Consider the following 56,261-nt stretch of genomic DNA (forward strand, 5'->3'; position numbering starts at 1 on the left):
CGGCTCCGGGCTGAAGCCGCACAGCGGAAGCGGTCCGCTCGCAGAGACAGGCGGCTCCAACCCGGCGCTCCCGCTCGGCATCGCGGCGGTGGTCCTCGCCCTCGGTGGAGGCCTCCTCTTTGCGGCGCGGCGCAAGCGCTCCTGATCCCTGCGGATCACTTGGGGCGCCAAGACGTGGTGCCGGCCCCGCCCCCTCTCCAAGGGTCGGCACCACCGCGCGTCCGCCGGGCAGGCACTCACGAGCCCGGTTCGACGAACGGACTTCGGCCCCTGGCAGACTGCCACTATGGCGGCGGCAAGGCACCGGATCGAAGCGGCGACACTCACAGGTGGGTCGGTACCCGACCCCCCGCGCGTTGCCTGGCGCAAACAGATGAGGCTGCGCGTATTGGACGCCGCTCGCGACCTCACGTGCGAAGCCGGCTGGGACCAGGTCAGCCTCTTGGCCGTCGCTGCCCGCGCCGAAGTGTCGCGCCCGTCGGTGTACAAGGAGTTCGGCAACCGCGCCGGCCTGGGCCGTGCGCTGGTAGTCCGTGAAACCCAGCAGTTTCTGGCGGGTGTGGCCGATGCCCTCTATCCCGGCGTGCCCGATTCCCATGCCTGCCTCCGGGTGGCCATCCTGTATGTACTTCAGGAGGCCGACAATCAGCCCCTCATAAGGGCCGTCATCACAGCCGCCCGAAAGGGCTCCGACAGCCTCCTGCCCTATCTCACCGCCCGATCGGACCCGATCTTCGATGCCGGTCAAACCCTCGTCCAGGGCTGGCTGGCCACGCGATACCCACAACAGCACACAGATTCTCTGCAGATGGCCGCGGACGTCATCGTCCGCATGACCATCAGCCATCTCATCCTGCCGGCCGACGAGCAAGACCTCACCGCACAAAGACTGGCGACTGCAGCCCTGAAACTACTGCAGTAGGTCGACCTTCTACGGGAGCGGCGGGGTGTTGCCCCGAAGACAGTTCGGCACCAGGCAGTCCGCCAGACCGATCACCGGATGTACTCGCGGGGAAAGGGTGATCACCCGACGCTCCCAACACCAGCCCAGCATCTCCAGGAACTTCGAATCGAGGGCGCTGACGATCTAAACAACGTGAGCATCACCCGCCGGTGCCTCGATCGCCAGCCGCACGGGCACTCGGCCGTCACCGGATCTCCTCCTGCCCGGCGAACATCGCCACCAGTTCGGCATCGGCTGCTCGGTCCACCTCGGCGACCGGCTCCCGCAGGCGTTGCACCGGCCGCGGCCGATAGAACAGGTCTCCGTCTTCGTCCGTTGCCTCCGTGAGCAGATCCCGGCCGTCGGCGAGCTCATAGATCTGCCCCAGCACCCCACGCGGGACCTCACCAGCGGAAACCGCCTGCGACAGCAGCCCCCGCACGGCGACCAGCACCCGGTTGCTCCGCCGCTCACCCGGCACGGCGCCGCCCCCGGACCGGACAGCCACCGCGACCTTGCCCGGGCGCTGGCGTGTACTTCAGCCAGAAGCCAGATCCCGGCCTGCCTCGGGCCACTGCCGACCCGTAGACCTGCACTGCACCACTCAGGTACAGAGCGACCCCCGCCGACGTATGACTTCGTCGTCAGCTCGGCCCGGTCCCGCCCGAACCGAAGGTTCCGCATCCAGCGATCGGCTGCACAGCTCGGCTCCCCGCCGACGCGGGGGTGGTCCGACGGGCAGCATCGCGTACGGCGCCCTGAAAATGTGGTCCCCGCCGACGCGATCGCCGCTCCATCTAGTGCTGTGACCGGGAAGGTTTGCCGGGTTGTTCCTGGTGCTGGTTGGACATGAGTTCTCCAAGCAGCGTGGGGAGGCGTGATGGCGAAACCGCGCGCCCGCCGGTGGCGCCGGGCCGCGGCCGCGGGTGCGTTCGCGCGGCTCGACGGAGCGCCGGCGAGGTGTCCGGACATCCTCTGGCGGCATTCCGGTTCTTGGTCGGGTGCGGGGTGTGCGGAGCGTCAGGCCGGTCGGCCGGCGGGGTGCACGGAGCGTCAGGGCCGCTTCGGCGGCCGGGGGATGCGCAAGTGACGGACAGTGAGCGTTCGGCGCTGTGTGCCTGTGAACATCTCTGATGTGAGCGCGGTCACATCGGTGGTTCGGGGTGGTTCGATTCGAACAGTGCGAGACTCTTCCTTTCATGGTGTGACGCACGTCACATCAGGCTGACTGCACACAACCGGGGCTAAGCGGCTTCTAGTAAGCAAGGACGGTTGGTCTCTCTGCGCGAGACCTACCGCTTGGGAGCAGGGTCCCTTACGCGGGGTACCCTGCTCTGAATCAGGCTCCAGCCCGGATGTATTTGCCGAGTTGGAAGACAGTCCGGAGCATCCCCGCTCTCGCCAAAGATCTCGGGATACCGGATTGCTGCATGCAGGATGGCAAGTCCGGCACCACGCACGTGGTGTCGGACTTTGTCATGCCCGAAATCAGACACTCCATTGTGGCGGTCGGGGGTCCCCGGCGGCTTAGAAGGTGTTCCTGTCTCCCGTTTCCCGTCGATGGAGGTGGCCTCGGTGCGTTGCTGCGCATGGTGGTCCTCCCTTCCTGCGGTGGTGGGGATCGGCGGGGCCGGTGGGGTCCGGCGGCGGGGTGTCTTCTACGCGGTCCACTCCAGGGCCTGGTCCACCACCTCCGTGGGAACCGCCTCGTTCGGGGCCGCGGTCGGGGGGAGGGATTCGGCGGGCGTGTACGTCTTGCGCTCGTACTCGGTACGCGCGGTCTTCAGCAGCTTGCGCCAGGACGTCACGGTGGGCCGGCGCCGGAGCAGGGCGCGGCGTTCGCGTTCCGTCATGCCGCCCCAGACGCCGAACTCGACTCTGTTGTCGAGGGCGTCGGCCAGGCACTCGGTGCGTACCGGGCATCCGGTGCACACTGCCTTGGCCCTGTTCTGGGCGGCTCCCTGGACGAAGAGCTCGTCGGGGTCGGCCGTGACGCAGGCGCCGTGTGGCGACCAGTCGTCAATCCAGCCCGATGACGGCGCCACGGAGTCGCGGACGGCGTCGTCCTCAAGTCGGGCGCGCCCTTCAGCGGGGTCGTAGTCGGCGTATTCCCTGCGAAGGCCGGCGCGGGCGGCCTGGACCATGTCGTCGATGTTCACCTGCGCCCTCCCTGCTCCGCACGCTGCGGCTGGTAGTTCGCGAGCTGCTCCTGCAGATCGCGGCGTCCCTCGCTCAGGTGCGATGAGACGGCTGACGGGCTGATGCCGAGGTACTGGGATATCTGCTGGCGGGAGAGTTCGAGGAGCAGGCTCAGGCGCAGGCAGTCGGCCTGACGGGGCGGCAGGCGGGTCAGGGCCCGCTCGATGTCCGTCCGGCAGATCACCTCCTCGATACTGCCGGCCACGCTTCGCGGGTGCTGCACCTCGTCGGTCAGCGCCTGCGTGCGCGGCCTTCGGTCGGTGCGCCTGAAGTGGTCGGCGATGGTGTCTTTGAGGACCTTGAAGGCGAAGGCCTGCGGCTTGTTCGCCTTCAGGAACGACTGGCCCGCCTGGTAGAGGGTGAGGAACGTCTTGCTGACGACGTCCTCGGCGTCTTCGTGGTCCATGCCCTTGATGCGCGCGTACTGGAGAAAGTCGAGCCGGTGGGCGTCGTGGAACGCCGATAACTCCCTCGGCAGGATCCAGGGATCGAGGTCCGCCAGCGGCGTGATGGGCTGCGGCTTGACCTCCATCACCGCGGGCCCCCAAGGGCACTCCGCGCAGGAGACGGCTGCTCCGTTCGCGCACCCCGTACGGGCGCACGGGAAGTCGGACGTGAGGGTCACCACGAGGCCCTTCCTGCTCGGTGCTGCCCGCCACCCTCATGCCGCACTTTCCAGCCCCCTGTCCGATGGATACCGCCCGCTCTGACTGCCGCCTTCACCAGTAATGCCGTCGCCGGGCCCGGATCCGTCCAGCCGGATACAAGATTCTTTTCGTCTCCGTCCGTACCTGGGCACGGGTGCGCCCTCTTGGTTCTGGTTCATACGGTTATGGCCCGGTGCCTCGGCTGCCGTGGGCGACTTCGTGTGTCTCGCCCTTCCGTCATGGAGAGACCGGGCGACACGGCACGTCGCTCACCGAGGCGTATTCGGAACGTCTCGGTGGTGACGGTGTCGACCGGACGGGCCCTGCAGTGCCCTCTGCTGCGCAGCCGGCCACGGCTGCCGCTGCCCCACGCGTTGAACTTCCCGGCCGGCCCCCGTCCAGCCCCTTCCCCCTCCGGCCGGTCGGGCCTTCTCATATTCGGATTCTTTTGCGGATTTGAACTCGAATACGAAGAATTCCGCAGAACGGTTGTTACTTGGGCAAGTAGTCCGGTTGGGTGAGGCGGGCGGTGAGTGCGCCCGGTGGTGCGCCGGAGCGCATGATTCCGTTATGTGGTTGGTGGTGCGGGTGGGTGTAACGGTCAGTGAATGTCGGGGTCATGGCTGACCGCTATGTGTGTAGTGCGCAGGTGAGTGTGACGGGAATGTCCTGCTCTGGTAACCGGCCCCGGCGGGGGCTGCGGCCGGTCGTGTGGCGGGTCGAGAGTGGGGCCTCGGCTCATCCGGGCCGACACCAACAAGTGCCTCACCGGCCTGTTTCGGCCGGTGGGGCGCTGTTCTTGAGGGAGCGTCACCCATGTCGTCTGTTTCTTCCTCCGTCCGTCGTATCGCCGCCACCGTCCTGGCCGCAGGTGCCGTGGTCGGCGCGGCCGCGCTGCCGGCCGCCGCGCAGGACGGTCACCATCAGCAGCGTCCGCGGGTGGAGATCAGCCGGGTCCAGGCCGACAGCCCCGGACGCGACGACCACTCCAACCGCTCCCTGAACAGCGAGTGGGTCGAGATCACCAACACGACCCGCGACGGCATCAACCTCCGCGGCTGGACCCTGCGCGACAGCGACGGCAACCGGTACCGCTTCGACAACGTCCGCCTGGCCGGCCGCGCCACGATCCGGATCCACACCGGATCCGGCCGCGACACCCGCACCGACCTGTTCCAGAACAGCCGCGACTACATCTGGGACAACCGCGCCGACACCGCCACGCTGCGCGATGACCGCGGCCGCACGGTCGACACGGAGTCGTGGGGTCGGCGCCACCACTGACCTGTGGGGCGGGTTGCCGGGGGCCGTCTGGACGGAGGGCGGCCGCCGGGCCCGGCTTGCGCGGGGTGGGAATCGCTGATTGGCGGGCGTGTGCGGGCCGTCACCCTGACCGGGTGGCGGCCCGCACGGCCGTATACCGGCAGGTTCCGGCTCGGGAGCTGACCGCACTGGCAGGTGCCGGCCCGGGGTCTACCCGCAGGGATTTGCGAGGAAGGGTGCGGTGGTGAGGGGCCGGGAGCGCCGCGGTGGGGTCGGGTTTGCGTGGTGTGGGCGAGGTTGTCTGCGGGTGGGGGCGTAGTTCAGATGAAGTGTGCGGGCAGGAGAGCGGCGAGGAGAGCGGCTTTCGGCAGCATTCCCGCCCTGCGGCGTTGGGGAGGCATGGGGTCCTGCGGGCCTGCTGCGGGGAGCGTGGCGGGTGTGTGCGGGGGAGGTTCGTCCTGTGCCCAGGGGTCCGGGCCGGCAGCCCTCTCCAGATAGGGCGGCTCCTCGCAGGCCCATGAGGCGTGCTCCTTCGGCACCGCATCTTCCTGCGCTGACCGTCACCCGTCGCTACCTCCGATTACGAGACAGACCCCTTCATCTGGCGGAACTCCATGTACGGGGGGTCCTCGACGCCTACGCCATCGGGCACGAGCGACTCGCGAAGACGTCGTCAATCGGGCGCTCTCAGGGCGCGATCACTTGCCCTTCCGCCGGCGGCTCAGTCGGGCGAGTGATGATCGCGCCGCGACCGTGTGGGGGTGATCGGCACCCAAGGCATGTGTGAGCCCCTCGACCACGCCCTGCATGAGGTCCCGGGCTTCCTGACGTTGGCCGAGCTTGGCGTAGGTGGAGGCGAGGTTGTTGCGTGCGAAAAGTGTGTCCGAGTGGTTGGGGCCTTGAACACGTTCGCGATCGGCCGCGATCCGTTTCTCGAGCGCGAGGGCGTCCTGGAAGCGGTTCAGGTCCTTGTAGGTGGAGGCGAGGTTGTTGCCCGCGGTGAGGGTGTGGGGGTGGTCCGGTCCGAGCAGGCGGTACAGGTCGGCGACGAGTTGCTCCCATAGCTGGAGCGCGTCCCGGTGACGACCCAGCCTGCCGTAGGTGATGGCGAGGTTGTTCCGGGTGGCATGCGTGTCGGGGTGGTCGGGGCCGAGCTGTCGTTCCCGACCGGCGAGGACTTGCTCTTCGAGGGCGAGGGCCTCACGGGGTCGGCTGAGATGGCCATAGGTAGTGGCCAGATGGCCTCGTGCCCTCAAGGTGACGGGATGGTCAGGGCCGTGTACGCGCTCGCAGTCAGCAAGAACCGCCGTTTCGACCGGGAGCGCGTCACGGTGTCGGCCGCAGGCGGTGTAGGCGATGCCGAGGTTGATGCGGGCGCGCAGAGTGTCGGGGTGGTCGGGGCCGTGTGTGCGTTCTTGCTCGGCATGTACCTGCTTCGCGAGGACAAGTGCCTCGTGGTTACGGCCGAGGTGCATGTACACGGTGGAGAGATTGGCGCGGGCGTCCAGCGTCAGGGGGTGATTGGGGCCGAGAAGACGTCCACGGTCGGCGAGGACCTGTTCCTTCAGAGGGAGCGCGTCCCCGTGGCGGCCGAGATCGCTGTAGGCGGAGGCGAGAGAGGCTCGTGCGGACAGTGTTTCGGGGTGGTCGGGGCCATTGATCCGTTCGTGGTCGGCGAGGACCTGTTCCTCCAGGGCGAGCGCGTCGTGGTAGCGGCCGAGACCGCCATAGCTGTGCGCGAGGTTGTGGCGCACAGTGAGGGTGGAGGGATGGTCGGAACCGTTGACGCGTTCATGGTCGGCGAGGATCTGCTCCTGTAGCTGGACTGCGTCGTGGTAACGCCCCAAGGCGTTGTAGGTGACTACGACGTTGTTGCGGGCGTTGAGGATGGAGGGGTGGTCCGGATCGCACAGGCGCTCGTAGTCGGCGAGCAGCCGCTCCTGGATGGCGAGTGCCTCGCGATGGCGCCCGAGGTGCATGTACGTGGTGCCGAGAGCGGAACGGGCAGTGAGTGTACCGAGGTGATCGGGGCCGAAGACGGACGCGGCCTTGGCGGACGTGTGCTGCCAGTAGGCATGGGCAGCGTGGTTGAGACCGGCGTCGATCAGGCTTCGGCCCGCCCGGTACAGCACGTTCACTGAGTTTTCGTTCTCCCACAACAGACCTTGGCTGTGCTGGTGGAGCGACTCGGTGTTGGTGCGCAGGATCGCGGCGAGTTCCGGCTGTGTCTGGTCGGGGTCAGGCCAGATCGCGATGAGGGCGGACGCGATGGCGACAGTGGCCTGGGACAGCACGTCGGGGCGGGTCGTTTCCCTTACGGCCCGAGCGGTGAGGGCGTGAATCCGGACCTGCTGGAGGGGGGTGCGGCTGTCGTGGGTGATCAGACTGTACCGGTGCAGCACCCTCAAGGCAGACCGCGCTTGGTCCTCTGTCACCGGCGTACGAGGGGGCGCCGCGCGCTGCCACCAGCGCTTGGGCGGAGAAGACTTGGTGTCGCTCTGCCGGCCTACGTGGCTCAGCAAATCGGTGGTGGTCCACAGATCGCCGGGCTGTCCGGCGGGGTCCAACAGCGCCACGACACGCAGCAAGGGCTCGGCCAGGCCGTTCGGCTCGGCCGCTCTGGCGGCGGCGAGGGACAGAAGCAGAGCAGCGCCGACCTCGCGTCCGTAGTGCTCGGTATCGGCCCACCTGGGCAGTACCTGTTCCAGACGCCGGCTGCAGTCGGCGAGCCGCTGAAGGTACTCGGTGGCCGTCACATCCTCGTTGATCATGTAGGCGGCGGCGTGTCCGAGTGCCAGGGGCAGTCTGCCCAGGGCCTCTCCCACCGCGGCGGCCCTGTCCTCCAGCAGGTGGTCGGACGCTTCCGTCGTGAGGCGGGCACGGAGGTAGGCGATGGCTTCGCTTGCCGTGTAGAGATCGACGTCGATACGCGTGCGTCCGCCCCCGGTCAGACGGGGATCCTGCAGACGGCTGGTGGCGATGACTCGGCCGGACGGTCCGGATGGCCACCAAGGACCGACGGCATCCGGGTCGGTGACGTCGTCGAGGACGATCATCCAGCTTCTGGTCGTGGTTGCGGCCCAGGCTACGAAGGCCCGCGCGTCGGCTTCCATCTCATTGCCGTCCGCCCCGGGCGCCCCGATCAGGCGGGCGGCGTGGGCGTAGAGGGTGATGACCTGCAGCACGTCCTCGGCAGGAGCCCACAGCACCAGATCCGTACCGTCCGCCACCGCTTCGTGGGCGCATGCGGCGGCCAGTTGCGACTTGCCCACTCCGCCGCCACCGGAGAGCACGTGCCCCGACGCCACGGTCGCCGCCGGGCTGCGGGCTGCGTCGAGGGCGGTACGCAAATGGGCGCGCGGCTGGAAGGCGCTGGCCAACAGAGGCACGGAGCCCACCCGCAGTGGCCAGGTGACCCCGGCCTGCCGCGGAAGGTGGTAGTGATGCTCCTGCGTGCCTCCGACGACTATGTCGCCTTCCACGACGACCTCGTTGCCATCACCGGTGACGGCCAGCCCCACATCCCCGTCGGCCGACACCGCGCGCTCGCCGAGCCCGGACCTGGCTGTGTGCGGTGTGTCGCTTCTGCCGTGCTTGCCCTTCCCGGCCCGCGATCCGCTCATTGTTGCCTGGTTCCGTCACCTGTGATCGCCTCGCCGATGCTCCCGCCCGCGCTGACCCCCCGTTCACCGGGCACGGCCGTGTCGTTCGCGCCGGGTCCTTGCCCTGCCGGACCGGAGGCGACATGGGGTGCGGGGTCGGTGACACGGACGTTGTCACCCGTGACCGCCCTGCCGATGTTCCCTCCCGCCTGTACGGACCTGCTGCCGGCGACGGCCGGATCGCTCGCGGGGCGGGTGAGCGCGAACACGGAGACAGCCAGGCCCAGCACTCCGACGGCGGCCCCCACCACGCTGGCGATCCTGTCGCCGCTCTCCAGGTCCACCAGCGCGACGACGAGCAGCAATCCCACCACCACGACCGCGGCGACGGCGGCGACGGCCACCCACACCCCGCTCGCCGGTTGACTTCCTGTGGCCATGGCCCTCAACCCCCTGAGCGATCAACTCTCTCCGTACAGCGCATGCCTTCGCGGAACCGGGCGCCTGGCTCCATGACCTACCCAAGGAGCGAGCGACGAACCCGTCCCCTCTGGGGTGTTCACGAGTGGGGATGGCCTGCTTCAACGAGGGCGCTTGGAGATCGCTTCCCGGATCACCAGAGATCGTGCCCAACGCCACCGGGCACCCAGTGCTCTGCCTCCCGAACACATGCCTGTTCAGGCGGCTGCGCGGCTCTGGCCCGGCGGCTGCGCGTGCAAGCACCGTCTTCCGCGTATTCCGACGAGCCGTTCCGCCCCCGCTACCGGCTACCAGCAGGGCGGACTGGGCGCGTCTGGAGGCCCACTTCCGGGTCAGGTGTGGAGGTAGTCGTTGAGGTAGGTGCGGGCGGCGGTCTCGCTCGTGCCGAGCGCGGTCGCCACGTCCTCGAGCGGCACGTCGAGGGCGGCGAGTTCGTACGCGGCGTCCTGGCCGGTCTGGCCGATGACGTACCGCAGGTCGGCGAGCGCCTTCAATACGACCAGCGGTTCCTCGACAGCGAGGACATCGAGTTGCCTGACGAGCTCGGTGAGCAGACCGGTGAGCTCCGCGGGAAGAGGGACGGCTGCGTCCCGGACCACCGATACGTGGGCCTCGTAGTCGCCGATCGGCCCGGACAGGTCGACGTCCGCCTCATACAGGGGGTGGTCGCCGGCGAGCGTGGTCCAGTCGAGGGGGTACTCGGCCGCGCCGCGCCAGCCGCACGAGCAGCTACCCCGCAGCAACACAGCCCGGGGCCGCCCACGCCGGCCGTCGTAGGCGTGCCACTCCGTTGACGATGGCATGTCCGGTCCGCTGCCCACGTCGAAGTAGACCGGACCCGGCTCCGTGCCATCCGACAGCAGTACTCCCACCGACCCCTCGTGCGCGGCCCCAGCGCCTTGAGCACCCTGTCCAAAACGATCAACCCCTCCCGCACCCTGTGAAGCGGGCCGGTCCCACGGCCTGGGCCCGCAGAACCCAGGCTGCCCGGACCGCAGCGGCCGTGTACCGGGATTCACCGAAAGCGGTACGCATCGGAGGCCGCGACAGCAGGGTGTTCAGCGCCCGGGGCGCTTGAGTTCGAGAATCCCGCCGTCAAGCCGCATCAGGTAGGCATCGTCCGGGGTAGTCAGCTCAGGACGCGTCGGGGGAGTCGTCCCGTTGCCGCTGGTGGTGTTGTCGAACGGTGCAGGCACACGGGGGTGGGTGATACGGCGTTGAAGCTGGTCCTTCCTGGTCCGGGCCGCATCCCGGTCGCTTGGGCGCTGCCGGTTGGCGTGTGACCAGGCCTGCAGCCAATCCGCGTGCTGGGTTTCGGGGACACCCAGGACGGTGAGGAGTGCCTTGAGCTGGGTGCGGGAGCTGGGGAAGCGCTGCCGGTACAGGATCTGATGCGCTGTCGTGCGGGGCACCCGGATGATGCCGGGGCTGTTGCGGGTGCGCTTTTCGATCTCCCGGCAGCTTGGGTTGCCCGCCCCTACGTGCAGGCTGTGAAGCGCCGCGCCCAGAGCGGCCGCATCGCGGATCTTCGTGACCTTGGGTGCCGCTGGGCGTAAAGGGCGCCGTTCCTCGACCGCCGCCTCCCACAGGTTCAGAAGCGGGCCGGGCTCGGTGCTGCAGGCGTGCGCATACGCGGTGACCGTTTCCCGGGTGGGCAGGGTCTTGCCGGAAGCGGCGCGCTTCAGCGTCGACTCGCTGAACCCCACAACCTCGTCGGCCAGCTCCGAGAAGGTGAAACCTGCTCTAACCCTCGCGTTGCGGAGTGCTTGGGCGAGACGCCCAAGGGGCCGGTCCGGGTACGGCAACGGCTGTTCGGGCCGGCCCACCTCTGATCTGCCCTCAGCCGGAGGAGTTGAGGAAGTTGCGGATCACCTCGCGTACCGGCATCCCGCCGGCGAGGCGCCCGGACAGGGCACCGGCCGCGCCGGCCCCGGCGACCAGGAGCAGCGCATCGGAGACGGGGGTGCCGGTGGCCGCGAGGACGGTGGCGCAGCACGTGGAGACGGCGACCGCGGCGCCCTGACCCGCCGGGGACTGCCGCCGACCGACTACGGAATGTGACATAGATGATCCCAATCTGCTCGACAGCACGGCCCGCGTGCGCGCCGGCCACGCCGTAGGTACGGAGACGTCAAGTCCCCCCGGTTCCAACCTGATTGATGCCTCACTGCGTCTGGCGCCGCCGTGAGACGAGAGCATCCTGGCACCCCCGCGCACACCCCCACCGCCCACGCGCGCCGTTTGGTTCACGCCTGTCCCGCCACACACGGCAGCGCCACAGCCGCTAAGTAGGCTCATCCGAGTGATCGGATAGTCATTCACCTGCGAGAACGGAAACCCGCACACCCCCTCTGGCCAGGGCCAGGAGTGTGGGCGGTCGGGCGGAGGGGGATTGGCTCGTACGCGTCCCGCAGGTCCTTGCCCTACCCTGCGCCCGACTGCGACCATCGACGCGACGCCAGGGACACCCCCTTGGCGGCTGACCCTGATCTGCCACCGGTTCCAACCGCGGCACCACCAGGGAAAATCCGCACGATCGTGCTGGCGCACGAGCGTGCCATCGGAGCCGGCGCCCCTTTGGGGCCCGGCTCCTGGCATACCCGACCCGCACCGCTCCCGGGCAGCGCCTGACGCTCCCGCGGATGCCAGCCCCAGCCCGCGGATGAGGATCTTCGGGCATGACCCGTCGTTGTCCTTCGCTGTTTCGGGTCGTAGCTGGACGTGCTGTGGGTCTGGAAGGGGTGCGTGGGCAGCTCACCCGGCCGGGTGGCTTGATTCACCGGGGAAACGGATCGTCTTCCCTGCGTTCAGGCAGAAGTCCGCCGGCACCGCACGGGCAAAGGACGTGCCTGTCGTGTCGGGGACGCGGTAGCGGGTTCCGCCGTCGGCGTGTTGAAGCGTCGCAGAGCGTAGTGACGGCCGTAGGGTGACCGTGGGCTAAGGGAGCCCTCGTCGTGCGTCGTTCCGGATCAATGGCGCAGCGTGTCGAAAGCCTTGGCGTACCCTCACCCCCGACTTGGTCCATGGCGTACCCGAGTTGATTTCGCAGGCAACTACCTCTTGCTGAGATCCGGCAGCAGCATCCACGAGGAGTTGTTGCAAAATGCGCGCGAACGATCACGTCAATCTGTGCCGCCGGTACACCGGTGAGACCTGGGCCGGCGCGAAGGCCCGAATGGAGCTGCTCCCCGTCGGCAGCCCGCCGATCCCGCGTCCCGCAGGCCAGCAGGAACTGCTGGAGGCATCCGTACTCCGTGCCCTGCTGGAGTACCCGACCACCTACACCACCAGTCCGCTGTGGATCACCCGCGTTATTCCGGGCGAGGACTACTGCGTCATCCGGTTCGCTCCAAACGCTGACCCGCACGCCCTGACCGACATGATCTCCTGGGGCCTCTTCTCGTCCGGGGACGCGGACAGCCTCGGCGGGATCGCGGAACTGCGGATCCTCGCCAGCGCCCACAACCGCATCGACGTCGGATACCCGAACAGCACCGCGCGGATCCGCCTCGAAGGCGTCCCGGAGCACGCCTGGAAGGAAGCCGAGGCCCTTCGCCGGCTCGCCGCCACAGCGGATGACGCCGATGTGCCCTTCCGGTCCAGCGGCCCGACCCGCTCCGAAAGGGCCTTCGCCGACGAGCACCGCTGGTTCGGCGAAGCGTGGGCAGAGTCGGCCTCACTGGGCAGCGCACTCCTGCGACGCCTGATGATCTTCCGTTCCGGAGCCGACTGGCTCGACATGGCCGCCTTCACCAAACACACCAACACCTACGGATTCCGCCTCACCTTCGCCGCGGACCACTGGAAGGACCACGACACCCTCATCGCAGACCTCACCCACCCCGTATACGGGATCGCCCTGACCGAGGACATGCGCAGCTGCGGCTGCCGGTACGGGCAGGACGACTGCCGCATCTGGTTCGACGCCCCCAGCAGTGCGAAGGGCCGTCTCGACCTGCAACTGCACCGTGTCAACGCGGAGTGCGACATTGCGGAGTACCACCATGCCATGACCTTCATGGGGGACCCGCAGGAAGAGGCTTGCCGGGTGACCGGTCTGGGCCCCGATCCCCAGATGCCCTGTGAACCGAAATGCCACGGCAGGCACGGAACCCTTGACCGGCTGCGACGAGCGGCGGCCCGCCGCACTGCCGAGCGCAAGGCTCTGACGATGACCAGCAGGCTCGTCGACACCGCTCGCTGAATTCGGCTCCGTTGGGGGGGGGCGGGAACCAGCCACGCAGGGTCTGGTCATGTCCGGCATGCGCTCTCCCGTGCCCGCCCCCGCAGCGATACCGTTGGGGGCTTGTCGACCTGTGGGAGGTCTGCTGTGTCAGGGATCGTGGAGGGCAAGCACCGATCACCGATCGGTGACGACGGGCATCAGCCCAACCGCCCCGTCCCCCCTCCGCCGCCACCCCCGCCCCCGCCGCCCAGCAACCCCAGCCCCAAGAAGTAGCCGTGCCCACGGCCCCGGACGCCCCCGCAGCCGGCACGCTCGCCGACGGACTGCTCGGCCAAGTCGCCGAGCAGCTCGGCCGGCCCCTGCCCGCATGCCTCCAGGAAGCCTTCCAGCGCGTGCCTCGGCACCGGTTCCTGCCCGACCGCATCTGGCTGCGCGACGGCTCGGGCGGCTACCGGCCCGTGGACCGTACGACGGATCCCGCCGACTGGCTCGCCGCGGCCTACACGGATCAGCCGCTGGTCACCCATTTCACCGGCGGTCTGCCGTCCTCGTCGGCGTCCATGCCGTCGATGGTCGCCCGCATGCTCCTCCTGGCCGGCCTCACCGAACCCAACGGCCCCGACCAAGCCCCACTGCGAGTGCTGGAATTGGGAGCGGGTACCGGCTTCAACGCAGGCCTGCTGTGCATCCTGGCGGGAGACGAGCAGGTGACCACCATCGACCTCGACCCCGACCTCGCCGCGACCGCGCAGGAGAACCTGAAGAGGGTGGGCCGGGCGCCGACGGTCGTGGCCGCGGATGGCGCCGGCGGATGGCCGCCGGGCGCCCCCTACGACGTCGTCCTGGCTACGTTCTCCGTCGACCACATCCCGCCCAAATGGCTGACCGGGCTCCGGCCAGCAGGCGGCCGCATCGTCACCCCCTGGACTTCAGCCTGGTGCAGCTACGGCACCCTCGAACTCACAGCCACCGAAGGGGGCCAGGCGCACGGGCGCTTCCACTCCTTCGCCTCCTTCATGCCCATGGCACGCCCCCACGCCAAGTCCCACCCGCCGACGACCACGCCCGCGGGAGACGACAGCGCCGCGTTCTCGGCGACGGGGCTCTCCCCTTGGGCGGTCGCCGGCGGCGACCTCGACGCCGAGTTCCACATCGGCCTCACCGTCCCCGGCGCCTCATACTCCTGGGACACCAGCGGAGACCACGCCCACACCCGCCTCCAGATCCAAGACCCCGCCACCGGATCCTGGGCGACGGTCGACTACGACGGCCGCACCGCGGCCGAATTCGCCGTCACTCAGGCCGGGTCCCGACGGCTGTGGGATGAGGTCACCGCCGCCTACCGGCGGTGGGAGGAGCTAGGTCGGCCGAGCGTCGACAGTTACGGCCTGACCGTGACTGCGGGTGCGACCGTCATGTGGGCGGGCTCTCCCGCGAGTCCGGTCGCCGAAAGCTAGTCCTGGAACCTGACGTCGACATCACTGCACGATCAGGAAAGCATGGTGAGGCGGAGCCGAGCCGACCTGCACCCCCAACGCCGCGTCCGCAGCGGCGGCGTCTTCGAAGCGCGGTGATCAACAGGGCCAGGGTGGCGGGGACGGAGCGCTGGAGGGTAGCGGGATTGGTCACCGCTGTGATGGCGGTGCCGGTTTGCGGTCGCGTCACCGACGGAGTTCGATGATGGAGTCTCTGACCTCCCTCAGCATCTGGCACGGGTTGTGAGGGCGAGCTGGGCGCAGGGGCCCAGGGAGCCTGTGTGCTTGATGCGGATTTACGGCAAGCGCCCTTCTCGGCGATACGGTGGCAATATCACGGGCAGGCCTGCTTTCCCATCCCCGAGGCAACTGAACGAGAACAGCCACCTGGGCTGACATAAGAAGCTGTTGTCGTACCGATCATGGTGGACATCGGTTCGAGTGTGGCGACTCTGTCGGGTGATCTCTCGCTTGTGCGCGCATGAAGGCAGGGCCTCCGGTTCAGCTCATGGTTGTCGAAGCCGGAGCACACCAGGAGGCCCTGTTCTTGCAGTCGCACGCTCTCGTTCGCGTGGGGTCCAACTGGGCTGCCCCATCGTGTGATTGCCTCGCTCACCGGTTCGGGAACGCGGGTGATCGCCCTGGACGTGCACCGCGCTATCCGTCGGACATGACGGACGCGGAATGGGCCCTCGTGCGCGACTGTCTGCCGGTGCCACTGTGGCTGGAGGGGCGCGGCGGGCAGCCGGAGGGGTACTGCCACCGACAGATGTTGGACGCTGTTCGCTATCTGGTGGCGGGCGGCATCACCTGGCGAGCGATGCCGGGCGACTTCCCGGCGTGGGACCGCGTCTACGCCTTCGCGCGGCGGTGGCGTGTGAAGGGCTTGCTCGCGGAACTGCACGACCGGTTGCGCGGCTTGGTCCGCGAGGAGGCCGGCCGCGATCCGGAGCCGACCGCGGCGGTGATCGACGCGCAGTCACTGCGGGCGGCGGCCACGGTGCCGGCGGCCACCCGCGGCTACGACGGGGCCAAGAAGGTGCCGGGGCGCAAGCGGCACATCGTGGTCGACTGCCTGGGGCTGCTGCTGGCCGTGATGGTCACCGCGGCAAACGTGACGGACCGGGACGCCGCGATGCCGCTGCTGGAACGTGTCCGGGCCTGCTATCGCAGGATCGTCCTGGTGTGGGCCGACGGCGGCTACGCGGGTCGTCTGGTCGGCTGGGCGAAGCAGCAACTGGGGCTCGCTCTGGAGATCGTCAAGCGCAGCGACGACGCCTCGGGGTTCGTGGTACTGCCCAGACGCTGGGTGGTGGAACGCACGCTGAGCTGGCTGATGCGCTCGCGGCGCCTGGTGCGCGACTACGAGACGCTGCCCGCCGTGCATGAGCAGATGGTGCTGTGGTCGATGACGATGCTCATGAGCCGCCGGCTGGCCCGGCGGCGAGCGTGAACCGTCCCGAGGTGGGTTCGGGCCTTCACCCGTGAAGGCCCGAACCCACGATCGAGGGCGTCATACAGCACGATCTGGTTCGCGGAACGGTTGAGGATCCGCAGCACGCGATGCCCACGTGGCGTCCCGGCTCCCCCCGGACACATACGCGCCGAATACAGAGGTATCGAGATCCTTGAGGGACTCCAGTACCAGAGTGGCAATCGCAAAGCGAGGATCGCAGCGATCAGCGGCCTCGGGAACGGCGACGACCGTCATCTGGGCTGACACGCCAGCGAGGACGCCGTTGAGCGAGTCCTCGATCACAATGCATTCGTCGGGTGACGCGCCGAGGGCGGCGGCTGCGCGGAGATAGGCGCCCGAGTGGGGTTTGCCGTGTTCGTCGTCTTCGGCCGAAAACACGGCATCGAAAGGGACCGCTGGGGCGAATACTGCGACCCCGCCGTCCAGGAACTCCTGACAGGGGACCGGCTCGTGCATTCTGATCCCGCCGCCACCAACTTCATGGTCGAACGAAGCGGCCGGGTGTGGATGATCGACTGGGCATGGGCGATGCGTGGCCCCGCCTGGATCGACGCCGCCCTGTGGTGCTGGCGGTCGGCGACGGTGTCGGCTCCGGCCTGCTGGGCCGGCGGGTGGCCGCCTTGGCGAAGACCGGGGGCTGGGCGAGCCACGTCGCCCTCGACGCCGCGGACGTGGTGGGGGTACCCGAAGGCGTCGGCTCGGCCGTTGGGCGTGCGAAGACGCCGCCGGAGGGGGTTGGTCAGGCTTCGGCGGTCTGCCCGGGATGCGGCTTCGGGGCTTGGCGGTGGGCGTCGTGCAGGTGGTGGCGCAGCTCGTGCAGGGTGTGCACGGCGAGCCAGCGCACAGTCCGCTCGGCGGGCTCGGGGTAGCTGTAGACGAGGGTGCGGTCCCAGTGGTCGGGCGGCAGGCGGTCCAGGACGTTGGCGAACAGTGCCGCCGCGTCGGTGAGCTGCCGGGCGACGGCGGCGGGGTCCTGGAGGGCGTAGCCGTCGTGCTCGACGCGTTCGTCGCGGCCCATGGGCTCGGCTACCGGGGTGTTGCTGCGGCGGGCGACCAGTACCCGCTCACGCTGGACGAGCAGGACGTCTCGGACGTGGCAGGCGTACTCGAGCGGCGACCAGATCCCAGGGGCCGGCCGCGGCGCTGAGGCGTGCGGCCCGTGCAGGAAGTCCGCGAACTGCGCCGCTTGATCCCGGGCCAGTGAGGCGACCGAGGGCGCTAGATTGAGGTCGTAGGTGAACCCGCATTCCCCGCAGTCGTCCGTCACACGACCACCTTAGCGGCGGCGGGGCCGTCCTCACAGATGGTGGCGGTGACTGCCCGTTCGAACAGGGATCGCTCGTCGGTGTGGATGTCAGTGCCCTGCCGTGTCGTGCTGGCACGGGTGAGCTGTTGAACGGGCATGCGGAAGATCATTTACCTGAATGCGGCTGCTGCCCTGGCGGTCGTTGCGGCGCTGTCGACGGCGGGACCGGCAGCTGCGGATTCCAGCTCGTGCACGCATCACGTCTCCGGCCCTCAGATCTGTATCCGGTTGGATGGCAGCAACTTCTGGAACACGCCCACTGCGATCTGGGCCAACCCGGGGAGGAGCGTGAAGGCGCGCGAAGTGTCCCTTTACGTGAACGGGAAGCGGTACTACGGGCCCAAGACGGCAACCCGAAAGGGCAAGACGCTGAGCTATACGTGGGGGCGCTTCCAGCAGGACGCGGACACGAAGCTGTGCGTGCGGTTCCAGGGTATCGATCGCGTCGCCTGCGAGTTCACCCGGGACATCGGCGACAGGGCACCGCTTTAGGAACTGGATGGCGGGCAGAGCCCGTACTACCTCAGGCCACAGCCTGCGCAGTGGCGCACCTTGCTTTGCTGCTCGATGTGCCCTGCTGTGCTGAAAGTATCAGCGTGCGGGCTGTCTGATCGGACCGGCCAGGACCGGTCGGGTCTGCTGCGGCTGGAGGCATTCGGGCGGTGTCAGGTCAGGTACAGCCTCGGGCGGGGCTTGATGGGAGCGCTGCTCCACCGCTTGCTCGCACTTGGCGATCACTGTTGTCTGGGTGTCTGAGTGGACGCCAGGTCGTCCAGGCGGTGGAGGACTCGTGCGGGATCGATTTCGTTGAGCCATGAGCCGAGTCCTGCGGCCATGACGAGGGGGTCGATGCCGAAGAGTTGGCCGATGTAGTACATCTCGCGGATGGTGTATTTGATCAGGCCGTCCTGGCGTTTGCTGATCTGGCTTTTGGACATGCCGAGGTAGCTGCCGAGCTGTTCGTAGGTCAGCTCCGCGCGGAGCCTTCCGTGTTCCACGGCTTCGATGAATCTGAGCTCCAGCTCGGTTACCGCCTCCAGGGCGAGCTGCTTCGCCGTCTTGTCCATGGTTCGCATCATAGCGATCTCGGCTGTAGCCGTGACCATCAGGGCCGCTCAACCGCCATCATTGTTTCTCTGATGCGCACTTGGTTGCCCTCAGGGAAACCTTGCGTGTAGTCTCGTCAACATGATCGACCGCGAAAACGAGGACGGGTCTGGAGCCGCCACACGCGGTTGGGCGCCGGCGCACTCTTGGCGCTGGTTCCTGATCCGAGCCGCCAAGCACGTCCCCAAAGCCGGCAAAGATCAACCGCAACGGAAGTTTCTGGGCGCGCAGTTCTTCGCGATTCTGCAAGCCGTGGGGCAGGCCGCGAACGAAGACGGCACGAACGCTTTTCTGGGGATCGACACGCTCATGGCAGTGGGGCGTTGCAGCAAGGACACCGTGCAAAAGGTGCTCATCGCGGCCGAGTCCATGCAACTCATCAGGAAAACAGCCAACGCGCGCGGCGGACGAAACCCCAAGCCCGCAACCTATGCGTGCACCTTCCCGCTCGGCGCCGACACAGAGACCGGCAGGGGACTCGACTGGGAGCGCGCCCTGATCGTGTTGTCCAGTTCAGAGCACGACCGGCGCTTGCGCCACAAGCGGGCCGTACCCACAGGGCGTCATATGAAGCGGTCTGAGGAAGCGGCTCCTGAAGCGCAGGAAGCATCATCTGACGCCGCCTGTGATGACGCCGCGATGAAGCAGGAAGCGTCACATGACCACTCCACGGGGCGTCACGTGACAGATCAGAGGGCGTCAGGTGACGCCTCTACCAGGGGCTACCAAGCCTTACACCACGAGGAAGCCGCCGCAGTTGACCCACCTCAGGTGGATGCGGCCGCCCCGGCCAAGCAAGATTCACCCTCGCCTGACGCAGGCATGCAGAACAGTCCCAGCTATGCGCGGCAGGGATTACGCGCTGCCCCGGATTCCGCCGCCGCCAACTACCAAGGCCATGTGGCCACCTGTGACCGATGCCCGCGCGAGATTTGGTGCCCTGAGGGCTCCCGGCTCCGCCGGTACCTCGCAAGAGAGCAGCATCAAAAGCGTGCCCGATACCTGGGTGCCAATGGCGGATCGTGAGCGCGGCGCAACCCCCGCGACATCCCAGCCCCACGACCCCTCGCGTGGTCGGTCGACACCGCGGGCCTTCAAACGAAATCGAGGTGATGGGGATGTCCGCGGCGACGCTTGCAAGCACCTCACCGAGCAGCGTCGGCAGCAGGGGCGTGCTCACCTCCGCTCGGCCTGAAGCTGACCGCCCCCCCCGCATGACTGATGTCTCGTGGCTGATGACTGGTGACCGGTGCCTCCGTGACTGTTGACCGGTCTTCGGTGACCGAAGACTGGTGAACTTGTGGCGTGACCGGTGACCGGTCACGGCTCTGGTGACGGCGCGACTGGTGACTGATTCGGTGACCAATCCGGTGACGAAATCGGTGACGAAGTCGGTGAGTGACCGGCTGTCACCTCGCCGGTGCGAAGTCACCAGTAAGCCGGTCGCGAGCGGCCCACGTCGGCGAGCACGTCGTCGTGCTCGGCGTTTTCTGCCGTGACCGGTCCAACAGCACGCACCCCTTTGACCTGCGGTGTGACCGGTCACCGATGGTCGGGATGGGCGGTGACCGATCAGGCCTCCCTCGGTCATGGCCGATTCCCCGGCCTCAGCCCCTTACACCTCTGCACGCCCGGTCACTGGCAGCCTGCTCACCGGTCGACGGAAGTGAGGCGCGGCTGTGCCAGGGCTGGTGAGCTATCCGGGGACTTGGTTGGTCCCGGTTTGTCGGTCCATGCCGGTCGATCGCTTCTAGGCTGACGATGGACGTGTTGATGAGGAGGGTGACGTGGGCACGGTCTTACGGATCGATGTGGGTGGCGCGGTCGTCGTGCTGCCCTGGCCGGGTGACGATGCGGGGCGGCGGCAGGTGGTGCGCACGGCTGTGGGCGGTCCGGCGGATGCGGCGGTCTACCACCGCAGGACCCAGTTCCATGTGCATGGGAAGGGTCAGGCTGAGCGGCTGGCGATGAATCTGCCAGCGTGGGTGCTGGCGTCCGTGTGGCGGAGGATGGAGATCACCTACGGCTTCTACGGGCCGGTGGTCGTCACCGGTCCGCAGCTGGGTGCCTTGGACGAAGCGATGGCTGCAGAAGTGCGGGCGGTGTGCGCGGCGGTGGCGGAAGTGCGGGAGGAGTGGGTGACGCGGCAGCCTGCCGGTGAGTGGCAGGCCCGTGCCGAACTTCTCGCCGCTGCCCGTCACGGGGTGGCTGCACTCGCCTGAACGCTAGACCGCCGGCCCGCTCTGAAATGGGTGTGGGCCCCTGCAACTGCAGGGGCCCACACCCGTCTATGCCGTGCTGGGTATCAGGTCACCGTGGTCCCGGCTGTCGTGCGGGAGGGCCGCCCGGACAGGACGCGGTCGATGGTGTCCTCGGTGAGGGTGTCGAGGGTGATGTCGTAGGTGCGGGCCATCTGCTGCAGGCGGGCGATGGTCTTGCGGATGGCGGCGGTGTTGCCAGCTGCCGATTCGATGTGGAGTAGGTCCCGGTAGAGGACTTCCGAGGTCTCTTCGACATCGAGGCCTTGCCGGACGGTGCGGCGGGCGGCGTCGAGGTCGGGGTTGGCCCCGTCGGTGTGCCAGCGCGCGAGGGTATGAGCGGTGTCGGTGATCCTCGACAGCATGTCTTGGATGACATGATCGGCCCAGGGCAGGGCCCGGCCGTCGAACGGCTTGCCGCGGATCAGCCCCATCGCCCTCTCCAGATCCGGGATGCCCCCCTTGGGGCCTTCGGCCAGCCCGTGCGAGGCCAGCTGCCGGAAGCGGTCCCAGTCGGAGGTGACGGCTGGGTGGAAGGTGTACCCGCTGCCGTTCTTGGGCCGCGGAAGCAGCGGGTATCCGTCGTAGGTCAGGCCGATCTGGTTGCGGAGCTCGGACAGGCGTGAATGCAGGGTGCGGGTGGACCACGGGTGGACGGGGTCCATGGCCTGGCACAGGTACTCGGCGCTACGCCCCGGGCGCAGGTGGATCAAAGCTGCGATGGCGTTGTTGCGGGGGCTGTGCGCGGATCCGAGACCGCCCGTGATGCGCAACGGTCCCAGCATCTCGATACAGACGGCCGTGTCATCGTCGTTCTGTTCGGCTGTGGTCCGGGCTGCGGGGATGAGTTCGCTGGGCTGGCGCGGGCGGGCGTGCTCGTCCGGCGTACCGGCTGAGGGCTGGTCCTTGGTGTCGGCAGCCTCGGCCGTATTCAAGGGGTTGGTGTCGGTAGCCGCGGCGTCGCCTGCGGTGGTGGCCGCAAGGAGGGCGGGGAAGGGGTTGCCCGGGTCGTGAGCGCCCTCGCTGGTCACCCGCATGATCAAAGGCGTGCTGGTGGCAGCTGGCTGGTCGTGGGCCTCGGCGAACTCCCATGCCCCGGTCGCGGTCGTGGGTTCCTGCACGGATACCTGAAGTGCGTGGACGTACTGCAGGTACTGCTCGTCAGTGATCCGCTGCAAGGTCACCGGCTCGTCCAGTAGCGCGAGGCGGACGTCTTGATCTCGCGTGGTGTTGAGGATTTCGGCATGGGGGAACGCGCGCCGGGTGGTGTCGGTAGCAGGCAGGACGACGGCAGTGTGCAGAGTGCGGGCAGCGGCGAGGGCGTCAGCGAGCTGGGTGACGTGTTCCTGCTCGCCGTCGCTGGCGCCGATGAGCAGCCAGGGCAGCACCTGCTCACCGCTCTGGTGGGCTTCGAGGAGGAGTTCGCCGAGGTCGGCGGCGACGGCAGGCAGGTGGGGCATGGTGCGGATGCGGCCCTGGGGCAGGAGCCCGGCCAGGCGGGCGCCCAGTCCGGTGGTGAGGATTTCGCTGTAGTCGGTCCAGGCACAGGTGCCGAGCTCCAGGGCGAGGGCGCGGGCGACTTCGAGGACTTCGTCGGCTTCGCCGTCCAGGAGCAGTACGCGGCATGTCATGAGATCGGCAAGCAGTAGACCTGTCTCGGTCGCGCCGAGGGTGACCAGTCCCGGGTACGGGGCTTGGACGTCGCCCGCCTGGTCGGCGGGCAGCAGCATCGCTTGGGCGTCCAGGGCCCAGGCTCGTGGGTCGTCGCCGGTGGCAAAGGGGGTGACAGGCTCGGCAGGCTCGTCGAGCAGCAGGGTGATGCCGTGGGCATCGATTCGGGCCCCGCGCAGGGCAGGCAGTTCGCGTTCTGCCTCGGCGGCGTGGTGGGCGAGGGTGCGCAGGACACGGTCGAGGAGCCCGACTGCGTCCGGCTCGAGGGCCGTGCCCAGGACTTGCTCCACGGTGGTGGGGTCCGGGTCTTGGGCGATGGTCTGTCCGGCGCGGCGCTGGCGCTGTTGGAGGATCCGGCGGATCCCGAGGGCGCCGGCCAGGGAGGCGGCCAGCAGGGTGCCGATCCCTGCGACCAGCGCCCAGTTGATGTTCGCGGGGCTCTTGGTGCTTGGGGCGGTGGTGTCACTGGGGGATGGCGTGGCCGGGGTGGGGGTGGTCTGCGGTGGGATACCGACCGAGGGACCTGCAGTTGACGGCGCGGGTTCGGGTCTCGCGGGTGAGGATGCTGATGCTGCGGGGGAGGAGGCCGGTGCAGGTGTTGCCGTTCCTGCGGGTGCGGCGGGTGCGGCGGGTGCCGGAGCGGGAGGTGGGGTCTGCGGTGGGGCGGTCGGGGCAGTGGCGGGCTGGGGGAGGGTGAGCCACTGGCCCGGGTGGATCAGATCGGGGTCCGTGAACACGCCGCCGTCGGGCAGGGTTTGGCCCTTGTTCAGGTCGAAGATCTCCTGGTATCGGTCGGCGTTGCCCAGCGTGGTCGCGGCGATGCCGGACAGGCTGTCGCCTTCCCGGACGGTGTACGTCTCAGGCGCTGTCCCGGTCTGCTGCGGGTGTTCTCCACCGGTCGCGGCCGGGCGAGCGTCGGCGGGAAGCTGCAGGATCCATCCGGGCTGGATGGGCCAGTCCGCGTGGAAGACGCTGCCGTCCGTCATGGCGTGGCCTTCATTGAGGGCGGCGATGTCGCCCCACCGCTCGCCGTCGCCGAGGCGTTCGGCGGCAATCGACCACAGGCTCTCAGCGGGCCGTGCGTCGCGGACGGTGTGGGTGACGGCTGTGTCGGCGGTCGGTGCTGAGGCTTCTGATCGTGCCGTGCCGCTGTGTGTCCCCGGGACGGGGGCGGCGCTCGCGCTGATGACCGGGGTGCCGGCGGGGGCTGCGGTGGCGGGGGCGGCGAGGGCTGTGCCGGCCGGCAGGGCGAGCAGGACGGTGCCGACGAGTGCGGCGGCGGCCCGCTGGCCGAGCAGGCCGCGGATCTGGGGTGCGGTGCGGCCGCGGAGCTGGGCGGGGATTTCCAGCAGGACGGCGAGGATGAAGCACGCCCATCCGGCCCATCCGGCGCAGGCCAGGAGCAGGAGGAAGACCTGTCCGGAGTCCTCGGTGGACAGCAGGCTGGTCAGGGCGGCGAGTCCGGGCGGCCCGACAAGGGCGCTGCCCCACCACAGCAGGGCGGGCAGTCCGGCCAGCAGAGCGGCCAGCACAGTCAGGGAGAGCAGACCACGCAGCAGCGCGGCCGCGGTCTGAGCGCCGCCGTGCCGCCGCGGCGGGGTGGGGGCGGGGGTGGGCTTCGGCATGACCGGTCCTTCTCGCGTGGAGCGGTGGGCTATTGAGGCTGGGTGGTGCCGTAGAGCAGGCGGGCGGAGCCGTGCCCGGTGACGTCCATCGATCCGATGCCGGCGATGGCCAGGAACTTGGTCGGGTAGCTGTCGTGAACGGTCACGGTCAGCTGGGCGCCGTCAGCGGAGAAGGCGGCGCTGCCCTGGGTACCGGCGCGGGCGAGGTAGGCCTGCGCGGCCGCCTGGGCGGCCGCGGGATCGGCACGGACGGCGGTCCCGGTGACGGCGGCCGCGGGGTCGATCGCCTGCCCGGCTGCCCGGGCCGCCTCCATCGCCACGGCATCGGCGCGTTCGGTCGCGCGGAGTTTGCCGCCGCCATCGATGGCCAGCCCGATGATCGCCAACAGGGCCACGGTGACGATCGCCGTGTACACGGCGATCCCGCCCCGGTCTTCCTGTAGGCGGCTGTGCCACCAGGCGCGCAGGTCCTGCATGTTCAGCTCTCCCGGGAGCGGTAGGCGTCTACAACGGACGTGAAGCGGCTGGTCATCGTCTTGGATCCCGGAGCTCCGGGCAGCAGCAGGTCGCTCATCGCGACGGTGCAGGAGACGGTCACCGTCACCGTGCCTACCTGCCCGACCGGTACGGCGAGGCCGGAGGCGTCGACGCTGGTGCTGGTGGAGGCGCAGTGGATGCCTTGGTCGTTAAGGGAGCGGGCGGCCGCAGCCGTCGCTTCGGACTGTGCGCTGGTATAAGTGCGGGAGATGGATGCGGCGCGGGCCGCGTCCTCTGCGGCCGCATCGACCTTCGAGCCGGCCATGACGATCCGCCCGCCGCCGATGGCCAGGCACAGCAGGATCAGCAGCAGAGGGGTGACGATCGCGGCCGCGATGGTCTCACTGCCCCGGTCACCCCCCGCGGTAGGCCGCCGCATCCACTTCATGAACCCGGTGGTGGTCACGGGGTCGTCCACCTCTCCCTCGGCGCACCGGCCGACTGCGACACGGACAACCCGCCCACTCCGGGAATGAGGGAGGGGGCGCTGCCGGTGACCGTGACCCGCACGTCGGTTGCAGAGCTTCCGGAGGTGCTGACGGAGGTGGCCGTGAGGCTGTCGCCCGCAATCCGGCCGAGGGTCTCTAGGGCGCGGGCTGCTCCCGCGCCGTCGGGAGCCTGGTAGACGCGTGCGGCGGCGACGCCCTCGCGAGCTGCGGTCAGCGCGATGCTACGGGCGTGGACCCACATCGCGGCCTGGACCACGGCGACGGTCACCAGGATGACGAACGGGAAGATGATCGCCATCTGGATCGACGCCTCCCCCCGATCCCCGGCAAGCCGTCGCCGAAGTGCCGCCGGCCACCCCCCGGCCCGCCCGCTGCAGGCCAGTCGTCTCCGCGCCATACGCGCCACTGCGTCCCCCTCTTCCCCTTTCGCTGTTGCTAGATGCCGGAGAGTTTGGCGTTGTACTTGGTGACGACGATGCCGATGGTTCCGGCGATGGCCAGGGCCCCGGCGACGGCAGCGACCCAGATGATGATGGTCGTGATGGAGATGTCGCCCCGGTCCTCGGAGGCATGGGCCTGGACTTTCTCCCAGTGCGAGCGCAGGGCGACGTTCAGGCGCACGAGCGTCTTCATGGTGTGACTCCCTCTGTTCGGGTCGGGTCAGGTGGTGAGCATGCGGATGATGGCGGGGAAGGCGATCAGGAGCATGACCAGGACGGCGAGCAGCGCGCCGGGGGCGGTCATCTTCTCGCTGTCACTGTTGGCGTCCGCAGCCTGCTGGGCGAGGAGTTCGGTGCGCAGGTTGCGGGCGCGCGAGCGCAGCGTGGTGTAGACGGAGGCGCCGTCGTCGGCGGACTGCCGCATGATCGCCGCGAGGTCGTCCATGACCGGCAGGTCCAGTTCGGCGGTCAGACGGGCCAAAGACTCCCAGTGCGCCACCTTGTCCACCCTCGACTGCGCCAGCGCCGCCCGGATCCGCTGGAACGCCCACCCCTGCCCCACCGTTGCGGCCTGCTCCATGGCCTGTTCGGCCGAGACGTTCCCGGCCCGGCGCAGGGCGACCAGGTCGAGGTAGGCGGCCATGGCGTGCGCGAACTCCGCCCTGGCCCGCTTGGCCTTGTCGCGCAGGGCGAGGTCGGGGGCGAACCACAGGACGACGGCGGCGAGGATGCCCACGATCGCCGGCAGGTACAGGGGCAGGCCCAGGAGCAGCAGCGGCACCGTGGACAGCGGCGGAAGCAGCAGCCCGGCCCCGGCCAAAGCAACCTTGGTCAGGACGAACCGTGCAGGCGTACTCCCGGTCAGAGCGAGATCTTTACAGGGGATCCGGAAGCCGGGGACGTCGGCGAGACGCTCCAGCAGCCACTGCCCCCACCGCTCGTCCCGGTCGGTTCCCGCCTCGCCGGACGGGGTGGTGGGGGTGGGTGCGGGCTGGTTGAGGCGGCGCAGCGCGGGTCCGAGGGCGGGTGCGGGCCGCAGGACTTCCCGGATGAGCAGGGCGCCGCCGGCTCCGATGGCCGCGCCGGACAGGATCGCTGCGACGGGCATCATGCCATCACCTCCACGGTGGGTTCCTCGGCGCCGTCCCCGAGGGTGGGGGCGGGGGTGACGGCGCTGCGGGTATCGGCGATCAGGAAGCGGGGGACGGGCTTGATGTCGGCGATCTGCCGCATCAGTGCGAGGACTCCGACGAACCCGGCCAGCAGGACCGCCAGCACGAGTTGCCCGAGCAGGGTGCCGTACGGGGCGGTGTAGGAAGGGATGAAGAACCCGCATCCGATCACGCCGAGGGTGATGATCGTCATCCACCGCATCGTGGTGCGCGGCTTGGCCCGGTCGGCCTCGATCGCCCGGCGGCGCGCCACCTCCTCGTGGACGGACTCCGCGAGGTCTTCCAGGGCCTGGGCTAGACCCGGGCCGCGGTCGGCGGCCGACAGTACGAGGGCGGCCACCACCTTGTCCGCCGTCACGTCGCCCAGTTGGTCGCCGAACTCCCACAGCGCGTCCACCGGCCGCCATCCGACATGAAGCCGGTCCACCAGGTCGGCCACCTCACCCGTGATGTCCTCGGGGCAGCCCCGGCGGGAGACCTGCAACGCCTCGTCCAGCCCGCGGCCCAGCCGCAGAACGTTGGCCAGTCGCTGGGTCCAGTCGCCGAGGGCTTCCAGTTTGGCGATCCGCGCCGCGGCTGACTTCGTCGGTGACAGCAGCCACGGCACCCCGATGACCGCGAGGAACACCATCACCCCGGCGATGAACACCCCGCTGATCAGCCACAGCAGCACCCCGGCCAGGGCTCCGCCGATCAGACGGGTACGGCAGGCCATGTGCTCGTCCCGCGTCGCCAGATGCCGCCCGGCCCGCAGCCGGGCCGTGGCACCGGGCCCCTTCGGCGCGGTTGTCCCGGCGATCCCGGCGACCAGGCCGACCAGCCCGCCAGCGACGGCCAGGCCAGCCAGCACCCACAGCAGCACGGTCACAGCGCCGCCCCCTCGGTCACCAGCAGCGGCAGCGGCGCACCCCACGCCCCGGACGGGTCGTTCAGCAGGCCGGCGTCGAATCCGGCCCGGCGCAGGTCGGGAATGCACCGCGGGTGCATCAGCGGGACGGCGCGGTGCTCGCCCCATTCCGGGCGCGGGCCGAAGACGGTGTTCGTCTCGGGGCGTCCGCCCTCGCCGATCCCGGTGACCTCCAGGACGTGTGAGACGAACCGGTGGCGGTGGCCGCCGATTTTCGTCTCGTCCACAGAGGAGACGAACACAATGAAGTGGAGCCCGTTGGCGGCTTGCCGGTAGGCGAGCGACTCCGACATGTTGGCCTGGGCGAGGAGGTAGAGCTCGGCGATCCGGTCGAAGACGACGGAGGGGTGGATGGCGTGCAGGGTGCACAGGTTGCCGCCCGCACCGTTCGTCATGGCCTGGAGCATCGCGACGATCTCCGGGCCGCGGACCTCACCGACCACGATCCGCGTGAGCGTCATGCGCAGCGCCCGGTACATCAGGTCCATGAGCGTGATCTCACCGGCCGCGGCGCCGGCGACCACTTCGCCGTTGGACTCGCGTGCCTCCATTGGCACCACCTGCCGGTGGTGCCCGTTCTCGTGGGCGAAGAGCTCGTACTCCGTCTCTAGCGTCGCGAACCGCTCGTCCGGATCGATCTCTTTGAGCAGGGCCCGCAGCAGCGTCGTCTTGCCCGCCGCCTGACCACCCACGATCATCACGTTCTTCTCCGCGCGCACACACGCCCGCAGGAAGGCCTCCAACGTGGTGTCGAGCATGCCGCGGCCGACCAGCTCGGGCAGGTCTGCGTGGCGCATGCTGTGCCGGCGGATGGTCACGTACGTGCCCGGCGTGACGTCGATGACCGCCTGCAGACGCGACCCGTCCGCTAGCCGCAGAGCCAGGAACGGATCCGCGGTCGAGAGACTCCGCTCGGCCTGGCCGGTGGTGCGCCTGGCCAGATCACGCAGCAATTCGCGCAGCTCCTCGTCGGAGTCCGCGACCGGCGCCACCCGCACACGCCGCCCGTCGGTGAAGTCCAGCCACACATCCGCGAACCCGTTGATGAAGATGTTCTCCACCAGGGTGTTGTCCAGGTGCTGCTGCAGACGCCCAGCCCGGAACTGCAGATCAAACACGGCCTGGGCGATCGCGGCGTCCTCGGCCGCAGAGGTCGCCACGCCGCGTTTGACGGCTTCGGCATCCGACCACACCGCCACCTGCTCATTGATCAGATGCCGGCCCTGCTGCTCCTGCGCCGCCGTACTCATGCCCGGCCGGGCCCGCAGCAGCTCGGTCAGCCGCTCCCCGACCTCCTTCTTGATCAGCCGGACCACCGCGTAGTCGATGACCGGCGAAGCCGCCTGAGCCTGCGCGTGTGCCTGTGTCGGCGGGGAAGTGCCGGGCGTGGCCGTCGCGGGCAGCGGCACCCTCGGATTCACCGGCTGGGCGCCAAGATGCCCGCTCGGTACGGGAGCTGCCGGGCTGCGGGAGCCGGCCAGCCGGGCATGAAGCGAGCCGGCGGGCATCTGGGGGTTGTTGTGCAGGGGGTTAGCGCGCACCGGTCACCACCCGTCCGGCACCTGGCCCGGCAGGCGGAGCCAAACGCGTACGGCGCACAGCCACAAGCTCCTGAATCCGCAACGCGGCCGACCGGGCCGAGCGCATCAGCTCCCCGGACTCGAAACGGCGGGGCTGCTCGGCCCCGTCCGAGAGCACCGCAGCCTCCTTCGGCCGCCACGGCAGCACCGCCGTAACCGAGATGCCCAGGTGCTTGCGGACCTCCTCCTTCGAGAACGGGCCCTCATCCACCAGCAGCATGCCCAGCTCGGTGCTCCCGCCGAGCACCTCGCGCAGCGCCTCCACACGTACCTGGGCACTCTGCAGCGACCGCAGAGTGTTACGCGCCACCACCAGGACCACGTCCGCGCCCTGCGCGAGTACCGCGGACGGGCCGAACGCCCCACGGCGGCCGAGGTCCACGATCACGTCATGCCCATGGGTTTCGATCCCCGTGAACAACTTGGCGAGCGGCCGCCACACCGGTTCCATCGCCGAGGCGTGCGCCGGGTCGTACAGCCCGGGCAGAACGAGCCGGTCACGGGTCCCGGCGTCAGTGACGTCCACCAGCTGCCGCCAGAACGCCTCACCCAACTGCCCCTGCCTCGCCGCCACCGCAAGGTTCCGCAGCCCGTGAGAGTTGTCGAGGGTGCCCTGCAGCGCGCCGGGCAGGATTGCCCCGCCGTCCGGGTCGGCCTCGGCCAGCACGACCCGGTGCTCCTGCGGCATCGGCCACGTCATCAGCAGCGCCATCGCCGCCGTGGTCACCCCCGGCGCACCCAGCCCGCCGGCCAGTGCAATGACGGTCATCAGCTGCCCCCGTCCTGCGCGGCTACGATCAGCGCAACGGCGCCGGTCGCCACGCGCGCGGCCAGCGTCGGCCCGCTGGCCGCGGGCACCGCCACGTCGACCACCACAACCCCCGTCGCCGGCGCAGCCACACCCACCTCCACCACTGTCGCCGCGAGCGTCGCCGGCGCCGTCGTATCGGCTGGCTTGCCGGCCCCTGCTGCCGCACCGGCCTGAGCCAGGTCAGGCGTCGAGACGATCAGCACCTTCTGCCCGGGCGACAGCCGCGATGCCGGAAGCTGCGACGGCTTGAGCGCGACCCCGATCAGCTGCTCGCCGGCTTTGACCAGGGAGGCAGAAGTGACCTGTCCGGGGGAGAGCAGCGAACCCGACTTCAGGGCCACGGCCGCACGCTGCCCGACCATGCCGGCCTTCTTCGCCGCGGGGACCGCCTTGACCGTAGGGTCCAGGGCGAGTGAAGCCAGAGCGAGATCGGCCTCGGTGATCACATTGCCCACCGGTACGTCCCGGGCCACCACCAGCACAGTGGACCGTTGCCCCGATGCCGTGAACAGCAGTGCGCCTGACAGGCCCCCGGCCGCGATCAGAGCGATGGACAGGGCGATCAGACCGGGGCGGCGTCGCCTCTGGCGCACCACGCGGGGAGCGGCGGCCGAGCCGTCCTGCGGGCCGGCGGGCCCGGGCAGCACCGTGCGGGGTGTCGAAGGCTGGGTGGACGTGCTCACGTGCGGTGCCTCCAGAAGAGAAGAACAGATGAGGAGAGAAGCAATGGGGGCAGAGTGCGGGGCCGCTACTGGCCGACTACCTGGACCTCGCCCACCGACACGGTGAACGGAGACTGGCGGACCTCGGTCAGCTGGCCCGTGCGGCCGCCACCGGTCACCGCCCAGTCCACGCTCCACGTGGACGTCGCCGTGCCCTTGTAGACACCGGCTGACTGCCCGGCCGACGTCGCCCGGTACAGATGCCCGCAGTCTGGCGACGGTGACATTCCGCGGCCCGCCGTGTACGGGGTACCGGGGCTCTTACAAGTCACGCTGGACCCGTCACCCATCGCCCACACGACTGACGACACCCTCGCCGTCGCAGTCACCGTGATCCCGCCCGCCGACGCCGACGCCGTATTAGGACCCCACGTCGTCGGAATCTGACTCACCCACAGCCACATCGGCACCCCGACGGTGTACCGCCCGGCCGGCCGTGGACTCGCGATCGCCGGGCCGGCGAGGAGCATGCTGTCCACCGCCCGCTGAGCAAGGACGGCCGGGTCAACGGCTTCGGCTGGCGGCTGGGCCAGCCATGCCGTGCTGTTGATGACGTATCCATCGACCGACTCAGTGGACACGCACTGCTTACGGTAGACCGCACCGTCCGCTGGCTGATGCCCTTCCCACGCTGCGCTTCCGGCGGGAGGCTGCGGGTCCAGCAGAGTATGCGTGCATACGAATTTGGGCGGGGGCCCAACTGCAGGCTTTCCTCCGGTTCCGCCCTTGCCCTGGCTGCCGGTTCTGTAGTTGCCGTCATGGCCAGGCTTGCCAGCGCACACGCTGACCCAGCCCGTAGCTCCGGCACACACGCCACCGTCGGCGTGAGCAGGGGTAGCGAGAGAGATTGCTGCCAGTGCCACTGAGGCGATGCAGGCGGGAACTCCCTTCGGTCTCAGCACGTGCGGTCCCCATGCCGGGCGAACTTCGTGAGCATCCACTGCCCCCCCTGAATCTCCGCGTTGAACTCGGTGATGTAGTGCATGGGCTGTTCCGTGGGGAAAGGCTTCACCTGCCCGCTTGCTCGATCGACGATCTTCCAAGTGGTGAGGTCGAAACAGTCGGAGATGGTGGCTGACGGACGATCGCCGGACATGCTCAACGCGGAGACCTCTGCCCGGTGACCAGGTGCGCCCTTCATCGCGGTTCCAGCCCGCTGCATGTTCTCAATGTCAGTGAGCGTCTGGTTCAGGGCGTCGCCCGACGCGAAGTTCACCAGCTTTGTGCCGTTTTCACTGCCAGCTTCGTATGCCTTGACCGACTCGGCCCAAAAGCCGTCGTAGGCCGCGAGGAGCCTGGCCTTTTCGGCGGCCTGGGGGTCGGTGGAAGCGGTGAGGGAGGTGCTCGGGCTCGCGGGAACGGCCTCGTCGTTCTTGGCGTCGGTGGTGCAGCCGGCGGTGAGGGTGGCGACGACCGCGGTGACGGCGGCGGCTGCGCGCAGCCGGGTAGTTCGGGTGTGGTGGTGTCGTGTCGTTGTCACTGAGCTACCCCCGGCTCTTCGGTTGGGTGGGTGGCGTCGTTCTTCAGGGCAGTGAAATCGCTGGTGCAAGGCATGCGGACTTCGCGGTCCGCGTTGGTGCAGGGCACCTTACGATGTCAACGTTTCAGGCTCTATGGGGTTCTTGGGGTGCAGTTGCGCGAACACTGATTTTGCGCCGGATTGCCGCTTCGTTATGTAGTAGCCCGCCTGTGAGGTGCGAGAATCGTTCTAGAGGTTGGCGGGAAAGGGTTGTTGTCGGATCATCGCTACGGAGTGGCCGGAACTCCTGATCCTGGCTGATTCTTTGCTACTAGCAATAGTTCCGGAGTGTACTTACCGCTTTTCTCACCGGGTCCTGTTCTCCGGGTCACGGTCGGGGCTGGCCGGTGAGGCGTTCACTGGCCTGGCCTTATCCGTCCAGGCGGCACACCGCGGTAGATCAGAGCGGCGATTCGGCGGTGTCTGGTGGGAGCGGCGGGCTGACGGGTCAGGGGTCGGTCCAGCCGCGGGGTCGCTGTCCTGGCTGGTGTCGCGGCGTGCTGCTGCAGTCTCGTCCTCGGGCTGTACGCGAGGCGCGGGGGGTTCTTGTCCGGTCCCGTGAACCGGTAGCCGGTGATGTCGCTGATCAGTCCGGCCTCGGTCTGGTATTCCCGCTCGTGCACCTGGTGCAGGAGGCCGTCGTCGGATCGGTTCTGGTCGTCGGCGAGGTCGGCCACGGCGAGGTTGCCGGGCGCCCGGTAGCGGTCATAGCTCGGTCCAGCCGCGCGGCTCACCACTGCCGGTGAGGGGTGTCCATACCGGGGCCTGGGGGCCGGCGGTTTCGAGGTCTTCGAGGATGGCTGCGCCGAGGGGGACGCGGGTGGCCATGCGGGCGACGAGTTCGTGTCCGGTGGCCATGCTGCGCAGGTCGGCGATGCGGTTGGTCAGGGTGGTGCGGGGGGCGCCGGTGAGGATGAACAGGATCCGGGGGAAGCGGGGGTACACGCGCTGCCACGCGAGCAGGGCGGCCTGGTCTCCCACCGTGCCGCGGCGGCTGGTGGGTTGGGGGGTGTAGTCGTGGAAGCGGGCGTAGGTGATGAGCTTGCGGGCCAGGCGCTCGCTGCTCATGGTGGCCCGGTCGATTTCCACGAATGCCCGGTACTGGAGCCGGCGGGGGCTGGTTGCGGTGTAGTGGAAGACGGCGTCTGCGACGAGCCGGTCCTCGCCCGCAGTGTCGGGGAGGCGGTGGGTGATCTCGGGGACCCAGTCTAGGGGCTGGTATTCGTCGCCGCGGGTGCGTGCGTCGGTGAGGAAGGCGACGTGGGCGCGGGCCCCGGTCAGGATGTGACCTGCGCGCAGCAGGGCTGCGGCCGGGGAGTGGATGGGGGTGGCGTTGCGTCCACGGAGCTCTGGCCATTCGGCGACGGTCTGGTGCCCGGCCGGGGTGAGGAAGTGGGCCTGCAGGCGGCCGGGGAGCGTGGTGTGGGTGATCAGCCCGTCCTCGCGCAGCGGCACCAGCACTTTGTGGATCTTGCGGGGTGGCAGGTGTGGGGTGACCATCCGGTGGAGCTGGGTGGTGGTCAGCAGCCGGTGCTGGGCGATCAGCGCGAGCACCTGGTGAGCCTGGCTGTCGCCGCTCGCCGGCTGGGAGTCCGCGCCGCCCGTGGCTGCTGCGTGATCGACGGTGGTGCTCATGCGTACTGCTCTCCTGTCTTGCCGTGGGCAGTGGCGGGGGCGAGGAAGGCCAAAACCTGCTGTTCCTGGCCGAGCGCGATCGTGGTCCGCTCGGACAGGGGCAGGGCGCCCGTTCGGGCGTGCGCGGACTTGTGGAGGGCTTTGACCTGGCCGGGCCGGGCTCGGTGGCCGACCTCGTCCAGCGCGGGCCCGCGCACCGGCAGCGGGCCGATCCGCGTGCCTTCCACGGTGAATGACGCGTAGTGCTGCCAGCGAGGCAGTGCGGCGATGTCGGCGGGGGTGACGGTGGTGGTGGGCCACTGGGCGGTGATCTGGGCAATAGCCTCGGCCGATCCGGCCGTGGTGGACAGGCAGGATGCGTTTTGCATAAGGGCGGCGCGGGTCGATGGGCTGAGCCGGTGCAGAAGCTGGGTCATGCCGTGCAGCCGGCACCCGAACTTCCTCAGCTGTTCGGTGATCTCCGCCAGCACTGTTGTGGATCCGTGGTCCAGGCTGATCAGCTCGTCCAGGTAGAAACGGAACGGGCGCCGAGCCTTCTCGGGTAGATCGCGGCGGGAGAGGCCCGCGCGCAGGAAGTCGTGGACGATCAGGGAGATCAGCAGCCGGTCGGTGGGTCCGGTGCCGGGCGGGCAGAGCCACAGCACCTGGCCTTCGTCCATCGCCTGCCGGATGTCGTATCCGCTGGCAGGGCATCCCAGGAAGCCCCGTACGACCGGGGAGGCCCCCAGGCGCTCCAGAGGGTTGAGGACGGTCAGCAGGCTCTCGCGGGGAAGGTCGGGGAAGCTGTCCGTCCACCACCTGCGCGCCTCGTCGTCTAAGACCGCGACGACGGCCTGCCGGAACCGGGTGGCAGTGAGGAGGGCGGTGATCTGGAAGATGGTGGCCTGCCGCTGCTGATTGTCGGCGGCGACAGCCCGGGTGTTGACGGCCACCAGAGCTTCGACGGCTTTCGTCAGGATGGTCAGCGCCCGCGGAGCCGTAACGTCCCCCCAGCCCAGAGCTCCGGCGAATGCCTCGACGACGGCCGCGCACACCTCGTGTGGTGGACGCTGGTGGCTCATGTCCAGCAGGTTCCAGCAGCCGAGCAGGTCGGTGTCCTTGTGGACGGTCAGATCGAACAGGGAGACGCGGTCGATGAGGTCCTCGTGGGCGAGGTAGCGGGCGACGTCGGCGAAGCTGTCGCCGTGCGGGTCCACGAACGCCAGCCCCCGCCCGTTGTGGGCGCTGGCGAGGGCGTGGACCTGGGCGCGGGTGGTCTTGCCCCACCCTGCCTTGCCCGACTGGACCTCGAACAGGGTGTCGTCCTCGTGCGTGGCCAGCAGCCGCTCGCGTCCGTCCGGCCCCCGGTACCAGCCCTGAGGCAGCAGATCCGCCCCAACCTCGTACGTCGGCATGTCGCTCTCCATCAGCGGCACCCGCGCTGTGCCGCTTACAGGCTTGAGGAATCCCGCGAGTTCCTCGATGTGCGCCCACCCGCCACAAGCCGGCCGCATCAGCGCGAGCTTCCACTGCTCATCGAACCGCCGGCGCCAGGGCCGCCGGTCCGGACCGAACCGGATCGGTCCCAGCGACCAGCCCAGCGACGTCAGCCGCGACGGCCCGGCGAAGACATCCATTGCGGCACTGATCCGGGCCAGCCGGGCCTGCGCACGCCCATCCTCGTTGGACGCACACCGCACGAGGATCTGCACCCGCACCAACCCGGGGCTGTGGGCGAGTTTGCCCAGGACCTTCTCCCGGCCCGCGCGGCGAGGCTGCGGCGACATCACCATCCGCCCCCGCGGCCGGCCCCGCCACTGCGTGGGATCCAGCAGCCTGCCCATGACGCCCGCAACGCCGTCGTCGCTCTCGCTGATCATCCACCGCGCATCACGCTGCGCTTCACGGCGGGCCTGCGCCCGGTCGCGGTGCATGGCCTGGGCACGGCGCGCAGCGAGGTGCCATCGCGGGGCAGGGGAGAGGTCCACGCACACCTCGGCGAGGTCGCCGCACTCGGCCTGCAGATCACCCACGGCGTCCAGCAGCGGCTGGAGCGGGTCGGGGTCCAGCGGGACTTCCCGCAGGCGTGATCCCGGTTCGCCATGCAGAGTCAGCACCGCCCGCACGACGTGGCGTCGGTGCTTGTCCGCGACCGGCGGAACCTCCTCGACCTCCACTCGAGGCCCGAACGGGGTCCGAGCCAGCAGCGCGTACGCGCTGGCCGGGGCCTCGATCCGGTGGGTCAGGACGCGGATGCCGTCGGCTCGCAGACGCACGCGCACCGACTGGGCCCGGCGCGGCGTCCACCACGGCCCCGACCCGGCCGCCCGCACCAACTGCATCCCTTGGCGCCAGATCTGCTCACTGTCGGGCTCGAACGCCGCCGCGGGGATCAATTCCAGGCAGGTCCGCTGAGACAGCGCCTTTGCGGCCAGCCGCCGCTGCAGATACTCCCAACCAGCCCAGGCGGCCGCGCCGAGCAGGGCCAGCCACCAGACATTGACCATGGCCCATTGCGCTACCGCTTCTAAGGCCTCGATGAGTGCGGCGGCTGCGCGGGCGCTGCCGACGGCTGCCATGTACGCTTCCATGATCCTTTTTCGTTCTGTGTGTAGAGGAGAGTGGCGGGGCGTCCGTCGAGAAGGGTTCCGGCTGGGTCGGCTCCGGCCCATACCAGCCGCACCACCGCTCCCAGTTGGCCGTCGGCTGCGTTGAGGTTGCGGCGGGCGGTGGCGGCCTGGATCCGCACCCGCGTGTATCCGACGGTCTCGGCCAGCCACGCGGCACGCCCCGCATCGAGCAGTGCGCGCTCGTCGTCGGGCGCAAGGTCAGGGCTGCTGACCCGGTCCAGGGCTCGCTGGATGAGCGGGTCGGCTGCCGGACCGGATCCGGGAGGTGGGAGCTCCCCTGGTGTGCTGTTCACCCGGGGTGCTGGTCCGTCGGGCTGCGGGCTGGCCTTCGGGATTGTAGGTACGGCCTGGGTACCCGGGCTGGCGGCGGCCCGGGAGGGCGACGGCAGGGCCAGGCCGGCACTGGCCGCCGGGGCCGGTGCCGGTGCTGCCTCCTGGTACGGAGCGGCTTGCTGGGCGGGGCCGGTGTGGTGCAGGCCCGTGTAGGTGAGCAGCGCTCCGGCGGTGGCGAGGGCGAGGGCGGCGGCGAGCGGGCGGCCCCCGCCCCGTGGGGATTTCACAGGAGCCTCGTTCCGCCCGCGTAGTCGGGCATGGCGCTGACGGGGTCGATGCGGATCTGTTTACCGGGGCGGGGGGCGTTGATCATCTGTCCGTCGCCGAGGTAGATCCCGACGTGGTGGATGGTGGCGTCCGCGGTGGGGCTGTAGCCGTAAAAGATGAGGTCACCGGGCTGCAGTGCCGAGAGGCCGGCGGAGGCGGGGATGCGCTCTCCGGCGCCGGCCTGCTCGGCTGCGGTGCGTGGCAGGTTGATGCCGGCTTTGGCGTAGGCGTACTGGGTCAGCCCGGAGCAGTCGAAGCCGGTGACGGTGCGGCCGTCCTGCCCGCCGGGGGAGCAGCAGATTCCGGTGCTGGGTCCGTCGGGGCCGCCGCCGCCCCAGGAGTAGGGGATGCCCTGTTGGGCCAGTGCGGCCTGGATGACCACGCCCGCGTTGCCGGTCGGGGTGTTGGGGGTGGTGCCGAGGGCGTCGTAGCGGTCGATGCCGCTGATCACGTCGTCTACGTACGCCCACGATTGGTTGTAGGTGTGGATGGCGGCGCGGAGCTGGTCGCGGTCGGTGAGGTCGCGGCCGTTGCCGCACAGGTAGACGGCGGCCGCGGTGGCGGCGTCGTCCGCGTTGTGGGGCGAGGTGGTCCCGTCGCCGTTGCCGTCCTTGCCGTAGGCGCGGAACGTCTGCGGCAGGAACTGGAACGGGCCGACCGCCCGTTCGTAGGTGGCATCTCCGTCCCATGTGCCGCCGTCGGTGTCGGGGATCGCGGTGGTGTTGCCTCCGGCGCCGGAGCCGTCGAGGCGGGGCCCGGTGATCGGCGGGGTGATGTCCCCGGTCGAGGCGATCTGCCGTCCTGCGCCATGGTCGGACTCGACGCGGGCGATCCCGGCGAGGATCTGCCAGCGCATGCCGCGGCAGCCGGGCACATAGGCGGTGACCTGCGAAGCGCTGGTGAGGTAGGCGGCCAGCATTCGTGCAGGGATTCCGGCCGCGGCGGCGTCCACTCGGTCCTGGCGGGCGGATGGTCCGGCGGCGGCAACCAGTAGGACCGGGGCTGTGCAGCACGCTGCCACGGCCAGCAGCAGCACGACCAGGCAGCCAGCCTGCGTCTTCCTCACGGGGTTCCTCCTTCCTGATCGCCTCGCAGGCTCCGGCGTTGCCGGTTCATCGCCGCGCGTAGCCGATCGGCGTTCGCTCCAGCCTGGTCGGCGGCCGGGGTTGCGGGAGTTGCGCCGCTTCCGCGGTGTGCGCTCTGGGCCGGTCGGCCCGTCGCCGACCTTCCGCTGCCGGTCTTGGGCGTGTGTAGGGTCCGCCGGACCGTGGCCTGGCCGGCTGCTCGAGCCGGGGCGGTGGACGCTGTGGTGCCAGGGTGGTCGGGGCGGCTGATGGTGGTCCGCGGCACGGGTGCGCGTCCGGTCGTGGCGGGGGCGGTGTAGACGGCGGCGCTGATCGCGGTGTCGCGCACGGCACGCCCGGTGTGGACTGCACCCTGACCCACGGCCTGTCCGGCCTTTACGGTGCCGGTGACGACGGGCTGCCATCCGGCGGTGTCCTCGCGGACCCGGTTAGCGCTCACCAGCAGCTGGGTGCGGACGTCCTCGGTGAACTCGCTGGCCTTGCCTTTCGCTGTGTGCACGGTGCGGGGCAGACCCAAGGTCGCCGCGTAGGCGGCCCGGCCGGCGCGGTGGGCGATGCGGTACCCGCGCAGCCGCGACGCGCGGGAGTGCAGCCGGGACGACAGCAGGGGGCGGTCGGTGGCCGGGTCGTGCAGGATTTCGCCGGTCCACTTGTCCACCTGCACTTCGCCTTCCGCAGCACGGGCACCACCGGATGCGGCGTGTGCGCGCACGGCTTCCAGCACCTGAGCTGCGGGGTGGCGCGGTCCTGGCTTGGGCCCGATGAGTGCGGCGTGGGCGCCGCGCATCGCCAGGGACAGCGGCGCAAGTCCCGTACGGACCGCGCCGCGTGCCTCGGCGACAGCCCGGCCGATCGACAACGGTGCCGTGCTGCGGGTACCTGCCAGGCCCAGGGCGAGACCGGCGCCGCGGTAGCCGATGCCGGAGAGCCTGGCGTACTGCATGCGCATGGTCACCCTGCGGCCTAGCGAGGTGGCGCTGCCCGCGATGCGCTTGTGCATGGTCAGGAAGGCGATGGCGAGGGCGTCGAGGAGCAGGAGCCGCTCGGCCATCACGTCCGGCCCGCTGTCCGACAGCAACACGCCGGCCGCGATCCCGAAGAGCGGCAGGCCCACAGCGGTGGCGAAGGTGACCAGCGCCGAGGTGACCATGACCCCCGTCCACCGCCACAGCAGTGTCCGTGTGGGGCCGGGCAGCATCGCCAGTACCCACACCACCGGTCCCGCTGCGGCAGCGGCGGCGTCCGCGCCCTGCGCACCAAGCATGACCAGCGCCATCGAGACGACCATGGCCGCGACGACCAGACAGGCCACCAGCAGGGCCAGGGCGCCAAAGGCACGATCCCAGCTGGGAGACTTCGCGTATGCGGCGGCGGCCTTGCCGACCGGTCCGGCCTTCTCCAGCTCAGCCATGAGCGTGCCGAGGTCCGCAGACGCTGCGCGCTCGGCCTCCTTGCTGTGGCAGTAATCCTTGGCCGGGCCCGGCAGGATGTTGCACTTCTTCGCCGCGTCGGGGCCGGGGGGCTCGCTATTCTTCTTGATCCACTCCCGGTGCGCCTGGTAGGCGTCCTTGTCCTTGTTCGGGTCCAGGATCTGCCCGTACTGCAGGAGCATGTATGGCTTGACGACCAGCGCGTCGGTCAGCGCGTCCTGGAGAGGCCGGGTTACGGCTACCGCCTGCATGCTGGAGCTCTGGCAGGTATCGCGTGTAGGACCGGCGATCATGTTGCAGGGGTCGGAGGACGTCTTGTTGCCGAAGTAGCTGCTGGTGGTGATGGACGCGACCTCGATCGCGGCCTGATGGGTGATGTCCAGCGGTCCGTCCCGGCCCAGCAGGTAGTCAGGGCGGACGAACGCGCTCGCGGCCAGGGCCCCGATCACGAGGGTGGCGGCGAGCTGTCCCAACCCGCTTGCTGCCTTGCCCCGCATGAAGAGGACGAGTCCGAAGACGAACCCCCAGGCCAGCGTCAGTCCTTTGAGACCGAGCGCGTCCACCACATGCGTCTGGTAGGCGTCGGCGAGGTGCTGCGCGGGGCCGGTCAGCAGGGCCAGCAGCGGGAAGCGGAAGGCGAAGGCGATCAGCCAGCAGCACATTCCCACCAGGAGTCGCGCCAGCGCGAACAGCCCGGACATCACTAGGACTTGCAGTTGCCCGACCATGTTGAATGAGCTGCCGCCGTCGGCGTCCAGCTGATAAGCATCCAGCCGTCCGCCCTCGGCTGTCACCACGTTGAACGGGGCGAGCAGTCCGCTCCCACCGGCGTCCGCGTTGCCGTCTGCGGCCCATGCCACCGCTGTGTTGGTCACGAGGAACACGACGGTGAGCAGGGCAAGGAGTCCGGCTGCGCGCAGCGTGCCGCGGTCGATGCGGATCCCGCTCATCGGGTCCGCCGCTCGACGGTCAGGGCCAGGGCGATGGCCGCAGAAATGGCGACGGTGGCAAACACCATCAGCCCGTTGTGGCCGTCGCGTGCGGCGGGGACCGCGGTGGCGGCCCAAGACGTTCCGGTCACCGTGGCGGCCGTTGCGGGGCCGCGGGTGCACCAGTCATGGGCAGGGCCGATCACCAGGGCACAGGGCTCGCTGTCCGAAGCACCGGCAGGTACCGCCGTGTTCGGCGACTGCCACCGCGGGGGGTGGGCCCAGGCAGAGACGATGCCGGTGAGGAGGAGCAGGACGAGGGCGGCGGTGAGCCGTAGTCGCAGGTTTGTGTTCATCAAGGGGTCCCCCCGTGGGACGCGGCGGCGGGCGGGCGGCCGGGCGTGGTGAACAGTTGTTCGCGCAGCCGGGGCACCTCGGGTGCGATTACCTGGATCCGGCCGACCTGTATACGGGGATCGCGCAACAGCATCTCGCCTTCCCGGCCGGCCTGGCCGACGGGGGAGAGTCCGGTGGTCACCAGCCGCAGCAGGTCCTCGTCGTCGCCGTCCAGGCCGAGGAATCGCAAGCCCTTGGCTGCGCGGGTGCGGTCGGTGGTGCGGGCGAGGTACCGGTAGGCGACCAGGCCGGCATCTTTGCCGAGTTCCTCTTCGTCATGGGCGCCGAGGAAGACCCCAGCGCCATGCTTGCGGCCGTCGTGCAGGATCTCGTGGACGAGCGCGGCGCCCTCGGCCGAGGACGTCAGCCAGTACACCTCGTCGAGTGAGACCAGGCAGAACCGGGTGGGGTCGGTGAAGGCGGCCTGCCGGGCGATGGCGGCCAGAAGGTAGAGCACGGCCCGCCCGACCAGTGCTTCCAGGGGCTGCTGGCGCAACACCTCGGCGTCGGCGAACGCCTCGCGCGGCGGGAGGGTCAGACCGGCAGTGGTGACCACGACCATGTCCGCACCCAGGTCACCGGTCACGCTCACCACCGGCAGAGCCGAATCGAACACCATCGCAGCCAGCGGGTTCGAGGCGACAATGCGCAGCAGGTCAGCCATGGTGGCTGCCGCGTCCGCACGGCTCCCGCCCGCCGACGCGAGCGCGGAAAGGACCCCGAGGACCTTGCCCATCGATGGCTCGGACCCGCCGGCCACATCCTCGACGGCGTGGTGGAGAACCGCGCCAGCCGCGCTCATCGCCCCGACACCCAGCTGCAGGGTCAGATAGGACAGGGCGTAGTGGGCGCCGACCGCGCCGCCGAATACCCGCAGTGGGTCGATCGACAGCTGCGCCTGGGCAGCGTCGATGACTTGGCTGCGGTCCCCCATTGAAGTCTTGGCGAAACGGGACCATTCGCGAAGGGGGGTGCGGTCGATGACGATGGCCTGCCCGCCGCGATCCACGATCGCGGCGGCGATGAGTTTCTCCAGCGTGCTCTTCCCGGAGCCCAGCTCACCGATCACCGCGCTGGATGCGGAGGCGTTGACCTGGGGGGCGTCGGCGGGGTTAAGGAGTACCGGGCGCAGGGTGCCGCAGTCTAGGTCACGGCCGATCAGGATCCCGGCCGGGTCACCCACCCGCGAGAGTGTCAGCGCCCCGCACGCCGCCCAGTCCTCCGACAGCTGATGCTGCGTGAACTGGACCAGCTTCGGCGCCCGCACCCCGCCCGGCAAGCCGAGGACGAAGAGCTCTTCCTGCATGCCGATCGGCCGCACCGCCCGGTAGTCACCCGACGCCAAAGCCGCCGACAGCGCCCGCGCCCGCCTGTCACACGTAGCCGCATCCGGACCCCACACGGTGAGCACCGTCACCGACTGCACCTCCACCTCCACCGACGTACGCGCCATCCGCGCGTCCTGCTCCTCCAGATCTCCGGCCGCCTCCGGCAGCGAATGCGGCATCCCGGTCGGCTGCGCCCCGTACTGCCCGGCCTGGTCCAGCAGCTCCCGCTTCTTGCGCTGCACCTGAGCCCGCGCCTTCTTCGCCGCCACCACCCGCAGATCCACGCTCACGTCCACGGGAAACGGCAGGCCCTCCAGCTGCGCCAGGACGTCAGCGGCATCCGCAGCGACCGCGGGCGGGAGTTCAGCGAGGACCAGATGGGCCTGGTAGCCGGTCCCGGCCTCCGACTCGACCCGAAGCCACAGCCGGCCCAAAGGAGATACCGCCGCAGCCGAGCGCCACCAAGAACCCGCGCTGTGCCGCTTGCGGTCTTCGGGCCTGTGCTCTTGGCCGCCCTCGGCCAGACGAACCTGGCCCAAGTCGGCGTACGAGGGAGACAGGAGCTGCCCGCCGTGGATCCGGCTTCCGTACAGCGGGCTCGCCGCGGCATCGGACAGCAGCGGCTCCTCCAGCCCGCGGTACACCGCGTGCTGCACCATCCACACAATTTCGGCGGGCGATGCTGGGCGCAGGGCCAGGCCTCCGCTTAGCGACGTCTGCAGCCGCTCCGCCGCCTTGCGCGCGGCCCGCACGTCGCCCTGCGACACGGGTACGGGCGACAGACCGAGAGCGGCGGACACCTCCGCGTAAACCGCGCCCAAGGCACCCGCGGCGGCGCCTGCCTTTCCCGGCAGCGGGACGGCGAGCCACACGGTCCGCTCATGCATCTCCTGCCCGTTGAGCAGGTCGATACCAGCAGCGCAGACCTCCGCCCACGCGGGCAGCCGCTGCCAGTCGACGCCTTCCACCATCCTCTCGGCGACCTCACTGGGATCGGTCCGCGCAGCGAGCACGAACAGCCTCGGTTCCATGCCGGGCATCGACCGCACCAGCGAGGTAATCCGGCCCAGCAGCTCCTGGCGGACCGGGCCAGGGAGGTATCCGCCCGTAAGGGGCTCCACCCGCCACACCGCCCACACTCCACCGGACGGCGCCCACAAGAGGTGTCCAGCGACGTGCCGGAAGGGCGTCCGCATCATGCTGCCCTCCCCGCACCCGCCGCACCGGCCAGGAGCCGGTCAAGGCCGGAGCCGGCCGCCCGCACACCCACCACCGTGTCCACCGCCACCGCGGCGGGCGCCGACACCAAGGCGGGCGCAGGTTCGATGACAAAGCAGCCGCCGAAGTGGGATGGCCGCCGGTCCCGGGCCACTCGGCCGCCGATCCGGCCCGCCGGGTGCCGCGTCAGCACGGCCACAGCGCCCAGCAGCGCGGTGAAGGGGTTCTGCCCGGCGATCTGCGCACCGCGCACCGCCCACACCGACACGAGCCACACGATGACCGGCACCGGCCCTGCCCACGACCACCAGTCGAACGTCTCGATCAGCCCCAGCGCACCGCCGCCGAGAACGACCAGCTGCGCCGGGGTATACGGGCCGAACGGGATGACCCAGTCACTCAGCCTGCCCAGCACCCACGGGTGGCGCCGCGCACCGGTGTACGAGCGGACGACCCTCTGTCCGTTCACAGCACGAACCTGTCGCTGAGCCGGGACGGGTCGATGACGACGACCACGGCACCAGAACTGTTGGCCGGGTGCTGGACCTCGTCGGTGAACATGTCCGACAGGTCGTTGCGAGCCTTGTAAATGCCGAGAACGATGATCATCCCGATGACCGCACCGATGGCGGCCTTCATCGACATCTGGCGGGCGATCTGTACGATCACGAGCACGATCAAAATGGCGACCAACCCGGCGCCGCCCCAGTCGGTCACAGTCTTGATGAGCGAGTCACCCAGCTCATCGAGCTTGCCGGCAAGCATCAGCGACTTCACTGCGCACCTGCCTGGGCGGAGGCGGCCGGAGTCGGAGCCGACGACGCGGTGCCGGCGTCCAGCGCGCTGACTTCCCAGCGTCCGGCCCGCGTGGTCATCTCGAGTCGGTAGACCAGCGGCCATCGGCTGCCCGCCCGGTCCTCACCGGACACCCGGACTCGCACGCGCGCGCGGACACCGTCCCCGGGGACAGCGTTGGCGGCCGCCCGATCGGTGTCGGCGGCGACCTCCTCGACGTCCACCCGCGCATACGCCGCAGCAGTCGGGGTTGACAGCCGCACACCCGGGGAGAGGTAACGCTCCAGGGCGGTGGCCTGTCCGCCGGCGAGGTAGGCCCGCAGAAACTCGCCAACCGTCGTGCCCAGCGTGTCGCCGGCGGGGACGGGACGCGTGTAAGGAGAAGCGGGAGCCGGAGCCGTGTCAGGCGGGGCGACTTCAGCCGGGGATCCGGTGACGGTGACCGGGCTGCCGTTCTGCCCGCCGGTCCCCGACACCGCGAAGTACCGCGCCACCGCGAAGGTGTCCGATGTGCGCTCGGACGCCTGGCCGGTGGACGGTGAGGGGGTATGGGCGGTGTCGGTGAGGACTGCCACCACGACTGTCCACCCGCCCGGCGTAGACGTGGTACGCACCGGCACGACACGCAGCGAATCGGAACCGGGTGCTGCCGACTCAGTGCGGGCCCGCCTGGGCAGGTCCGCGGCGGGGGCCATGGCACGCACCGTAGTGGCCACGGGGCTGTCGGGTGAGGCGGCGTCAGCGCGCAGCCACAGGTCCACGAACACCGCTGCCGTACCGGCCGCATCGGCCACCAGGCGCGGCGCCCCGGCAGGCTGGGCGGCGGGTACCGCCTGGGCGGCGGTGCCATGGGGAACAACGAGGACGGTGGCCAAGGCCAGAGGGCCGGCAGCCATCGCCGCCCACACTCCGATCCGGGTCAGATGCGGGTCGCGCGAGATGGCGAGGCGGACCGGGACGGTCTCAGGGCGCGAGCGGCGCAGCGGCTGCGCAGCCGCCAGGCGGGGGGCCGACTGAACGCGGCGGCGGGGGACAGGGGGCATCGGTGTGCCTTCCGTGGGGTGCTGGTTGTGCTTGCACTCCACGAAACGGCGACGTCCTCACCGCCCGACTTACCGTCACCAGCCTTGCGCCGTCACGGGACAACAACGCTTCGAGTGGTGAGCTCACTGGTGACTCACCACTGCCACGGCAAACCTCCCCACCGCAGGTCACAGCTCTGAACGCGGGAAACTCACCGACCCTTTCGGCTGGACCGGAGGGAGTTCACCGCCACACTCACCGGTCGCGGCTGGCTCGCCGATGTCTTCGGGGCCGACTGCGGGCAGAGGGTGGTGCTCGGGGGCGTTCGACTGCCTGTCCCATGGCGTCGCAGGCAGGCACCTCGAAGGCAGCGAATGACCAGCCACGAGGAGAGGCAGGCCTGCCGAACGCTTCCAAGCCGCCTTCCCCAAGTACGTACACAGCTACCGAAACAGTGGGTACCGTCCCAGGTGTCGACCCGAGAAGGGAGTTCCGGATGCTTGAGGAGCAAGAGGCTATCGGGCAGCGGATCCGCCGGCAGCGCTTGAGCGTGGGCCAGACGCAGGCAGATCTGGCGGCCGCGGTCGGCAAGACCCAGGCCTGGGTTTCCCGGGTCGAGAAAGGCCAAATCGAGCTCGACCGCGCCACCTTGATCAACGCCCTGGCAGCCGCGCTGCACTGCCACCCGAACACGCTCATACAGCGCCCGTACAGCAGCGCACCGGGGGCCGAGCCTGACGTGGGCTGGCACGCGGCCGCCGCGTCCGTCATGCGGGAGCTGCGCCGCTACGACCTTGCCCCGGTCTTCGAGGGAGCCCCGCGTCCTTCAGCCATCCTGTGGCAGGAGATGTGCCGCCTGCATCGTCTGCGCGATGCAGCCGCGAACTCCGCGATCCTGCGAGAGGTCCCGGACCTGCTACGCGAGTCCCGAGCGCTGGCCGAGGTCACCGTCGGCCGGGAGCGCGAGGAAGCGTTCGCGGTGTACGCGGTCGCCTGCAAGTTCACTCATACCGCCGTGCACGCCCTTGGCCAGCCCGAGTTGGTGGCATTGGCCTGCGAGCGGGCCGTATGGGCCGCGCAACGCTCCGGGGACCCGCTCCTGCCGGCCGTGGCCGACTGGATGCGGGTGTGGGACATGTGGGCCACCGCCGACTACGGCGACGCCCTTGCTCTGGCGGACAAGGCACTGGCAGGTGTCCAGGAGCTCTACGACGGCGGTGACCCACTGGCCCTGCGGGTATGGGGTTCGCTGCAGCTGCGGTCAGCGGTGTCCGCCGCACGGGACGGGAACGCCGGGGAGACCAGGGCACGGATGAGGCACGCCGTCGAAGCCGCCGACCGGGTCGATGCCCACGTGGGTCCCATCCCCTTTGACCGGCACTCGCTCACGTTTTCCATGGGCAACGTGCACATCCACGAGATCAACGTGGCATTGGAGATGTCCAACCAGCGTGAGGCCCTGCGCCTGAACCGCGACGCCGATCCGGGCCACATCGCCGCTCTGCCGAAGTCCAGGCAGGGCCACCACCACATGGACCTCGCCCGCGCGTGGCTGTGGGACGGCAACCGTTCCAAGGCGCTGACGGAACTGGAGACGGCGGAAACCCTGGCCCCCCAACTGGTGCGCAACCACCCCATCGCCCGCGCCACCCTCCGGCAGCTCGTATACGCAGAGCGGCAGCTGACTCGGCAGAAGCTGCGGGGCATGTCGGACCGATTTTCGCTGGATGACCTGTAGGTATACGCCGGATTCATATCGGCCCGTATGCGGGCCCTTACGTTCTGCTCATGCCTGAGCGACCGACCATCGACCAGGCCGCACCCTGCCGCTCCTTACACGCGGCGGGCGACTGGCGGCCCCAGCGCGGCGACCTCGCCGCCGACACCACCCGCGGCCGCACCGGCGTGGTGGTGTCCCTACCGGAGGACACCGGCACCCGCGTCTACCACCTGAGGCCCGAAGGCGGCGGCACTGACTGGACCGCCCACCGTGCCAGTCTCACCCCCGCCCCCGAAAGCCCTGGCAGGGAGGTGACCGGGTGAGCCGCGCGCATGACACCGGACACCCCCCGCTCCCCTCCCCGCCAGCCGGGCCCAGTGAGGAACTTCAAGCCCGCGCCCGGGAAGTCATGGCCCGCTACCTGGCCAACGTGCCGGCGCACGACGACATCCGGCCCGATGCGGCCGGCAGGCCTCACGAGGGGCGGTGACCACCATGGCCGCACCGCGTCGCACCGCGCCGTACCGGGTCGGCGATCTGGTCACCGGCACCTCGTACGTGGCCCCGCAGAACCGCGGGCGCGAGAGCCCGGAGCTGATCACCGGGCGCGTGGTTCAGGTGGGATCGGGGTGGGACGGAATCGATGCCGACCAGGCATATGTATGGGTACGGCTTGCCTCCGGCCGCGAGCGACAAGCCCTGATAAGGGACATCCAGAAAGTGACCCTGTGAGCAGGTACCGGTGAACAAGCCCCGGCTACAGCGCGCCCGGGTCGTAACGACGCCAGCCGCCGGACACACCCCGTCGCCGCACATATCGATGACGCTATCGGCCGCGTACCTGTGCGGCGGCTGCGCACCTCTTGTAGGACCTCACTCGTACTGTTGTCGGCGACGGGAAAAGCGCCGCGCAGGCGGGCCAGGCGTCCCTGTCCGCTGCCGGGCGGGCAACCTCACGCACAGGGATGCCTGCCTCTGGCGCGCCGCTGCGGTGAGTCAGTGCCCGGTCGGTGCCTCGCTAGTGCCGTGCGTCCAGGCGCTCGCTTTCCTGACCAGCCGCGCCATGAATGTTCTGGGCACGTGCCAGACATCGGCGCCGCCGTGCTTCGTTGAGGGATAGCCACGGTCAAGATGCTGCTGGCCCTACCGGGCTCCGCGTGCGGTCGCCGGCCCGACCGACGGCAGAACCCGAGCGCGCGCGAATGACGACCATGACTGCTCTCACCGGGACCCGTCCGCTTGTACCCGAAACAGCGAGGCACAAGCTGTCAGGGTTCTACGATGAATGGGTGCCCGAGACGCTACCCCCTGTTGTTGACTTGTTCGATGTTGAACGACTCCAGCTCACCGAAGCGGAGGAGCCGCGCCTGTCATCCTCGGATGAGGTGGCCAGAGATCGCGTGTGGGAGGAGGCGGTCCACGCCAACCCGGGTCTCTTCGACGGGCCCGTGGTGGCTTGCGCTGAACTGCAACGTACAGGCTCGCGCGTCCTAAGTTTGTCCTGGGTGCGGGTCACCTACCGGCATTACGCCCTGCGCCGTGTTCCCGGCGCAACGGCGCTGCCGTCGTTGTTCGTGAATGTAGTTCAGCCGACCGACGCCGGCCGCGTGCTGGTTGCCAGAATGTCGTCCTCCACGGCTGCGCCTGGCCGCTGGCAGTTGCCTGGGGGATCCGTGGAACCACCCCAGAAGGGTGAGCGGTTGGAGGAGTCCGCGTTGGCGGGCCAGGCCGCACGGGAGCTGGCCGAGGAGCTGGGGCTCGAAGTCGGCGCAGAGGCGTTGAGGCTGTGGGCCGTCACCCGCGGGGAGAACGGCAGCGTGGGCCTGACCTACCTTGCTCCGACCTGTCCCGAGCCCACGCTGCGTGGCGCCTTCGCCGCCGCTGCGGCAGCCGAACGTGCTCAGGGGCGTGAGCCCGAGCTCGACGAGATCGCCATGGTGAGCTCGCCGCAGGAGCTCGCCTGCCTGTCCGGACCGCACGCGGACTATCTGGAGCCGATCGTCCGGCGTTTCGCCCACAGCCGCTGAAGCCGACGGCAAACCTCATGTGCCGGCGAGGAACTCGCGACCGCGTTCGTCGAGCTCGGCGACGCACCGCAGACCGCGGGCCCGGAAGCGGGCGAGGTCGCCGCGCATCCTGGAGACGGCCTTGCGGGTCCGTACGGAGCGGACGCCGCTCATGTGGTTGATGGCCCGGTGCCAGGTGGCGCACGCCTGCTCGATGCTGCCGCGCTTAAGGTGCATCTCGGCTCCCGCGACGAGGTCTAGAGCGACGATCCGCGCGTAAGTGGAAGACGGGCGTGCTGTGGCGGCCAGCGCGTACTGTTCGGCGGCGGCGTGGTGGTCGCCGATGGTCTCGTGGACCTTGGCGGTGCGGGAGTACACGGATGCGGCCGGCGGCCCCCAGGCCAGCGCCCAGAACGGCACCTCGTCCCCCGGTGCGCCGGTCAGCAGCGTGCGGGCGTGGTCGGCGGCGGCCAGGGCCGCACGGTGTTTGCCGCTCTTGGCGAGGGTGTGGGCGTGAACGACGCGGAAGAGAGCTTCGGTCTGGGCGTCGACGTGGCCCTTGGCCCGGTCCAGGCCGGTCTCGGCCAGGCCCAGGCAGTGCTCCGGGCGGTGGAGTTTGAGGCCCTGCATGGCCATGGTGCGCATCACGAAGCCGTCGTGCCCGCGGAGGCCAGATTCGGTGGCCAGGGCGTAGGACTGGAGGTAGTAGCGCTGGGCGAGGCCTTGCTGGCCGGCGTCGTAGGACTTCCAGCCGAGTAGGTGCACGCCGCGGCTGGCGGCGGAGAGCATGTGCTGGCGGACCTCATCGGTGCGGAATCGTGCCCGGCACAGCGGGGCGACGTCGTCGCGAAGGTAGGTGACGAGGGCGCTGCGGCCGTGCTGTCCGCCGTGGCGTTCGTCCATTTCGGAGAACGCGTTGATCATGTCGCGGACGGCAGCGACCTCGGCCATACCGACGGTGTGGCTGGTGCGTGCTGCGGCGGTCCGGGCAGCGATGTCCTGGACGTGGTGGAGGGGCAGGGCGGCGGCGGCCACGGAGTAGGCGGAGGCTGTCAGGAAGCGGCGGCGGTCCAACTCGTACCTCCACATGGGCAGCAGGGCGTCCAGCGGGTCGTTCCCGAGGGACAGTCCGATGGTGTCACTTTCGGCCTCGGCTGTGGAAGGCAGTCCGAGGTCGGCGGAGGTCAGCAGGCGGCCCAGGCGTCGGGAGAGGGCGACCGTGAGGAAGCGGGGGGTGTCGCCACGGGGTGCGGAGCCGCCGATCCAGTGCTCGATGGCCGACTTGTTGGTGCGTAAGCGGGTGCCGCACTCGGCCGCGACGGCGCAGACCGCCTTGGCTAACGCCTCGTAGGTGAGGCCGGATTCCGCGACGAGGGCTTTGAGCTGGTCGTTCGGCGTGCGCGTGGTCATGGGCACCTGCCTGGGATATACGCGATATACCGCTTGGCCTGCCCGCCACCGTACCGCTGCGGGGCTCCTGGCGGTTGACTCTTCATCAGGCCAGAGCCCGGCGGTCGGCAGCCGTATCAGCGCCGCCCCGGATCTGCTCCCGTGCCCACGTCTACGAGCCGTATGGATGCCCCATGTCTAGGAGGGATCTCCGTGGATGAGCCCGACAACTGCTGGATCGCCGCCACCGCGTTGGCGTTGCTGGCGGCGGAGTACGAGAACGTGCCGGTCGAGGCCCTGACCCGGCGCCGGCCCGGCCTGTCGCTGGAGACCGCCTACCGCATCCAGGCGGCCACCGTAGCCCGGCATGTGGCGGCCGGCGCCCGCGTCGTCGGCCACAAGGCCGGCGCCACCTCCAAGGCCATCCAGGAGCAGGCGGGCGTCGACGAGCCGGACTCTGGTGTCCTCCTGGACGACATGGTCCTGGCCACCGGCAGCACCGTGCACCGCTCCGTGCTGATGCAGCCGCGAGTGGAGGCGGAACTGGCCTTCCGGCTCGGCAGCGACCTGAGCGGGCCCGACGTCGCTCTGGAACAGGCTCGGGCGGCGGTGAAGGAGGTGTTCCTCGCCTTGGAGGTGATCGACACCCGATTCACCGACTGGAAGATCACCATCGCGGACAGCATCGCGGACAACGCCTCCTGCGGGCGGGTGGTCACCGGCCCCATGGTGCCCTTGGACGCGGACATGGACCTGGCGGCCGAGCCGGTCGTCGTCAGCGTCAACGGAACCGCCGTCGCCACGGGCGAGGGCCTGGCTGTCCTGGGCGACCCGCTGCTCGTCCTGGTCTGGCTCGCCGGACGGCTGCACTGCTTCGGCGAAGGCCTGCGGGCCGGTCAGCTGGTCCTGGCCGGCGCAGTACACGCGAGCCTCCCGCTGGAAGCCGGGAGCACGGTCCGCGCCCATTCGCCGCACCTGCCGCCCGTCGAGCTGCGCGTCCGGTAACCGGCTCGGCACCGCTTCTCTGCGCATCCACCCTTCTCCCTTGAACGAAGGAGCGGCCGATGGCTGCTGAACAACGAAGGCGCGTCGCCGTACTCGGCGCGGGTCTGATCGGGGTCGACCTCGCCGGCAAGATCACCCGGTCGTCGAAGCTGGAGCTGGCCTTGGTGGCAGGCCGCAGCCGCGACAGTCTGGGCCTGCGCCGGGCGGCACAGATGGGTCACCCCACGGCCGCCGGCGGTGTCCGCGCCGTGGTGGAAGCCGGGGCGTTCGATGTCGTCTTCGACGCGACCAACGCCGACAGCCACGCCGAGCACTGGGCGGCGCTGCGGCCGACCGGCACCACCTTGATCGACCTGACCCCCACGGGTCTGGGCACGGTCACCGTACCGGGCGTCAAGGGGCACAGCTCGGCAGCTCACCGGCATCTCAACCTTGTCAGCTGCGGCGGGCAGGCCTCCATCCCGATCCTTAACGCCATCGCCCAGCGCTGCACCCCGAACTACATCGAGGTGGTCTCCACGGGGGCGAGCGCGAGCGCCGGTCCGGCCACCCGACTCAACCTCGACCAGTACATCGTCACCACCTCGGCCGCAATCCGGACCTTCACCGGCACCCGGAAGGCGAAGGTGATGGTGAACATCAGCCCCGCCCGGCCCGCCCCGCCGTTCCGGGTCGTCATGACCGTCCTCGCCGACACATTCCGTCCCGCGCCGGTGCGGACGAGCATCGCAGCCGCCGTCGACGCCGTCCGCGCGTACGTGCCCGGGTTCAAGGTGACCTCCCTCGCGGTGGACCCCGGCCGGATCCAGGTCGCGGTGGAAGTCACCCCCTCCAGCCGCCACCTGCCCCGGCACGCCGGAAGCGTCGACATCATCAACGCCGCCGCCGTCCTGCTCGCCGAGCAGTCCGCTGCCGCCTCCCGATGAAGGGAACCAAGCCGTGAACAGCACGCCGAACGATCCCCGGCCCACCGTTCTGATCCACGACCCGACTCTGCGCGACGGGCATCACGCGGTCGGCCACCAGCTCGACGCCGACCAGCTCCGCGCCTACGCCACCGCCGCGAACACGGCCCGGGTGCCGGTCGTGGAAGTCGGCCACGGCAACGGCCTGGGCGCCTCCAGCCTCCAGATCGGCCGCGCCCTCCTCGACGACGCCACGATGCTCACCACCGTCCGCGAAGCCCTCACCTCCTCGAAGATGGGCGTCTTCATGGCCCCCGGCTGGGGCACCTCCGAAAACCTGACGGCTGCCGTCCACCTCGGCGCCGACGTCGTACGAATCGCCGCGCACTGCACCGAGGCCGACGTCACCGAACGCCACCTAGCCACCGCCCGCAACATCGGCGCGGAAGCCCAGGGAGTCCTGCTCATGAGCCACATGGCCAGCCCCGACCGCCTCGCAGAGCAGTGCGCCCTCATGGTGAAGTACGGCGCGCAGGCCGTCGGCATCATGGACTCCGCCGGCCACTACCTCCCCGGCGACGTGATCGAGCGGATCCACGCCATCATCGAGGCCGTGGACGTCCCGGTGATCTTCCACGGCCACAACAACCTGGGGCTGGCCGTGGCCAACTCGCTGGCTGCCGTGGAGGCGGGTGCCTCCGTCATCGACGCGACCGCCCGCGGGTTTGGTGCCGGAGCGGGCAACACCCAGCTCGAAGCCCTCGTGGCCGTCCTCGACCGGCGCGGCTTCGACACCGGCATCGGCCTGCGCGAGATCCTGTCCGCCGCCGATGTCGCCGCCGACCACCTGATGAAGGCCCCGCCGTCCATCGACTCCATCGCCGTCGCCGGCGGACTGGCCGGGGTGTTCTCCGGGTTCAAGCGCCCCGTCCTGGAAGCCGCTCGCGCCGAAGGCGTCGACGCCATCGACCTGTTCCTCGCTCTCGGGAAGCGGCAGGTCGTGGCCGGGCAGGAAGACCTGATCGGTGATGTCGCCCGGCAGCTCAAGGCGGGCTCTCGATGACCCGGGCCGCCGTGGTGGCCGCGGTCGGCGCAGCCCTCCCTGCGTCCGTCGTCTCCAACGAGGACCTGACCGCGCGCCTGGACACCACCGACGAGTGGATCCGGTCCCGGACCGGGATCACCCGCCGGCACGTCGCCGCTGCGGAGGAGTCCACCGCCGACCTCGCAGTGCGGGCAGCCGCCCAGGCCCTGACCAGCGGCGAACCGGATCACGTGGACACCTTGGTCCTCGCCACGACCACGCCGGACCGCTGCTGCCCGGCCACCGCGCCCGCCGTCGCCACCCGCCTCGGACTCACTGGCATCCCCGCCTTCGACCTCGCCGCTGGCTGCACCGGCTTCCTCTACGCCCTGGCCACCGGCGCCGGACTCATCGCCGCCGCAACCGCACGCACGGTCCTCGTCATCGGGGCGGACCGCCTAGCCAGCCTCCCCCACCCCCACGACCGCACCACCGTCCCCCTCTTCGGCGACGGAGCCGGCGCCCTGCTGCTTCGCCACGGCACCGCAGGCAAGCCGGGAGCGCTAGGCCCGGTCGTGCTGGGCAGCGACGGCACTGGCGCGGACCTCATCCGCGCTGACCACCCCGGCGCCCTCCACATGGACGGAGCCGACGTCTTCCGCCGCGCCGTCGACCGCATGACCACCGCCTCCAGGCAGGCCGCCACCGCCGCCGGGTGGGACCTCGGCGACGTCGACCGGCTGGTCCCGCACCAGGCCAACAGCCGCATCACCTCGTTCGTCGCCCGCCAGCTCGGCGTCCCCGACGGCCGCCAGCTCAGCAATGTGGCCGAGGTCGGCAACACCGGCGCCGCCTCCATCCCCCTGCTGCTGGCCCGCGCCTCGTCCGACGGCCGCCTGAAGCCCGGGCACCGCACGCTGCTCACCGCGTTCGGTGCGGGACTGACCTGGGGCGCCCTCACCCTCACCTGGCCCGACCTCACCCGCACCCACCGCCTGGAAGGAGCCCCGGCATGACCGGCGACCTCGCCTGCATCCTGACCGACGACCTCAAGCTGCCCGCCGATCAGCTGACCGACGACGCCAGCCTCGACCACGCCGGCTTCGACTCCCTCGCCGTCGTCGAGCTCTCCGTCCTCCTCACCGACCGGTACGGCATCGACATCACCGACAGCGACATCAAGAACGCCGCCACCCTCGGCCAGCTCGACCTCCTCATCACCAGCAAGCGCACCGGAAGGTAGACCACCCCATGACCCACACCAGCCGCCGGCCCGGACGGGCCTGGATCATCACCCCCGGCCTGCGCACCGACCGCTTCGAGGCCGCCCGCGCCTCGGGCGCCTCGGTCGCCGTCGTCGACATCGAGGACTCCGTCGCCCTCCCCGACAAACAGACCGCCCGCACCGCCTCCGAGGCCTTCTTCGCCGTACCCGAATCGCCGGCGTGCACGCTCGGGATCCGCATGAACAACCTCACCACCCTCGACGGCATCAATGACCTCGTCGCCCTCGCCGCCTACACCGCTCGCCCCGACCTGATCGTGGTCCCCAAGGTTGAATCCGCCCGCGACATCGAACTCGTGGCCGCCGCCCTCGACGCCGACGGCTACACCCCCGACATCTGGGCCCTGATCGAAACCCCCCGTGCCCTGAACGCGCTCCCCGAGATCACGCATGCACCCCGCCTCGGCGGCGTCATCTTCGGCTCCGCCGACTACGCCGCCTCCGTCCGCTGCGGCCTGGACTGGGATGCCCTCCGCTACGCCCGCTCAGCCCTCATCAACGCCGCCACCGCCGCGAACATCCCCGCCATCGACGCCCCCACCTGGGAACTCGACGACCCCAACGCCCTGCGCCGCGACGCCGAACGCGCCAAGGAACTCGGCTTCTACGGCAAGGGCTGCGTCCACCCCCGCCACGTGAAGGTGATCGACGACGTCTTCACCCCCACCGCCCAGGAAATCGCCGAGGCCCGCGCCATCGTCGCGGCCGCCGACGCCAGCGGCGGCTCAGTCACCACCGTCGACGGCTACATGCGCGGCACCCCCTTCTTCAACCGCGCCCGCGCGCTGGTCGCCGAAGCGGACCAGTCCTCATGAGCACCGTGCTGCCCCACGGATACCGGGCCATCGCCGAAGAGCGAATCCGGGAGAGCGTCGGCCTCTCCTACGGCGAGCTCACCCCCGGCCTGGTCATCGAGCACCGGCCCGGCCGGACCGTCACCGAACTCGACAGCCTTCTCGGCGCCGCGCTGAGCGGCAACGTCGCCCCCATCCACACCGACGCCCACTACAGCAGCCAGACCCAGTGGGGCCAGATCCTGGTCTGCTCCGGCGTCACCCTAAACCTCGTCGCCGGAATGACCGTCCGCAGCATCAGCGGATTGACCACCGCCAACCTCGCCGTCGACCGCGTCCGCTTCACCGCCCCCGTCCACATCGGCGACACCCTCTACGCCGAAACCAGGATCCTCACCCGCCGCGCTTCGGAGACCAGCCCCGGCAACGGCGTCATCACCTGCCACACCACCGCGCACAACCAGACGGGCACCGCCGTCACGGCCTTCAACCGGACCTTCCTGGTCCCCCTGGATGCCGACGCCGTCCGCGACGCCACCAACTACTAGAAGGGCGGGCCCGTGAACCATCAGCTGACCTTCACCGCGGCCGACAGGGACCTGTGGGAGCAGTACGACCAGCTCGCCGCCCGCGCCTACGGCCACCCGGTCTCCGACATCACCCACCTGCGCGGGCACGCCGACCTCCAGGTCGCCCTCCGCGGCGGCCG

General features: G+C 69.8%; 56 protein-coding genes and 1 pseudogene (2 of these 57 running past the window's edge). 22 read left to right on the forward strand and 35 right to left on the reverse strand.

Going from position 1 to position 56,261, the window contains the following annotated elements; genetic code table 11:
• Both K7B10_RS39450 and K7B10_RS39455 read left to right on the forward strand, forming a co-directional pair.
• On the forward strand, positions 1-145 hold the 3' portion of the coding sequence (locus K7B10_RS39450; protein WP_229344488.1) for a right-handed parallel beta-helix repeat-containing protein. The gene continues 1,472 nt to the left of window position 1, outside the view; only the last 145 of its 1,617 coding nucleotides appear in the window; the start codon falls outside the window, past its left edge; its stop codon occupies positions 143-145.
• 228 nt (positions 146-373) lie between these two features.
• Positions 374-922 (forward strand): TetR/AcrR family transcriptional regulator, encoded by a 549-nt coding sequence (locus K7B10_RS39455; protein WP_229344490.1) that lies wholly within the window; start codon positions 374-376, stop codon positions 920-922.
• A gap of 226 nt (positions 923-1,148) precedes the next feature.
• Here K7B10_RS39455 and K7B10_RS39460 read toward each other — a convergent pair whose 3' ends face one another.
• The 3 genes from K7B10_RS39460 to K7B10_RS39470 form a co-directional block, all read right to left on the reverse strand.
• On the reverse strand, positions 1,149-1,397 hold the full coding sequence (locus K7B10_RS39460) for a hypothetical protein (RefSeq protein ID WP_229344493.1): 249 nt from the start codon (positions 1,395-1,397) through the stop codon (positions 1,149-1,151).
• A gap of 1,204 nt (positions 1,398-2,601) precedes the next feature.
• Complete coding sequence (locus K7B10_RS39465) at positions 2,602-2,988, reverse strand: WhiB family transcriptional regulator (RefSeq protein WP_372481586.1); 387 nt, start codon at positions 2,986-2,988, stop codon at positions 2,602-2,604.
• A 110-nt stretch (positions 2,989-3,098) separates the two neighbouring features.
• On the reverse strand, positions 3,099-3,770 hold the full coding sequence (locus K7B10_RS39470) for a sigma-70 family RNA polymerase sigma factor (RefSeq protein ID WP_229344496.1): 672 nt from the start codon (positions 3,768-3,770) through the stop codon (positions 3,099-3,101).
• Positions 3,771-4,605: 835 nt separating this feature from the next.
• Here K7B10_RS39470 and K7B10_RS39475 point away from each other — a divergent pair.
• Positions 4,606-5,073, forward strand: coding sequence for a lamin tail domain-containing protein (locus K7B10_RS39475; protein ID WP_229344499.1), 468 nt, complete (start codon positions 4,606-4,608; stop codon positions 5,071-5,073).
• A gap of 677 nt (positions 5,074-5,750) precedes the next feature.
• Here the strand turns inward: K7B10_RS39475 and fxsT are convergent.
• The 5 genes from fxsT to K7B10_RS39500 form a co-directional block, all read right to left on the reverse strand.
• Positions 5,751-8,675 carry an FxSxx-COOH system tetratricopeptide repeat protein gene (gene fxsT, locus K7B10_RS39480; protein ID WP_229344502.1) on the reverse strand — a complete coding sequence of 975 codons (2,925 nt, stop codon included), beginning with the start codon at positions 8,673-8,675 and terminating at the stop codon, positions 5,751-5,753.
• A complete protein-coding gene (locus tag K7B10_RS39485) occupies positions 8,672-9,094 on the reverse strand; it encodes a hypothetical protein (protein ID WP_229344505.1) in 423 nt (140 codons plus the stop codon). The genes fxsT and K7B10_RS39485 overlap by 4 nt, the downstream gene beginning before the upstream one ends.
• 372 nt (positions 9,095-9,466) lie before the next feature.
• Positions 9,467-9,880 (reverse strand): hypothetical protein, encoded by a 414-nt coding sequence (locus K7B10_RS39490; RefSeq protein WP_229344508.1) that lies wholly within the window; start codon positions 9,878-9,880, stop codon positions 9,467-9,469.
• Positions 9,881-10,192: 312 nt separating this feature from the next.
• A complete protein-coding gene (locus K7B10_RS39495) occupies positions 10,193-10,960 on the reverse strand; it encodes a helix-turn-helix domain-containing protein (protein ID WP_229344511.1) in 768 nt (255 codons plus the stop codon).
• Between the two features lie 13 nt (positions 10,961-10,973).
• Entirely contained in the window at positions 10,974-11,198 is a 225-nt protein-coding gene (locus K7B10_RS39500) for a hypothetical protein (RefSeq protein WP_229344513.1), read from the reverse strand.
• Between the two features lie 1,039 nt (positions 11,199-12,237).
• On the opposite strand from K7B10_RS39500, the gene K7B10_RS39505 reads away from it, so the two are divergent.
• From K7B10_RS39505 to K7B10_RS39515, 3 genes are all read left to right on the forward strand, one after another.
• On the forward strand, positions 12,238-13,338 hold the full coding sequence (locus tag K7B10_RS39505; RefSeq protein ID WP_229344515.1) for a hypothetical protein: 1,101 nt from the start codon (positions 12,238-12,240) through the stop codon (positions 13,336-13,338).
• Positions 13,339-13,595: 257 nt separating this feature from the next.
• Positions 13,596-14,777: a protein-L-isoaspartate O-methyltransferase family protein gene (locus tag K7B10_RS39510; protein ID WP_229344518.1), complete on the forward strand. Its 1,182-nt coding sequence runs from the start codon at positions 13,596-13,598 to the stop codon at positions 14,775-14,777.
• 688 nt (positions 14,778-15,465) lie between these two features.
• Positions 15,466-16,248, forward strand: coding sequence for an IS5 family transposase (locus K7B10_RS39515; protein ID WP_229344521.1), 783 nt, complete (start codon positions 15,466-15,468; stop codon positions 16,246-16,248).
• A gap of 60 nt (positions 16,249-16,308) precedes the next feature.
• Here K7B10_RS39515 and K7B10_RS39520 read toward each other — a convergent pair whose 3' ends face one another.
• Positions 16,309-16,728 carry an HAD family hydrolase gene (locus tag K7B10_RS39520; protein ID WP_229344524.1) on the reverse strand — a complete coding sequence of 140 codons (420 nt, stop codon included), beginning with the start codon at positions 16,726-16,728 and terminating at the stop codon, positions 16,309-16,311.
• A gap of 107 nt (positions 16,729-16,835) precedes the next feature.
• Here K7B10_RS39520 and K7B10_RS39525 point away from each other — a divergent pair.
• Positions 16,836-16,976 (forward strand): annotated as a pseudogene (locus tag K7B10_RS39525) (NADPH:quinone reductase); the annotation flags it as partial.
• Positions 16,977-17,011: 35 nt separating this feature from the next.
• On the opposite strand, the gene K7B10_RS39530 reads toward K7B10_RS39525, so the two are convergent.
• Positions 17,012-17,539 (reverse strand): DinB family protein, encoded by a 528-nt coding sequence (locus K7B10_RS39530; protein ID WP_229344526.1) that lies wholly within the window; start codon positions 17,537-17,539, stop codon positions 17,012-17,014.
• A complete protein-coding gene (locus K7B10_RS39535; protein ID WP_229344529.1) occupies positions 17,536-17,676 on the reverse strand; it encodes a hypothetical protein in 141 nt (46 codons plus the stop codon). The genes K7B10_RS39530 and K7B10_RS39535 overlap by 4 nt, the downstream gene beginning before the upstream one ends.
• Between K7B10_RS39535 and K7B10_RS39540 the strand changes: the two genes are divergently transcribed.
• The gene (locus K7B10_RS39540) at positions 17,675-18,070 is read left to right on the forward strand and encodes a hypothetical protein (RefSeq protein WP_229344532.1); all 396 of its coding nucleotides are present in this window, start codon (positions 17,675-17,677) and stop codon (positions 18,068-18,070) included. The genes K7B10_RS39535 and K7B10_RS39540 overlap by 2 nt on opposite strands.
• A gap of 242 nt (positions 18,071-18,312) precedes the next feature.
• Here K7B10_RS39540 and K7B10_RS39545 read toward each other — a convergent pair whose 3' ends face one another.
• Positions 18,313-18,645, reverse strand: coding sequence for a hypothetical protein (locus K7B10_RS39545; RefSeq protein ID WP_229344534.1), 333 nt, complete (start codon positions 18,643-18,645; stop codon positions 18,313-18,315).
• Between the two features lie 121 nt (positions 18,646-18,766).
• Between K7B10_RS39545 and K7B10_RS39550 the strand changes: the two genes are divergently transcribed.
• Positions 18,767-19,711, forward strand: a complete 945-nt coding sequence (locus tag K7B10_RS39550; RefSeq protein ID WP_229344537.1) for a hypothetical protein — start codon at positions 18,767-18,769, stop codon at positions 19,709-19,711.
• A 761-nt stretch (positions 19,712-20,472) separates the two neighbouring features.
• Positions 20,473-20,907, forward strand: a complete 435-nt coding sequence (locus K7B10_RS39555; protein ID WP_229344540.1) for a hypothetical protein — start codon at positions 20,473-20,475, stop codon at positions 20,905-20,907.
• Between the two features lie 83 nt (positions 20,908-20,990).
• Here K7B10_RS39555 and K7B10_RS39560 read toward each other — a convergent pair whose 3' ends face one another.
• The 22 genes from K7B10_RS39560 to K7B10_RS39665 form a co-directional block, all read right to left on the reverse strand.
• A complete protein-coding gene (locus tag K7B10_RS39560; protein WP_229344543.1) occupies positions 20,991-24,239 on the reverse strand; it encodes a LysM peptidoglycan-binding domain-containing protein in 3,249 nt (1,082 codons plus the stop codon).
• 29 nt (positions 24,240-24,268) lie between these two features.
• A complete protein-coding gene (locus K7B10_RS39565) occupies positions 24,269-24,715 on the reverse strand; it encodes a pilus assembly protein TadG-related protein (protein WP_229344546.1) in 447 nt (148 codons plus the stop codon).
• A 2-nt stretch (positions 24,716-24,717) separates the two neighbouring features.
• Positions 24,718-25,155, reverse strand: coding sequence for a TadE/TadG family type IV pilus assembly protein (locus K7B10_RS39570; RefSeq protein ID WP_372481587.1), 438 nt, complete (start codon positions 25,153-25,155; stop codon positions 24,718-24,720).
• 23 nt (positions 25,156-25,178) lie between these two features.
• The gene (locus K7B10_RS39575) at positions 25,179-25,622 is read right to left on the reverse strand and encodes a TadE/TadG family type IV pilus assembly protein (RefSeq protein ID WP_267501567.1); all 444 of its coding nucleotides are present in this window, start codon (positions 25,620-25,622) and stop codon (positions 25,179-25,181) included.
• A gap of 38 nt (positions 25,623-25,660) precedes the next feature.
• On the reverse strand, positions 25,661-25,858 hold the full coding sequence (locus K7B10_RS39580) for a hypothetical protein (RefSeq protein WP_229344551.1): 198 nt from the start codon (positions 25,856-25,858) through the stop codon (positions 25,661-25,663).
• A gap of 27 nt (positions 25,859-25,885) precedes the next feature.
• Positions 25,886-26,776 (reverse strand): type II secretion system F family protein, encoded by an 891-nt coding sequence (locus K7B10_RS39585; protein WP_229344554.1) that lies wholly within the window; start codon positions 26,774-26,776, stop codon positions 25,886-25,888.
• Positions 26,773-27,705 carry a type II secretion system F family protein gene (locus K7B10_RS39590; RefSeq protein ID WP_229344557.1) on the reverse strand — a complete coding sequence of 311 codons (933 nt, stop codon included), beginning with the start codon at positions 27,703-27,705 and terminating at the stop codon, positions 26,773-26,775. The genes K7B10_RS39585 and K7B10_RS39590 overlap by 4 nt, the downstream gene beginning before the upstream one ends.
• On the reverse strand, positions 27,702-29,252 hold the full coding sequence (locus K7B10_RS39595) for a TadA family conjugal transfer-associated ATPase (RefSeq protein ID WP_267502786.1): 1,551 nt from the start codon (positions 29,250-29,252) through the stop codon (positions 27,702-27,704). The genes K7B10_RS39590 and K7B10_RS39595 overlap by 4 nt, the downstream gene beginning before the upstream one ends.
• Positions 29,253-29,274: 22 nt before the next feature.
• Positions 29,275-30,093 (reverse strand): CpaE/TadZ family protein, encoded by an 819-nt coding sequence (locus tag K7B10_RS39600; RefSeq protein WP_229344562.1) that lies wholly within the window; start codon positions 30,091-30,093, stop codon positions 29,275-29,277.
• Positions 30,093-30,818, reverse strand: coding sequence for an SAF domain-containing protein (locus K7B10_RS39605; RefSeq protein WP_229344564.1), 726 nt, complete (start codon positions 30,816-30,818; stop codon positions 30,093-30,095). Before K7B10_RS39605 ends, K7B10_RS39600 begins: the two co-directional genes overlap by 1 nt.
• 65 nt (positions 30,819-30,883) lie before the next feature.
• On the reverse strand, positions 30,884-31,084 hold the full coding sequence (locus K7B10_RS39610) for a hypothetical protein (RefSeq protein ID WP_229344567.1): 201 nt from the start codon (positions 31,082-31,084) through the stop codon (positions 30,884-30,886).
• 668 nt (positions 31,085-31,752) lie between these two features.
• On the reverse strand, positions 31,753-32,337 hold the full coding sequence (locus K7B10_RS39615; RefSeq protein WP_229344568.1) for a hypothetical protein: 585 nt from the start codon (positions 32,335-32,337) through the stop codon (positions 31,753-31,755).
• A 395-nt stretch (positions 32,338-32,732) separates the two neighbouring features.
• Positions 32,733-33,110, reverse strand: coding sequence for a hypothetical protein (locus K7B10_RS39620; RefSeq protein ID WP_229344569.1), 378 nt, complete (start codon positions 33,108-33,110; stop codon positions 32,733-32,735).
• On the reverse strand, positions 33,082-34,011 hold the full coding sequence (locus K7B10_RS39625; protein WP_229344570.1) for a replication-relaxation family protein: 930 nt from the start codon (positions 34,009-34,011) through the stop codon (positions 33,082-33,084). Before K7B10_RS39625 ends, K7B10_RS39620 begins: the two co-directional genes overlap by 29 nt.
• A complete protein-coding gene (locus K7B10_RS39630; RefSeq protein WP_229344572.1) occupies positions 34,008-36,569 on the reverse strand; it encodes a P-loop NTPase family protein in 2,562 nt (853 codons plus the stop codon). Before K7B10_RS39630 ends, K7B10_RS39625 begins: the two co-directional genes overlap by 4 nt.
• 607 nt (positions 36,570-37,176) lie before the next feature.
• Complete coding sequence (locus K7B10_RS39635) at positions 37,177-38,286, reverse strand: C40 family peptidase (RefSeq protein WP_229344575.1); 1,110 nt, start codon at positions 38,284-38,286, stop codon at positions 37,177-37,179.
• A complete protein-coding gene (locus K7B10_RS39640) occupies positions 38,283-40,685 on the reverse strand; it encodes a hypothetical protein (RefSeq protein ID WP_229344577.1) in 2,403 nt (800 codons plus the stop codon). Before K7B10_RS39640 ends, K7B10_RS39635 begins: the two co-directional genes overlap by 4 nt.
• The gene (locus tag K7B10_RS39645; protein ID WP_229344580.1) at positions 40,682-41,020 is read right to left on the reverse strand and encodes a hypothetical protein; all 339 of its coding nucleotides are present in this window, start codon (positions 41,018-41,020) and stop codon (positions 40,682-40,684) included. The genes K7B10_RS39640 and K7B10_RS39645 overlap by 4 nt, the downstream gene beginning before the upstream one ends.
• A complete protein-coding gene (locus K7B10_RS39650; protein WP_229345755.1) occupies positions 41,020-43,584 on the reverse strand; it encodes an ATP-binding protein in 2,565 nt (854 codons plus the stop codon). Before K7B10_RS39650 ends, K7B10_RS39645 begins: the two co-directional genes overlap by 1 nt.
• Positions 43,584-44,075, reverse strand: coding sequence for a hypothetical protein (locus tag K7B10_RS39655; protein ID WP_229344582.1), 492 nt, complete (start codon positions 44,073-44,075; stop codon positions 43,584-43,586). The genes K7B10_RS39650 and K7B10_RS39655 overlap by 1 nt, the downstream gene beginning before the upstream one ends.
• Positions 44,072-44,383, reverse strand: coding sequence for a hypothetical protein (locus K7B10_RS39660; protein ID WP_229344585.1), 312 nt, complete (start codon positions 44,381-44,383; stop codon positions 44,072-44,074). The genes K7B10_RS39655 and K7B10_RS39660 overlap by 4 nt, the downstream gene beginning before the upstream one ends.
• Positions 44,380-45,276: a conjugal transfer protein gene (locus tag K7B10_RS39665; protein WP_229344587.1), complete on the reverse strand. Its 897-nt coding sequence runs from the start codon at positions 45,274-45,276 to the stop codon at positions 44,380-44,382. Before K7B10_RS39665 ends, K7B10_RS39660 begins: the two co-directional genes overlap by 4 nt.
• A 644-nt stretch (positions 45,277-45,920) precedes the next feature.
• On the opposite strand from K7B10_RS39665, the gene K7B10_RS39670 reads away from it, so the two are divergent.
• The 4 genes from K7B10_RS39670 to K7B10_RS41120 all read left to right on the forward strand — a co-directional run bounded on the left by K7B10_RS39670 (position 45,921) and on the right by K7B10_RS41120 (position 49,171).
• Entirely contained in the window at positions 45,921-47,162 is a 1,242-nt protein-coding gene (locus tag K7B10_RS39670) for a helix-turn-helix domain-containing protein (protein WP_229344588.1), read from the forward strand.
• Positions 47,163-47,212: 50 nt separating this feature from the next.
• Positions 47,213-47,467 carry a hypothetical protein gene (locus K7B10_RS39675; RefSeq protein ID WP_229344589.1) on the forward strand — a complete coding sequence of 85 codons (255 nt, stop codon included), beginning with the start codon at positions 47,213-47,215 and terminating at the stop codon, positions 47,465-47,467.
• 163 nt (positions 47,468-47,630) lie between these two features.
• The gene (locus tag K7B10_RS39680) at positions 47,631-47,876 is read left to right on the forward strand and encodes a hypothetical protein (RefSeq protein ID WP_229344590.1); all 246 of its coding nucleotides are present in this window, start codon (positions 47,631-47,633) and stop codon (positions 47,874-47,876) included.
• Positions 47,877-48,433: 557 nt separating this feature from the next.
• Positions 48,434-49,171 carry an NUDIX domain-containing protein gene (locus tag K7B10_RS41120; protein ID WP_308284677.1) on the forward strand — a complete coding sequence of 246 codons (738 nt, stop codon included), beginning with the start codon at positions 48,434-48,436 and terminating at the stop codon, positions 49,169-49,171.
• A 15-nt stretch (positions 49,172-49,186) separates the two neighbouring features.
• On the opposite strand, the gene K7B10_RS39690 is transcribed toward K7B10_RS41120, so the two are convergent.
• Positions 49,187-50,560 (reverse strand): NsdA family TPR-like regulatory protein, encoded by a 1,374-nt coding sequence (locus K7B10_RS39690; RefSeq protein ID WP_229344591.1) that lies wholly within the window; start codon positions 50,558-50,560, stop codon positions 49,187-49,189.
• A gap of 192 nt (positions 50,561-50,752) precedes the next feature.
• Between K7B10_RS39690 and K7B10_RS39695 the strand changes: the two genes are divergently transcribed.
• The 8 genes in view from K7B10_RS39695 to K7B10_RS39730 are tightly spaced (at most 59 nt apart) and all read left to right on the forward strand, a layout consistent with a single transcriptional unit that may run on beyond the window.
• Positions 50,753-51,544 carry a 2-keto-4-pentenoate hydratase gene (locus tag K7B10_RS39695; protein WP_229344593.1) on the forward strand — a complete coding sequence of 264 codons (792 nt, stop codon included), beginning with the start codon at positions 50,753-50,755 and terminating at the stop codon, positions 51,542-51,544.
• A gap of 59 nt (positions 51,545-51,603) precedes the next feature.
• Complete coding sequence (locus K7B10_RS39700; RefSeq protein WP_229344594.1) at positions 51,604-52,470, forward strand: acetaldehyde dehydrogenase (acetylating); 867 nt, start codon at positions 51,604-51,606, stop codon at positions 52,468-52,470.
• 13 nt (positions 52,471-52,483) lie between these two features.
• Positions 52,484-53,512: a 4-hydroxy-2-oxovalerate aldolase gene (dmpG, locus tag K7B10_RS39705; RefSeq protein WP_229344595.1), complete on the forward strand. Its 1,029-nt coding sequence runs from the start codon at positions 52,484-52,486 to the stop codon at positions 53,510-53,512.
• Positions 53,509-54,489: a beta-ketoacyl-ACP synthase III gene (locus K7B10_RS39710; RefSeq protein WP_229344596.1), complete on the forward strand. Its 981-nt coding sequence runs from the start codon at positions 53,509-53,511 to the stop codon at positions 54,487-54,489. Before dmpG ends, K7B10_RS39710 begins: the two co-directional genes overlap by 4 nt.
• Positions 54,486-54,716 (forward strand): acyl carrier protein, encoded by a 231-nt coding sequence (locus tag K7B10_RS39715; protein ID WP_229344597.1) that lies wholly within the window; start codon positions 54,486-54,488, stop codon positions 54,714-54,716. Before K7B10_RS39710 ends, K7B10_RS39715 begins: the two co-directional genes overlap by 4 nt.
• Positions 54,717-54,724: 8 nt before the next feature.
• Positions 54,725-55,573 carry an HpcH/HpaI aldolase/citrate lyase family protein gene (locus tag K7B10_RS39720; RefSeq protein ID WP_229344600.1) on the forward strand — a complete coding sequence of 283 codons (849 nt, stop codon included), beginning with the start codon at positions 54,725-54,727 and terminating at the stop codon, positions 55,571-55,573.
• Entirely contained in the window at positions 55,570-56,100 is a 531-nt protein-coding gene (locus tag K7B10_RS39725) for a MaoC family dehydratase (protein ID WP_229344601.1), read from the forward strand. Before K7B10_RS39720 ends, K7B10_RS39725 begins: the two co-directional genes overlap by 4 nt.
• Positions 56,101-56,112: 12 nt before the next feature.
• A protein-coding gene (locus K7B10_RS39730; RefSeq protein WP_229344602.1) for a GNAT family N-acetyltransferase crosses the window boundary here: on the forward strand, positions 56,113-56,261 show its 5' portion. Its footprint extends 1,024 nt past the window's final position; 149 of the gene's 1,173 nt are visible here — the first part of the coding sequence; it begins with the start codon at positions 56,113-56,115; its stop codon lies beyond the right edge, outside the window.

Source organism: Streptomyces flavotricini (assembly GCF_020639365.1).
GTDB lineage: Bacteria > Actinomycetota > Actinomycetes > Streptomycetales > Streptomycetaceae > Streptomyces > Streptomyces flavotricini.

What these genes read in the sequence shown, in the direction of transcription:
- K7B10_RS39455 (WP_229344490.1), top strand. Translation starts at nt 374, where the DNA reads ATGAGGCTGCGCGTATTGGACGCCGCTCGCGACCTCACGTGCGAAGCC.
- K7B10_RS39475 (WP_229344499.1), top strand. Translation starts at nt 4,606, where the DNA reads ATGTCGTCTGTTTCTTCCTCCGTCCGTCGTATCGCCGCCACCGTCCTG.
- fxsT (WP_229344502.1), bottom strand. Translation starts at nt 8,675, where the DNA reads ATGAGCGGATCGCGGGCCGGGAAGGGCAAGCACGGCAGAAGCGACACA.
- K7B10_RS39485 (WP_229344505.1), bottom strand. Translation starts at nt 9,094, where the DNA reads ATGGCCACAGGAAGTCAACCGGCGAGCGGGGTGTGGGTGGCCGTCGCC.
- K7B10_RS39500 (WP_229344513.1), bottom strand. Translation starts at nt 11,198, where the DNA reads ATGTCACATTCCGTAGTCGGTCGGCGGCAGTCCCCGGCGGGTCAGGGC.
- K7B10_RS39505 (WP_229344515.1), top strand. Translation starts at nt 12,238, where the DNA reads ATGCGCGCGAACGATCACGTCAATCTGTGCCGCCGGTACACCGGTGAG.
- K7B10_RS39515 (WP_229344521.1), top strand. Translation starts at nt 15,466, where the DNA reads ATGACGGACGCGGAATGGGCCCTCGTGCGCGACTGTCTGCCGGTGCCA.
- K7B10_RS39520 (WP_229344524.1), bottom strand. Translation starts at nt 16,728, where the DNA reads ATGCACGAGCCGGTCCCCTGTCAGGAGTTCCTGGACGGCGGGGTCGCA.
- K7B10_RS39540 (WP_229344532.1), top strand. Translation starts at nt 17,675, where the DNA reads ATGCGGAAGATCATTTACCTGAATGCGGCTGCTGCCCTGGCGGTCGTT.
- K7B10_RS39535 (WP_229344529.1), bottom strand. Translation starts at nt 17,676, where the DNA reads ATGCCCGTTCAACAGCTCACCCGTGCCAGCACGACACGGCAGGGCACT.
- K7B10_RS39545 (WP_229344534.1), bottom strand. Translation starts at nt 18,645, where the DNA reads ATGGACAAGACGGCGAAGCAGCTCGCCCTGGAGGCGGTAACCGAGCTG.
- K7B10_RS39550 (WP_229344537.1), top strand. Translation starts at nt 18,767, where the DNA reads ATGATCGACCGCGAAAACGAGGACGGGTCTGGAGCCGCCACACGCGGT.
- K7B10_RS39560 (WP_229344543.1), bottom strand. Translation starts at nt 24,239, where the DNA reads ATGCCGAAGCCCACCCCCGCCCCCACCCCGCCGCGGCGGCACGGCGGC.
- K7B10_RS39565 (WP_229344546.1), bottom strand. Translation starts at nt 24,715, where the DNA reads ATGCAGGACCTGCGCGCCTGGTGGCACAGCCGCCTACAGGAAGACCGG.
- K7B10_RS39570 (WP_372481587.1), bottom strand. Translation starts at nt 25,155, where the DNA reads ATGCGGCGGCCTACCGCGGGGGGTGACCGGGGCAGTGAGACCATCGCG.
- K7B10_RS39575 (WP_267501567.1), bottom strand. Translation starts at nt 25,622, where the DNA reads ATGGCGCGGAGACGACTGGCCTGCAGCGGGCGGGCCGGGGGGTGGCCG.
- K7B10_RS39580 (WP_229344551.1), bottom strand. Translation starts at nt 25,858, where the DNA reads ATGAAGACGCTCGTGCGCCTGAACGTCGCCCTGCGCTCGCACTGGGAG.
- K7B10_RS39585 (WP_229344554.1), bottom strand. Translation starts at nt 26,776, where the DNA reads ATGATGCCCGTCGCAGCGATCCTGTCCGGCGCGGCCATCGGAGCCGGC.
- K7B10_RS39595 (WP_267502786.1), bottom strand. Translation starts at nt 29,252, where the DNA reads ATGCCCGCCGGCTCGCTTCATGCCCGGCTGGCCGGCTCCCGCAGCCCG.
- K7B10_RS39600 (WP_229344562.1), bottom strand. Translation starts at nt 30,093, where the DNA reads ATGACCGTCATTGCACTGGCCGGCGGGCTGGGTGCGCCGGGGGTGACC.
- K7B10_RS39610 (WP_229344567.1), bottom strand. Translation starts at nt 31,084, where the DNA reads ATGTCACCGTCGCCAGACTGCGGGCATCTGTACCGGGCGACGTCGGCC.
- K7B10_RS39625 (WP_229344570.1), bottom strand. Translation starts at nt 34,011, where the DNA reads ATGAGCACCACCGTCGATCACGCAGCAGCCACGGGCGGCGCGGACTCC.
- K7B10_RS39630 (WP_229344572.1), bottom strand. Translation starts at nt 36,569, where the DNA reads ATGGCAGCCGTCGGCAGCGCCCGCGCAGCCGCCGCACTCATCGAGGCC.
- K7B10_RS39640 (WP_229344577.1), bottom strand. Translation starts at nt 40,685, where the DNA reads ATGAGCGGGATCCGCATCGACCGCGGCACGCTGCGCGCAGCCGGACTC.
- K7B10_RS39645 (WP_229344580.1), bottom strand. Translation starts at nt 41,020, where the DNA reads ATGAACACAAACCTGCGACTACGGCTCACCGCCGCCCTCGTCCTGCTC.
- K7B10_RS39650 (WP_229345755.1), bottom strand. Translation starts at nt 43,584, where the DNA reads ATGCGGACGCCCTTCCGGCACGTCGCTGGACACCTCTTGTGGGCGCCG.
- K7B10_RS39670 (WP_229344588.1), top strand. Translation starts at nt 45,921, where the DNA reads ATGCTTGAGGAGCAAGAGGCTATCGGGCAGCGGATCCGCCGGCAGCGC.
- K7B10_RS39675 (WP_229344589.1), top strand. Translation starts at nt 47,213, where the DNA reads ATGCCTGAGCGACCGACCATCGACCAGGCCGCACCCTGCCGCTCCTTA.
- K7B10_RS39690 (WP_229344591.1), bottom strand. Translation starts at nt 50,560, where the DNA reads ATGACCACGCGCACGCCGAACGACCAGCTCAAAGCCCTCGTCGCGGAA.
- K7B10_RS39700 (WP_229344594.1), top strand. Translation starts at nt 51,604, where the DNA reads ATGGCTGCTGAACAACGAAGGCGCGTCGCCGTACTCGGCGCGGGTCTG.
- K7B10_RS39710 (WP_229344596.1), top strand. Translation starts at nt 53,509, where the DNA reads ATGACCCGGGCCGCCGTGGTGGCCGCGGTCGGCGCAGCCCTCCCTGCG.
- K7B10_RS39715 (WP_229344597.1), top strand. Translation starts at nt 54,486, where the DNA reads ATGACCGGCGACCTCGCCTGCATCCTGACCGACGACCTCAAGCTGCCC.
- K7B10_RS39720 (WP_229344600.1), top strand. Translation starts at nt 54,725, where the DNA reads ATGACCCACACCAGCCGCCGGCCCGGACGGGCCTGGATCATCACCCCC.
- K7B10_RS39725 (WP_229344601.1), top strand. Translation starts at nt 55,570, where the DNA reads ATGAGCACCGTGCTGCCCCACGGATACCGGGCCATCGCCGAAGAGCGA.